Annotated in this window: 55 protein-coding genes and 1 pseudogene (2 of these 56 cut by a window edge); 33 read left to right on the top strand and 23 right to left on the bottom strand. The window is 72.1% G+C overall.

Annotated features, from left to right (window positions below):
• Positions 1–984: the 3' portion of a GH1 family beta-glucosidase gene (locus tag ACZ4TV_RS14345; protein WP_468134312.1), read on the top strand. 426 nt of this gene lie to the left of the window's left edge; 984 of the gene's 1,410 nt are visible here — the last part of the coding sequence; its start codon lies beyond the left edge, outside the window; its stop codon occupies positions 982–984.
• 806 nt (positions 985–1,790) lie between these two features.
• On the opposite strand, the gene sigJ is transcribed toward ACZ4TV_RS14345, so the two are convergent.
• On the bottom strand, positions 1,791–2,726 hold the full coding sequence (gene sigJ, locus ACZ4TV_RS14340) for an RNA polymerase sigma factor SigJ (protein ID WP_468134310.1): 936 nt from the start codon (positions 2,724–2,726) through the stop codon (positions 1,791–1,793).
• Between the two features lie 153 nt (positions 2,727–2,879).
• Here sigJ and ACZ4TV_RS14335 point away from each other — a divergent pair, with 153 nt between their 5' ends.
• Positions 2,880–3,317 (top strand): NAD(P)H-dependent oxidoreductase, encoded by a 438-nt coding sequence (locus ACZ4TV_RS14335; protein WP_468134308.1) that lies wholly within the window; start codon positions 2,880–2,882, stop codon positions 3,315–3,317.
• A gap of 11 nt (positions 3,318–3,328) precedes the next feature.
• The gene (locus tag ACZ4TV_RS14330) at positions 3,329–3,799 is read left to right on the top strand and encodes an allene oxide cyclase barrel-like domain-containing protein (RefSeq protein WP_468134306.1); all 471 of its coding nucleotides are present in this window, start codon (positions 3,329–3,331) and stop codon (positions 3,797–3,799) included.
• A gap of 66 nt (positions 3,800–3,865) precedes the next feature.
• Here the strand turns inward: ACZ4TV_RS14330 and ACZ4TV_RS14325 are convergent, their stop codons facing one another.
• A complete protein-coding gene (locus ACZ4TV_RS14325; protein ID WP_468134497.1) occupies positions 3,866–4,039 on the bottom strand; it encodes a hypothetical protein in 174 nt (57 codons plus the stop codon).
• 199 nt (positions 4,040–4,238) lie between these two features.
• Between ACZ4TV_RS14325 and ACZ4TV_RS14320 the strand changes: the two are divergent.
• Positions 4,239–5,020: pseudogene (locus ACZ4TV_RS14320) on the top strand (transposase).
• A gap of 49 nt (positions 5,021–5,069) precedes the next feature.
• On the opposite strand, the gene ACZ4TV_RS14315 reads toward ACZ4TV_RS14320, so the two are convergent.
• From ACZ4TV_RS14315 to ACZ4TV_RS14295, 5 genes are all read right to left on the bottom strand, one after another.
• A complete protein-coding gene (locus ACZ4TV_RS14315; RefSeq protein ID WP_468134304.1) occupies positions 5,070–5,657 on the bottom strand; it encodes a hypothetical protein in 588 nt (195 codons plus the stop codon).
• A complete protein-coding gene (locus ACZ4TV_RS14310; protein WP_468134302.1) occupies positions 5,650–5,982 on the bottom strand; it encodes a hypothetical protein in 333 nt (110 codons plus the stop codon). The genes ACZ4TV_RS14315 and ACZ4TV_RS14310 overlap by 8 nt, the downstream gene beginning before the upstream one ends.
• A 727-nt stretch (positions 5,983–6,709) precedes the next feature.
• Positions 6,710–7,564, bottom strand: coding sequence for a DMT family transporter (locus ACZ4TV_RS14305; protein WP_468134300.1), 855 nt, complete (start codon positions 7,562–7,564; stop codon positions 6,710–6,712).
• Between the two features lie 94 nt (positions 7,565–7,658).
• On the bottom strand, positions 7,659–8,468 hold the full coding sequence (locus tag ACZ4TV_RS14300) for an ATP-grasp domain-containing protein (RefSeq protein ID WP_468134298.1): 810 nt from the start codon (positions 8,466–8,468) through the stop codon (positions 7,659–7,661).
• Positions 8,465–9,373: an ATP-grasp domain-containing protein gene (locus ACZ4TV_RS14295; protein ID WP_468134296.1), complete on the bottom strand. Its 909-nt coding sequence runs from the start codon at positions 9,371–9,373 to the stop codon at positions 8,465–8,467. The genes ACZ4TV_RS14300 and ACZ4TV_RS14295 overlap by 4 nt, the downstream gene beginning before the upstream one ends.
• A gap of 216 nt (positions 9,374–9,589) precedes the next feature.
• Between ACZ4TV_RS14295 and ACZ4TV_RS14290 the strand changes: the two genes are divergently transcribed.
• Complete coding sequence (locus ACZ4TV_RS14290; RefSeq protein ID WP_468134294.1) at positions 9,590–10,321, top strand: DUF7873 family protein; 732 nt, start codon at positions 9,590–9,592, stop codon at positions 10,319–10,321.
• Between the two features lie 436 nt (positions 10,322–10,757).
• On the opposite strand, the gene ACZ4TV_RS14285 is transcribed toward ACZ4TV_RS14290, so the two are convergent.
• The 3 genes from ACZ4TV_RS14285 to ACZ4TV_RS14275 form a co-directional block, all read right to left on the bottom strand.
• The gene (locus ACZ4TV_RS14285) at positions 10,758–11,483 is read right to left on the bottom strand and encodes an anti-sigma factor (protein WP_468134292.1); all 726 of its coding nucleotides are present in this window, start codon (positions 11,481–11,483) and stop codon (positions 10,758–10,760) included.
• Positions 11,480–12,091, bottom strand: coding sequence for a sigma-70 family RNA polymerase sigma factor (locus tag ACZ4TV_RS14280; protein ID WP_468134290.1), 612 nt, complete (start codon positions 12,089–12,091; stop codon positions 11,480–11,482). Before ACZ4TV_RS14280 ends, ACZ4TV_RS14285 begins: the two co-directional genes overlap by 4 nt.
• Before the next feature lie 83 nt (positions 12,092–12,174).
• Complete coding sequence (locus ACZ4TV_RS14275; RefSeq protein WP_468134288.1) at positions 12,175–13,173, bottom strand: DUF1996 domain-containing protein; 999 nt, start codon at positions 13,171–13,173, stop codon at positions 12,175–12,177.
• A gap of 170 nt (positions 13,174–13,343) precedes the next feature.
• On the opposite strand from ACZ4TV_RS14275, the gene ACZ4TV_RS14270 reads away from it, so the two are divergent.
• From ACZ4TV_RS14270 to ACZ4TV_RS14260, 3 genes are all read left to right on the top strand, one after another.
• Positions 13,344–14,093 carry a DUF1838 family protein gene (locus tag ACZ4TV_RS14270; RefSeq protein WP_468134286.1) on the top strand — a complete coding sequence of 250 codons (750 nt, stop codon included), beginning with the start codon at positions 13,344–13,346 and terminating at the stop codon, positions 14,091–14,093.
• 421 nt (positions 14,094–14,514) lie between these two features.
• Entirely contained in the window at positions 14,515–16,275 is a 1,761-nt protein-coding gene (locus tag ACZ4TV_RS14265; protein WP_468134481.1) for a S8 family serine peptidase, read from the top strand.
• A 234-nt stretch (positions 16,276–16,509) separates the two neighbouring features.
• Entirely contained in the window at positions 16,510–19,278 is a 2,769-nt protein-coding gene (locus ACZ4TV_RS14260; protein ID WP_468134284.1) for a helix-turn-helix transcriptional regulator, read from the top strand.
• Between the two features lie 75 nt (positions 19,279–19,353).
• On the opposite strand, the gene ACZ4TV_RS14255 is transcribed toward ACZ4TV_RS14260, so the two are convergent.
• Positions 19,354–19,767 (bottom strand): rodlin, encoded by a 414-nt coding sequence (locus tag ACZ4TV_RS14255; protein WP_468134282.1) that lies wholly within the window; start codon positions 19,765–19,767, stop codon positions 19,354–19,356.
• 170 nt (positions 19,768–19,937) lie between these two features.
• Positions 19,938–20,129, bottom strand: coding sequence for a DUF5302 domain-containing protein (locus ACZ4TV_RS14250; RefSeq protein ID WP_030725782.1), 192 nt, complete (start codon positions 20,127–20,129; stop codon positions 19,938–19,940).
• A gap of 216 nt (positions 20,130–20,345) precedes the next feature.
• On the opposite strand from ACZ4TV_RS14250, the gene ACZ4TV_RS14245 reads away from it, so the two are divergent.
• A complete protein-coding gene (locus ACZ4TV_RS14245; RefSeq protein WP_468134279.1) occupies positions 20,346–21,707 on the top strand; it encodes an FAD-dependent oxidoreductase in 1,362 nt (453 codons plus the stop codon).
• A gap of 377 nt (positions 21,708–22,084) precedes the next feature.
• On the opposite strand, the gene ACZ4TV_RS14240 is transcribed toward ACZ4TV_RS14245, so the two are convergent.
• Positions 22,085–22,603, bottom strand: coding sequence for a mycothiol transferase (locus ACZ4TV_RS14240; RefSeq protein WP_468134277.1), 519 nt, complete (start codon positions 22,601–22,603; stop codon positions 22,085–22,087).
• A gap of 79 nt (positions 22,604–22,682) precedes the next feature.
• A complete protein-coding gene (locus tag ACZ4TV_RS14235; RefSeq protein WP_468134275.1) occupies positions 22,683–24,212 on the bottom strand; it encodes an MFS transporter in 1,530 nt (509 codons plus the stop codon).
• 149 nt (positions 24,213–24,361) lie between these two features.
• On the opposite strand from ACZ4TV_RS14235, the gene ACZ4TV_RS14230 reads away from it, so the two are divergent.
• The 3 genes from ACZ4TV_RS14230 (at position 24,362) to ACZ4TV_RS14220 (ending at position 26,283) form a co-directional block, all read left to right on the top strand.
• Positions 24,362–24,802, top strand: coding sequence for a MarR family winged helix-turn-helix transcriptional regulator (locus ACZ4TV_RS14230; RefSeq protein WP_468134273.1), 441 nt, complete (start codon positions 24,362–24,364; stop codon positions 24,800–24,802).
• Positions 24,803–24,817: 15 nt separating this feature from the next.
• Positions 24,818–25,435, top strand: a complete 618-nt coding sequence (locus ACZ4TV_RS14225; RefSeq protein ID WP_468134271.1) for a HutD/Ves family protein — start codon at positions 24,818–24,820, stop codon at positions 25,433–25,435.
• A gap of 188 nt (positions 25,436–25,623) precedes the next feature.
• Positions 25,624–26,283, top strand: a complete 660-nt coding sequence (locus tag ACZ4TV_RS14220; RefSeq protein WP_468134269.1) for a DUF4360 domain-containing protein — start codon at positions 25,624–25,626, stop codon at positions 26,281–26,283.
• A gap of 90 nt (positions 26,284–26,373) precedes the next feature.
• Here the strand turns inward: ACZ4TV_RS14220 and ACZ4TV_RS14215 are convergent, their stop codons facing one another.
• From ACZ4TV_RS14215 to ACZ4TV_RS14205, 3 genes are all read right to left on the bottom strand, one after another.
• On the bottom strand, positions 26,374–28,545 hold the full coding sequence (locus tag ACZ4TV_RS14215; RefSeq protein ID WP_468134267.1) for an MMPL family transporter: 2,172 nt from the start codon (positions 28,543–28,545) through the stop codon (positions 26,374–26,376).
• 35 nt (positions 28,546–28,580) lie between these two features.
• Positions 28,581–30,200: a hypothetical protein gene (locus tag ACZ4TV_RS14210; RefSeq protein ID WP_468134479.1), complete on the bottom strand. Its 1,620-nt coding sequence runs from the start codon at positions 30,198–30,200 to the stop codon at positions 28,581–28,583.
• A gap of 322 nt (positions 30,201–30,522) precedes the next feature.
• Positions 30,523–30,741: a hypothetical protein gene (locus ACZ4TV_RS14205; protein ID WP_468134265.1), complete on the bottom strand. Its 219-nt coding sequence runs from the start codon at positions 30,739–30,741 to the stop codon at positions 30,523–30,525.
• Between the two features lie 356 nt (positions 30,742–31,097).
• Between ACZ4TV_RS14205 and ACZ4TV_RS14200 the strand changes: the two genes are divergently transcribed.
• Positions 31,098–31,307 (top strand): hypothetical protein, encoded by a 210-nt coding sequence (locus tag ACZ4TV_RS14200; protein WP_468134263.1) that lies wholly within the window; start codon positions 31,098–31,100, stop codon positions 31,305–31,307.
• Between the two features lie 50 nt (positions 31,308–31,357).
• On the opposite strand, the gene ACZ4TV_RS14195 is transcribed toward ACZ4TV_RS14200, so the two are convergent.
• Positions 31,358–32,989, bottom strand: coding sequence for an FAD-dependent oxidoreductase (locus tag ACZ4TV_RS14195; protein ID WP_468134261.1), 1,632 nt, complete (start codon positions 32,987–32,989; stop codon positions 31,358–31,360).
• Between the two features lie 274 nt (positions 32,990–33,263).
• Between ACZ4TV_RS14195 and ACZ4TV_RS14190 the strand changes: the two genes are divergently transcribed.
• The 10 genes from ACZ4TV_RS14190 to ACZ4TV_RS14145 all read left to right on the top strand — a co-directional run bounded on the left by ACZ4TV_RS14190 (position 33,264) and on the right by ACZ4TV_RS14145 (position 41,167).
• On the top strand, positions 33,264–34,364 hold the full coding sequence (locus tag ACZ4TV_RS14190) for a SchA/CurD-like domain-containing protein (protein WP_468134259.1): 1,101 nt from the start codon (positions 33,264–33,266) through the stop codon (positions 34,362–34,364).
• A 109-nt stretch (positions 34,365–34,473) separates the two neighbouring features.
• Positions 34,474–34,917: a cupin domain-containing protein gene (locus ACZ4TV_RS14185; protein WP_468134257.1), complete on the top strand. Its 444-nt coding sequence runs from the start codon at positions 34,474–34,476 to the stop codon at positions 34,915–34,917.
• Complete coding sequence (locus ACZ4TV_RS14180; protein WP_468134255.1) at positions 34,914–36,185, top strand: beta-ketoacyl-[acyl-carrier-protein] synthase family protein; 1,272 nt, start codon at positions 34,914–34,916, stop codon at positions 36,183–36,185. Before ACZ4TV_RS14185 ends, ACZ4TV_RS14180 begins: the two co-directional genes overlap by 4 nt.
• Positions 36,182–37,450, top strand: a complete 1,269-nt coding sequence (locus ACZ4TV_RS14175; RefSeq protein ID WP_468134253.1) for a beta-ketoacyl synthase N-terminal-like domain-containing protein — start codon at positions 36,182–36,184, stop codon at positions 37,448–37,450. The genes ACZ4TV_RS14180 and ACZ4TV_RS14175 overlap by 4 nt, the downstream gene beginning before the upstream one ends.
• Before the next feature lie 15 nt (positions 37,451–37,465).
• The gene (locus ACZ4TV_RS14170; protein ID WP_468134251.1) at positions 37,466–37,720 is read left to right on the top strand and encodes an acyl carrier protein; all 255 of its coding nucleotides are present in this window, start codon (positions 37,466–37,468) and stop codon (positions 37,718–37,720) included.
• Between the two features lies 1 nt (position 37,721).
• Positions 37,722–38,201 (top strand): SRPBCC family protein, encoded by a 480-nt coding sequence (locus tag ACZ4TV_RS14165; RefSeq protein WP_468134249.1) that lies wholly within the window; start codon positions 37,722–37,724, stop codon positions 38,199–38,201.
• A gap of 21 nt (positions 38,202–38,222) precedes the next feature.
• Positions 38,223–38,564, top strand: a complete 342-nt coding sequence (locus ACZ4TV_RS14160; RefSeq protein WP_468134247.1) for a TcmI family type II polyketide cyclase — start codon at positions 38,223–38,225, stop codon at positions 38,562–38,564.
• A gap of 84 nt (positions 38,565–38,648) precedes the next feature.
• Positions 38,649–39,482, top strand: coding sequence for an NADPH-dependent FMN reductase (locus tag ACZ4TV_RS14155; RefSeq protein ID WP_468134245.1), 834 nt, complete (start codon positions 38,649–38,651; stop codon positions 39,480–39,482).
• A 63-nt stretch (positions 39,483–39,545) separates the two neighbouring features.
• Positions 39,546–40,463, top strand: a complete 918-nt coding sequence (locus ACZ4TV_RS14150) for a MurR/RpiR family transcriptional regulator (RefSeq protein ID WP_468134243.1) — start codon at positions 39,546–39,548, stop codon at positions 40,461–40,463.
• Positions 40,464–40,780: 317 nt separating this feature from the next.
• Positions 40,781–41,167, top strand: coding sequence for a hypothetical protein (locus ACZ4TV_RS14145; protein ID WP_468134477.1), 387 nt, complete (start codon positions 40,781–40,783; stop codon positions 41,165–41,167).
• 23 nt (positions 41,168–41,190) lie between these two features.
• Here the strand turns inward: ACZ4TV_RS14145 and ACZ4TV_RS14140 are convergent, their stop codons facing one another.
• A complete protein-coding gene (locus tag ACZ4TV_RS14140) occupies positions 41,191–41,565 on the bottom strand; it encodes a toxin Doc (RefSeq protein ID WP_468134241.1) in 375 nt (124 codons plus the stop codon).
• A gap of 295 nt (positions 41,566–41,860) precedes the next feature.
• On the opposite strand from ACZ4TV_RS14140, the gene ACZ4TV_RS14135 reads away from it, so the two are divergent.
• The 5 genes from ACZ4TV_RS14135 to ACZ4TV_RS14115 all read left to right on the top strand — a co-directional run bounded on the left by ACZ4TV_RS14135 (position 41,861) and on the right by ACZ4TV_RS14115 (position 46,135).
• On the top strand, positions 41,861–42,367 hold the full coding sequence (locus ACZ4TV_RS14135) for a hypothetical protein (RefSeq protein ID WP_468134239.1): 507 nt from the start codon (positions 41,861–41,863) through the stop codon (positions 42,365–42,367).
• A gap of 44 nt (positions 42,368–42,411) precedes the next feature.
• Positions 42,412–42,660, top strand: coding sequence for a hypothetical protein (locus ACZ4TV_RS14130; protein ID WP_468134237.1), 249 nt, complete (start codon positions 42,412–42,414; stop codon positions 42,658–42,660).
• A 649-nt stretch (positions 42,661–43,309) separates the two neighbouring features.
• Positions 43,310–43,807, top strand: a complete 498-nt coding sequence (locus ACZ4TV_RS14125; protein WP_468134235.1) for a hypothetical protein — start codon at positions 43,310–43,312, stop codon at positions 43,805–43,807.
• Between the two features lie 836 nt (positions 43,808–44,643).
• Positions 44,644–44,910 (top strand): hypothetical protein, encoded by a 267-nt coding sequence (locus ACZ4TV_RS14120; protein WP_468134233.1) that lies wholly within the window; start codon positions 44,644–44,646, stop codon positions 44,908–44,910.
• Between the two features lie 220 nt (positions 44,911–45,130).
• Positions 45,131–46,135 (top strand): SMP-30/gluconolactonase/LRE family protein, encoded by a 1,005-nt coding sequence (locus tag ACZ4TV_RS14115; protein ID WP_468134475.1) that lies wholly within the window; start codon positions 45,131–45,133, stop codon positions 46,133–46,135.
• Between the two features lie 22 nt (positions 46,136–46,157).
• Here ACZ4TV_RS14115 and ACZ4TV_RS14110 read toward each other — a convergent pair whose 3' ends face one another.
• On the bottom strand, positions 46,158–47,675 hold the full coding sequence (locus ACZ4TV_RS14110) for a UDP-N-acetylmuramoyl-L-alanyl-D-glutamate--2,6-diaminopimelate ligase (protein ID WP_468134231.1): 1,518 nt from the start codon (positions 47,673–47,675) through the stop codon (positions 46,158–46,160).
• A gap of 196 nt (positions 47,676–47,871) precedes the next feature.
• Complete coding sequence (locus tag ACZ4TV_RS14105; RefSeq protein WP_468134229.1) at positions 47,872–48,009, bottom strand: hypothetical protein; 138 nt, start codon at positions 48,007–48,009, stop codon at positions 47,872–47,874.
• 105 nt (positions 48,010–48,114) lie between these two features.
• Between ACZ4TV_RS14105 and ACZ4TV_RS14100 the strand changes: the two genes are divergently transcribed.
• From ACZ4TV_RS14100 to ACZ4TV_RS14085, 4 genes are all read left to right on the top strand, one after another.
• The gene (locus tag ACZ4TV_RS14100) at positions 48,115–49,053 is read left to right on the top strand and encodes an aldo/keto reductase (protein WP_468134227.1); all 939 of its coding nucleotides are present in this window, start codon (positions 48,115–48,117) and stop codon (positions 49,051–49,053) included.
• 156 nt (positions 49,054–49,209) lie between these two features.
• The gene (locus ACZ4TV_RS14095; protein ID WP_468134225.1) at positions 49,210–50,718 is read left to right on the top strand and encodes an alpha/beta hydrolase; all 1,509 of its coding nucleotides are present in this window, start codon (positions 49,210–49,212) and stop codon (positions 50,716–50,718) included.
• 147 nt (positions 50,719–50,865) lie between these two features.
• Positions 50,866–51,675 carry an MBL fold metallo-hydrolase gene (locus tag ACZ4TV_RS14090; RefSeq protein ID WP_468134223.1) on the top strand — a complete coding sequence of 270 codons (810 nt, stop codon included), beginning with the start codon at positions 50,866–50,868 and terminating at the stop codon, positions 51,673–51,675.
• 144 nt (positions 51,676–51,819) lie between these two features.
• Complete coding sequence (locus ACZ4TV_RS14085) at positions 51,820–52,542, top strand: helix-turn-helix domain-containing protein (protein ID WP_468134221.1); 723 nt, start codon at positions 51,820–51,822, stop codon at positions 52,540–52,542.
• 78 nt (positions 52,543–52,620) lie between these two features.
• On the opposite strand, the gene ACZ4TV_RS14080 is transcribed toward ACZ4TV_RS14085, so the two are convergent.
• Positions 52,621–54,069 carry a nucleobase:cation symporter-2 family protein gene (locus tag ACZ4TV_RS14080; protein WP_468134219.1) on the bottom strand — a complete coding sequence of 483 codons (1,449 nt, stop codon included), beginning with the start codon at positions 54,067–54,069 and terminating at the stop codon, positions 52,621–52,623.
• Positions 54,070–54,648: 579 nt separating this feature from the next.
• Here ACZ4TV_RS14080 and ACZ4TV_RS14075 point away from each other — a divergent pair.
• Positions 54,649–54,822, top strand: a complete 174-nt coding sequence (locus ACZ4TV_RS14075; protein ID WP_468134217.1) for a hypothetical protein — start codon at positions 54,649–54,651, stop codon at positions 54,820–54,822.
• A 77-nt stretch (positions 54,823–54,899) separates the two neighbouring features.
• Here the strand turns inward: ACZ4TV_RS14075 and ACZ4TV_RS14070 are convergent, their stop codons facing one another.
• Positions 54,900–55,488 carry the final stretch of an MFS transporter gene (locus ACZ4TV_RS14070; protein ID WP_468134215.1) on the bottom strand. The gene runs 704 nt beyond the window's last position, so the window shows 589 of its 1,293 coding nt (coding positions 705–1,293); its start codon lies off the right edge, out of view; the stop codon is at positions 54,900–54,902.

Genomic DNA, 55,488 nt, shown 5'->3' with positions numbered 1-55,488 from the left:
GGCTGGGCGAACAGGGACACGGCCGAGCGGTTCGCCGAGTACGCCGGCATCGTGGCCCGGGCCCTGGGTGAGCGGATCGCCACCTGGAGCACGCTGAACGAGCCGTGGTGCGCCGCGTTCCTCGGCTACGCCTCCGGCGTGCACGCTCCGGGGCGCACGGACCCCGTCGCGTCCCTGCGGGCCGCCCACCACCTGAACGTCGGGCACGGGTGCGCCGCCCAAGTGCTGCGGGCGGCCCTCCCCGCCGCTGAGATCTCACTGACGCTGAACCTCCACGCGGTGCGCGCGCTGACGGACGCGGAGGCGGACCAGGACGCGGCGCGGCGGATCGACGCCCTGGGCAACAGGATCTTCCTGGACCCGGTCTTCCACGGCCGGCTGCCCGACGACCTCGTGGCGGACACGGCGGCGCTGACGGACTGGTCCTTCGTCCGGGACGGCGACCTCGGCGTGACGGCCACGCCGATCGACTCGCTGGGCATCAACTACTACGCGCCCATGGTGGTCGCGGCCGGTACGCACGAGGGCCCGTCGCCCTGGCCGGGCGCCGAGCGCCATGTGCGCTTTCCGCCCGCGCCCGGTCCGCGTACCGCCATGGACTGGCCGGTGGACGCCGACGGCCTGTACGAGCTGCTGACCCGGCTGCGCGACGAGCTCCCGAACGTACCGCTGGCGATCACGGAGAACGGCGCGGCGTATGACGATTACGCCGATCCGTCCGGCGATGTCCACGACCCCGAGCGGGTCGCCTACCTGCACGCGCACCTGACCGCTGTGCACCGGGCGCTCGCGGCCGGAGCGGACGTCCGCGGCTACTTCCTCTGGTCGCTGCTGGACAACTTCGAGTGGGCGTACGGCTACGGCAAGCGCTTCGGGATCGTCCACGTGGACTTCGCCTCCCAGCGCCGTACGCCCAAGGACAGCGCCCGCTGGTACGCCGACGTCATCGCGCGGGGTGGCCTGCGGGGCGCCCCGGCCCACTGATCCGCTGCCGCGCGACCGTGCCGGCCCCGGACCCCTGCCCGCGACCAGCTCAGGAACCCGCGGCGCGCGGGTTGACGGCGGAGGCGACGGGAAGTGGCCCAGCGGGTGGCCGGCGGCCCCAGCGCCGCCCTCGGCGGGACGTGCCTGAGCCGCGGCCGCGCTGGAGGGGCGAGCTCGGGGACTTGGCGGGGCCGACTGCCATGCCGTCGCGGTGAAAACGGGGCCGCCACGCGCCGGGAGCGCGCCTCGCCGACGTTGTTCCGGGCGCCGGCGGCGCCCCAGACCTCTTCGAGCTCCTTGAGCTGGTGCCGACCTGGTCCATTCGCCGTAACCCGGGCTGCCCCGGGACCGGCTCGGTGTCCCGGTCGAAGGCCTGGCCCGGCTCGGTGGCCGGGCTCTGCGGGCCCAGCGACACCATGATCGGCAGATTCCACAGCAGGCGGTGCGGGCTGGTCTTCGGCTTGGCGTCGATGACCGCACTGGCCACCTCCGGACGGGCCAGCCGCCACCAGAGCGCCCAAAAGGCGCGGACCGCCCTGCGCAGCGCCGGGGGGCGACCTCCAGGCGGATCAGGGTGCCCATGCACAACCTCCCGGAACCTGCGCCCGGCGGGGAGGAATAGACGCCGCCGGGCCGTACAGGGCCGCCTAGTGCTGTGACCCGGTGAACCTTTCCGGTCACAGCACTAGGCAGGACCTGGCCCCGCGCCGCCGGTGAGCGCAGCATGTTCCTGCTGCCGCGGAGTCGTGCACGCCGTTGTCGGCGCCCTGCTCCACCGCCGCGGGAGCTGAGGCCTGCGGCGAAGATCATCCCCGCTTCCACGGCCGGAGCTTCTCGGGGTTGAGCACGGCCCAGATCCGCCGGATCCGGCCGTCCGCGATGTCGAACGCGTACACCGACAGGACGACGCCGTCCAGGTGGGCCACCAGCCCGGGTTGCCCGTTGACCGTGCACTCCCGGACCGCGAGCCGACCCGGGAGGGTCCGGTCGGCGAAGAAGCGGGCGATCTGCTCGGCGCCCGCGATCGGGTGGAGCAGCGCCGTGACGAGTCCACCGCCGTCCCCGACGGCGGTGGCGTCGGGATCGAGCAGACCGATGAGGGCGCTGATGTCCTTGGCCTGCCACGCCAGCCTGAACTCCCAGACGACACCTGTCCGCTGGGCCGTCGGCGACAGGGGCGCTCGCGAGGCGTCGATGCGGCGGCGGGCCGAGGTCGCCAGCTGGCGGCAGGCCGCCGGGGTGCGGCCGACGATGTCGGCCACCTCGGAGAATGGATAGCGGAAGACGTCGTGGAGCACGAACGCCACGCGCTCCGCCGGGGTCATCGCCTCCAGAACGACGAGGAAGGCCATACTGACCGACTCGTCGAGCGTGACCCGATCGGCCGGATCGGCCGTGTTGTCGTCCGTCGCGTCGGCGGGCCACTCGGTGCGCGCGGGCAGCGGCTCGGGCACCCATTCGCCCACGTAACGCTCCCGCCGCGTCCTGGCCGAGCGCAGCTCGTCGAGGCAGATACGGCCGGCGACCTTGGTCAGCCATCCCCCGGGGGACGCCACCGCCTCCCTCTGCCGCGGGGGCATCGCGTACCAGCGGGCGTACGTCTCCTGCGCGACGTCCTCGGCCTCGGCCAGGGAGCCCAGCATCCGGTACGCGAGGTTGATCAGCCGGCGGCGCTCGGCCGTGAGCGCGCCCGCCGTCGGGTCGAGTTGGCCGTCCTGCGGCGCGGTCGAACGGGGCGTCATGGTCCTGAGGCTCCCTCGGTCGGATCTTCCTTCACCGCTATGACGCGGCAGCGCCCCGGAATGTGAGGTCGGCGGCCCCACCTCACATTCCGCCGGGCCATCTCGTCGTACCCGGCAACGGAACGCGACGGAAGCAGACGTAGGTAGACCGGCATGGAGCCCGTGAACGTCGCAGTCATCTATGACAGCACCAGCGGCCATGTGCACGCCATGGCGCGAGCCGCCGTCGAGGGTGCCGAGAAGGCCGGGGCGTACGTCCGGCTCCACAAGGTGGCCGAGACCGCCCCACCCGAGGCGATCGACGCCCATCCGGCCTGGGCCCGGCATCGCCGGGACACCGCCGAGGTCACCGAGGCCGGGCACGGCGACCTGGAGTGGGCGGACGCGGTGCTGTTCGGCACCCCGACCCGCTTCGGCAACCCCGCCGCCCAGTTGCGGCAGTTCATCGACACCACCGGGCCCCTGTGGTTCGCGGGCAAGCTCGCGGACAAGGCGTACTCGGCTTTCACCGCCGACCCGATCCAGTTGAAGTCGGGCAACCCCTACGGCACCTCGGCCGTCGTCGGCGACGCGGAGCCCGGCGAGATGTGAGGAGCATCAACATGGCCACCAGGGGGCTGAGGTTCGCCGCGGCATCGCTCGCCGCGGTCGCGGTCGGGGTGTGGGCAGCCGAAGGCGCAGGCGCCGAGACTCCGAAGAAGCTCGAGGTCATCGAACTCAAGGTTCAGAACGACCAGTACACGGCTGCCGATCTCGGCCTCGCGGGGCCGAGCCTGGGCGACATGGACGTGTACTCCGGCACCGCCGTCAAGGACGGTCAGAGCGTCGGACGCGGGGGCGGACACTGCCAGGTCATTCACCTGAGGGGCGAGGAACTGACCTCGCAGTGCCTGATCACGATGGAGGTCGAGCAGGGTTCCCTGACGATGCAGTCGCTGTGGACGAAGGGAGCGGCCTCCCTCGACATGGCCATCACCGGCGGTACGGGCGTCTACCGCAACGCGCGGGGCATCGCCCGCTTCTGGGACATCGCGACGCCGGACGAGCGGGTGCGGCTCGAGATCCTGCGCTGAGAACGGTGAGGTCCTGCCGTACGGCTCGGCAGGGCCCCACGTCAGCGTCACACGTACTAACTGGCGCTAAACCCCGGCAGAGGTGACGGCCTTCGTGATGAATCCGGTGTCGTCGATGATGAGGACCCCGTCGTTCTCGCCGAGCTTGCCAGCGTCGTATTCGTGCAGATCGTCGCCGACGCGTGGCTGGATGCCTCGATGCGGGCGTTCGCCGAGGCCACCGAGCTGCAGATGCGCCACCGTGCCTTGCTGGGCCCGCCCACCTCCCGCGCGGCATACCCGTCACATCTGCGCGAACTGCTTGAAGGAACAATCGAATCCGCCCGAGCCCACCCCGACCTGCACGTCCGTCGCTGGGCCGCCGCAGCAGACCGCGACGCGTCCTGAGCCCGACTTTCACCCCTTCTTGAGAAGGCGCGGTGCGGGGCATCTTGCCTGTATGGGTGGGGTGTTACGGGCTGAGCCGGTATGGCGGAGACGTTCACAGCTTGCGGATCGATCGGTTCGCCAAGCTGGTGAAGTGGTCCGTGAACGGGGTGGGAATGGTCCGGGCGGTGGTCGGCCGTGGTGTCTGCCGCTGGCCGACCGGGTCCTGCTCGTGGCGGTGTACTACCGCACGAACCTCACCATGCGGCAGCTCGCCCCGCTGTTCGGGATCTCCTCGGCCACCGTCTGCCGAGTCACCCAGCGTCTTCGCCCGTTGCTGGCGTTGGTGCTGGCGCCGCGGCCCCGTCGCCAATGTCGATGTCGATGTCGAGCGGTTCTGGATCGTGGATGGAACCCTGGTCCCGGTCCGCGACCGCACTGTCGGTGCCTCCAGCCGTACCTACCGCTTCTCGGCAAACGTGCAGGTCATCATCGACGCTGACACGCGCCTGGTCGTCGCCTCGGACCGGCCGGCGCCCGGGAACAAGGCCGATGCCCACGTCTGGCGTGAGTCGGACCTGCCAGCCGCGGCGGCCGGGACGACGGTCATCGCGGACGGTGCCTACCTTGGGCACTGGTCTGAACGTCCCGCACCGCAGAAGGGCCGGACGGCCCCTCCTGCGCGGTCAGGAAGAGGACAACGCCGAACACCGCCGGGTCAGGCCCCGCGTCGAGCACACCTTCGCCCGCATGAAGAACTGGAAGATCCTGCGCGACTGCCGCCAGAAGGGCGACGGCCTCCACCACGCCGTCCAGGCCGTCGCCACCACGCACAACCTCGCCCTGGGAGGGTGAAACGGCAGGCCAAGCACCACTCCGGCCTGCCCAAGACGGACCTCGCCGCTCACAAGACCCGCCGTTTGCGGTAGCCGGACACCACGATGCCCATGACGGCCAGCCCGAGGATGACGGCGAGCCAGGTGGCACCATCCATGACGCAGAACGGAATGAGCGCGAGCAGCACGATGACGATTCCGATCGAGTAGACCCGCTCGGCTTTGTCCTGCTTGTTCTCGACTTCCCTCTTCACCTGTACGTATCGCGGGTCGGCAGGGCTCGCATCGGGGGGTAGGTTTCCGGCTCGCAGGATTCGCCGATGGTGACGATATGCCGCTCCCGACATGATGCGCCGGCTCTCGCGCCGCCGCTCGTTCCACCTCTCCCCGGAAGGCAGAGTCAGCAGCCACCTTTCCCGGTCCCGCGTGTAGTACCGGTAGCCGTAGAGCTTGAGGTCGTCCTCTTCCCGCTGACGCCTGATCTGCGCGGACCCCATCCCTTGAACGGGCGGGGGCGCGTGGTATCGCCGTAGACCTTCGGCGACTGCGTCCGGAGAGGCCGATTCAGTGATCTCGATCCGATCGGCGTTATACTGGGGGCCGTTGACCTGCTGGCCCTGCTGGTTGAAGTTGGTTCCCCGGTATGGGTCACCCACCGAGGAACACCCCCACGCCGCTGGCGAAGCCGTTCACGATCGCCGCCACCGAGCCACCCGTGTTCAGGAGCATGGCCAGGCGGCCCTGCGCCGCGCCGGTCTCTCCGGCCTCCAACTCGGTGCGAGCCGCGGTCAGCTGGGCGGTCACCTCCTCGCGGGTGGCGGCGGGAACATCCAGCTCCCGCACCGCGGACAGTGCCCGGTCGAACTCCCTCGCCACCGTCCGGGCGTCAATGGAGCTGCGGTCCCCGTGGGTGACGTTGACCGTGTCGCCCATGTACTGGTTCCCGTGCACCGTCTGGTTGCTCTGGTTGAACGTTGCCATGTCAACATGATGCCCCAACCGGCTCCACCTCTCCTGATCCTCTCAGTCGCGCCAGTCGCTCAGTGGCGCGAAAGGCATGGAGGCGAGGCCCGGGAGCCAGTGCACGCGTTCGCCGGCACCCTCGCAGGGTGCTTGAATCACTGGGGACTCGGGCGCCGTAGTCGGCTCAGGCGACGGTACCGTCGGCTCACCCGGATATGCCCCGGCTCGTCCTCGCCCGCCGCGCAGCACGCAAAAAGCGTGTCGAGCGGGCTCTCCGGTCCCCGTTCTCGGGGGTGGACGCCTGATCCTGGAGCAGCTCTCGAACGACGCTGTCAACGGCTCCCCGGACTGCACCGGTGAGGCGTCAACGGCTCAGACTGCGCATGCCAAGCATCGACCAGGGAGCGCATTGTGGGCGTGCGGCTACTCGGGCGCGCTTCGCCTCCGTCTCGTGCTTGGGCTTCGCTGGGGAGCGCGGGGCCGGCCTCGACGGGGCGGCTCCACGGGGCCCGGCCGGTCCTGGCCCGACCGTCCGGCGGGGCGCGGGACCGGCATGTCGAGCCTCTCCGGATACATCGCGGGCCGCGGCTGCAAGGCGGCAGGGCAACGGCCCGCCGCCTCACCGGTGAGAACACCCTCTCCTGGCGCGACCCGACACCACAGGCCGAACACCTGATTCCGGGATAAGCAAATCCGGGTCGTAGAGCAGTTGGACGGCCGCTCCGCTGGCGGGCGCGCTACCCGGTCACGGCGTGCCGTCCTCCGCGCGGGCGAGGGCCAGTACCCCCGCGCAGATCAGGGCCACGCCCAGCAACTGGGGCAGCAACCACCAGCCCGACCGCAGGTGTTCCTCGTACAGGAGCACGCCCAGCGCGACGCTGACGCTCGCGTCGCCGAGGGTCAGCGCGGGCTGCGAGGCGACCAGCGGGCCGCCCTGCATCGCGTGCTCCAGGAGCAACACGGCGCAGATGCCGCTCGCGCCGAAGGCGTACGTCTCCCAGGTGGTCAGGAACGCGCCGATGCCGCCGTCATCGAGGACGTGCACCGCGGACTTCATCAGGGCGGCGGTGAGCGCGTAGCAGACGGCGGTGGCGGCGCCGAGGCAGCCGGCCCGCGGGCGGCCGGGCGGGCGGCGCAGTCCGGCCACCGTCAGGGCGGCGACGGCGACCGCGCACGCCACCAGGGCGAGGATCCACCGGTCCAGGGGCACGTCCGTCCGGTTCCCCTCGGGCGAGGCGGCGGCCATCGCGATTCCGAGCCCGGCCACCAGCACCCCCACGGACAGCCACAACGACCCCCGCAGCGGCTGCCGCGCCATCAGCGAGGCGATCAGCAGCGCGAGCGGCAGCTCCATGACGAACAGGGGCTGTACGAGGGCCAGTGCGCCGGTGGCCAGAGCCAGGGCCTGGCCGACCCCGGCCGCGATCATCGCGAGGATCCCGCCGATCCACACCGGCCGCCGCAGCAGGTCGAGGACCAGACCGAAGCGGAAGCCGTCGCTCTGCGGCACGGTCAGCGCGGCCCGCCGCTGGAGCACGGTGGCGAACGCGTTTGAGAGCGCCGCGAACAGCGCGAAGAGGACCGGCAGGACGACGCCCATGCGCCCGATCCTCGACCATCCCCCCGCCCGCCGCCGCCACGACACCCCCGGCCGCCCTCGGCAGGCGCCGACGGCCACCGGAATGGCACGCGTCCTAGCCCGTGGCGCGGGTCCGTCCGGCGGCCCGGTGCAGCGCCAGCGCTGCCAGGGCCTGCGGGGCGCCGGCCTGGCCGCGGATGCCGGGGAAGGCGTTGACGTCCACGATCAGCGGCGTCCCCCCGCCGGTGTCGATGATGTCCACGCCGTAGACGTCCAGCGCGAACACCGCGCCCACCTCGCGCACCAGATCGGCCCATCCGGCGGGCAGTTCTCCCAGGGCCAGCGGCTGGTTGGGGCCCCGTCCGCCGGGCGAGAGCTCGGAACGGCGCAGCGCCGAGAAGACCTGGTCCCCGATGGCCCACAGCTTGTGGTCCCAGCCGCTGTTGGGCGCGTAGTCCTGCACCACGACCGGCTCCCGCGGCCACGCCCGCGCCAACTCCCGCAGCGCCACGGCGTCGTCGGCGCGGGCGACGAGATCGCCCCGGCGGCTGCGCCGGCTCTTGACCACCACGGGGCCGGGAAGCCGGGCAGCGGACGCCCACGCCGAGAGGGAGGCGACGGTACGGGTGGCGGCGAAGGGCAGCCCGGCCCGCAGGGCGAGCTCCGCCATCTTCGTCCGGTCCTGGCACAGCGAGGTGGCGGCTGCCGAGTTCACCACGACCGCTCCCCGCCCCTCCAGGGACCGTGCGAGGCCCAGCGCGTGCGGCGTCCGCGACTTCAGCAGGTACACATCGGCCAGTGGCAGCGGCGCGTCCCCGAGCGCGACCGGGTCGAGCGCTTCGACGGCATGCTCCGGAGCCAGCAGCGCGGCGGTGTCCGCCAGCAGCGGGTGCCCGGGCTCGGGGGTGATCAGGCCGATCCTCATGCGCCGTCGACCGCCGCCACCGGGACCTGCACCGGAAGGGAGAGGGGCAGCGCGTACGGCCGCGGCAGGGGCGCCTGCGCCCGCGCCGGGGCGCCGCCCGCCCGCGCCAGTCCCAGCACCGCGCGGGCCACCCGCGCCGCCGCGTCCGGCACCTGACGGAAGCTCGGGAAGTCGTTCACGTCGACGACCACCGGCCCGTCCGGGCCGAGCAGCACGTCCACCCCGTACAGGTCCAGCCCGTAGACCGCCCCCACCTGGGCGGCGATCGCCGCCACCTCGGCCGACAGCGGCACGCGGCGCTCCCGCACCGAGGGGTCCGGGTGCAGCGGGGAACAGCGCTCGGTCGCGAACAGCTCCCCGCCGACCCCGTACACCTTGAGGTCCGTGCCCGGGTTCGGCACGTACGGCTGGGCGATGAGCATGCCCTCGCCCGCGAGCACCGGGAGCATGGACTCCAGCCGCTCGGGCGAGGACACCAGGTGCACGGCCCGCCCGGAGCTGCCGTCGGCGGGCTTGACGACGAGCGGGTACTGGGCAACCGGTATCTCCATGAGCAGCTCGGGGCAGGCCACCGCGTACGTGGGCGGCACCGGTAGCCCCCGGTCGCGCCCGATGGCGGCGGCCAGCGCCTTGTCCCGTACGCCCCGGATCGACCGGGCGTCGTTGACGGTGGTCATCCCGGCGGCGGCCGCGGCTTCGAGCAAGGTCAGCCCCGGGCCGCCGGAGACCGTCTTGAGCACCCAGGCGTCGTGCGCACCCGAGTCGACGGCCTCGGTCATGCGCAGCAGCGAGCCGCCCGGGCGCACCACGTCCACCTGGTGCCCCCACGCGGTCAATTGCCCGATCACCTCGTTCGGCATGCCGTCGTGGCGGTAGTGCTCCTCCACCAGGAAGCAGAGCCTCATCGACCTTCCCCATATTCCCCGGACGTCCGCCGATACCGTCCGGCGAGTTGTGACGTCACAGGATGTCATGGACCGCAATGTGATGATCGGTCCGCGTGTGCGCTTCCTTGTCGGGACGACCAGGCGCGGCGCGTGGTTCCGGAGCGCGGGCAACTGCCGCCGCGGGCAGGGGAAACCCGGGTGAATGATCGGACAAGCGGCTGCTAGGTTGATCGCGTGCCGAAGCTGAATCAGATCATCGCAGTGGAAAAGGGCGTCAAGTCCAAGTCCCTCCAGGAGCTCACCCAGGCTCACCACGACGTCCAGAAGCCCGCCCTGCTGGCCGGCATCTCCCGGACCTACCAGCCGAAGGACGAGGAGGGCGAGCAGCTGCCGCCCGAGTCCACGCGGGTTCAGGTCAAGGCGGAGGACGTGCTGCGGGCGACGGCGGGGACGCTGACGCGACTGTTCGACGTGACGGCGACCAAGGACTGGGCGAACCGCACCGCGGCCGCCGACGTGGTCGTGGACGGAACGGTCCTGCTGGCGCAGGTGCCCGTGCCGTACCTGCTCTTCCTCGAGAAGCAGCTCACGGACCTGCACACCTTCGTGCGGAAGCTGCCGGTGCTGGACGCCTCCGAGTCCTGGAACCTGGACCCGTCCACGGACTCCTGGAAGACGGACCCGGTGCGCACGATCCGCACCAAGAAGGTGCCGCGCAACCACGTCAAGGCCGAGGCCACCGAGAAGCACCCGGCGCAGGTCGAGGTCTACTACGAGGACGTCCCGGTCGGGTACTGGACGACCGTGAAGTTCTCCGGCGCGCTCCCGGCCCGCCGGGTGAACGAGCTGCTCGACCGCGTGGAGAAGCTCCAGCAGGCCGTCAAGTTCGCCCGCGAGGAGGCCAACAGCGCCGAGGTCACCGACCAGCGGGTCGGCGACGCGGTGTTCGGCTACCTGTTCAGGTAGCCCCGAGATCGCCCTCCGTATGTCTGCGGAGGGTGCGCGAGAGCGCAAGCTGAAACTGAATGTCGAAGCTGAACAGGGGTGTCAGTTGGGGGTTCGAATCCCTCCCCCGGCCCTACGAGCCGGGGTGGCCCAAGCCTGGTAGAGGCGGCCCCGTCAATCTCAGATTCTCGCTCCAGTCTCAGTATTCGCCGCCGAACACCGGATCGACCGAGCGTGGACGACCATCGATGGATAGGGGTTCAAGTCCCTTCTGCGCCTCTCCTCATGGCGCGGTAGTTCAAAGGTAGAACACGTCGATCTAAGAATGATCCGCGACTCTTAAACGTGCCGGTGTGCGCAATTGGGTGGCAAACAGGAGCCCGGGAGCTGGATATGCTCCCGGGCTCCGTCACGTGCCGGTGGTGCCGGTGGTGCCGGTAGTGCCGGTCGTTTCCGCTCAGGCCGGTACGGACACGAACGCCCGGCCCGCCTCGTTCTCGACCAGGATCGCCTTGACGTCTGCGGGGTCCACGGCGGCCGAACCGTCCAGCGACGCGCCCTTGCCCTCGCCGTTCTCCTGCCCGCCCACGACCCAGCCCCCGGCGGTCGTGCGCGTACCGTCCTCGGAGACCACGACCAGCCTGCACCGCTCGCCCGGCGGCACTCCCGTGACCGCCGCGTGCAGCCGCACCCACTTCGTCGCGGGTGTCATCCGTACGGTCATCCGCGCGCCCGTGGTCTGATCGGTCGCGGACAGCACCCGGGTCCCGGGCACGGGCTGGGAGGGGACCGCGGAAGCGGTCGGGGACGGGGGCAGCGGCAGGGCCACGGATCCCGGATCGCCCGTGCCCAGCTGCGTACCGGCCCAGAACACGGCCGCCAGCGAGGCCGCCACGGCCAGTCCCGCGAGCCCGGCCCGCCGGCGCCGGACACCGGCCCGCTCACCGCGCATCTGCCGCAGGGTGCGCTGGAGCAGCAGGTCGCCGCCCTGTGGCGGCCCGTCGAGGAACGCCTCCCCGGGCACCTCACCCAGGGCCGCTTCCATCTCGCGCAACGCGGCCACCTCCTCGCGGCACCGCACGCATCCGCTCATGTGTTCCTCGACCCGGCGGACCTCCTCCGCGTCCAGGACGCCGAGCACGTACGGGCCGAGCAGTTCCTCCTCGTGCCGCTGCAGGTTCATGCCACCACCTCACGCAGTCCGGCGGGCTGCTGGGGCGGCCTGCCCGATCGTTTGCCTTGTCTGGAGCTGCTGTCCTTGGGACCGTCGTTCTGGAAGACGTCGCGCAGGGCCTTGAGCGCGTAGTGCGAACGCGATTTGACGGTACCCGCCGGAATGCCGAGGCTGTCGGCCGCCTCCGCCACGCTGAGCTGTCGGTAGTACAACTCCTTCAGGACGTCCCGGTGTTCCGGCGACAGCTGGTCGAGGGCCCCCAGGACCGTCATGCTGTCCACCACGGAGTCGGCGTGGTCCGCCTCCACCGGGGGAGTGGCCGAGGCGCCGGAAACCTCCGGCGGCCGGGCGGCCTTGGCCCGGTAGCGGTCGGTGATGATGTTGCGGGCCACGGTGAGCAGCCAGCCGCGTACCGAACCCTTTCCGTTGACCAGGACCTCGGAGTGCCGCCACGCCCGGATGAGCGTCTCCTGGACGACGTCCTCGGCGGCGGCCCGGTCCCCGGTCAGCCGGGTGGCGTACGCGAGCAGGGCGTGACCGTGCTCCTCGTACACCGACTTGATCAGTGCCTCATCGGTCGAGCCCCGCCGAGCGCGGGGCCACAGTGGTCCGGCCATCTCACCCTCTCCGTCTTCCTCGCTTACCTGGTGCGGTCGGAACACGCCGGGGGAGCGCACCCGGTTCACGTGACCCGCGTCACTCAGTTCCGGCAGGAGCGGCCCTCGTTGAGGCAGTCGACGACCGCGGCCATCTGCCGGTCGGTCATCGCGTTCACGAACATGGCGTGGTCGGTCTTCGGACTGTGCCGCTGCTCGGGGAAGGAGTCGAGCGCCACGGGCACCCCTGCGGGGACCTCGTAGGCGAGGGAGACGCGTAGTTCGGGCACGGGGAAGGTGTCCGGCGGGCAGACGCCGTTCGCGGCGGGGAACCGCAGGTGCGAGCGGTGCCCGGCGCTGGCGGTGTCCAGGCCGTTCCAGCAGCTGGGGAAGACCAGGGTGCGGGTGACGCGGTCCCCTGCGGGGCAGCGCGGGTAGCGGGTGGTGGACCGGTCCGGGGAGCCGGAACAGCCCCAGCGGGCCCGGACGTCGGCGTCGCTGTCCGCCGTGTACCCGACGGCGTCGCCCGTCATCCCGCGCAGGAAGCGCGGCATCGCCACCACCTTGCTCACCGGGCTGCCGCGGAACTCCACCAGGACCGAGGCCTCCGGCAGGATCTCGCCCGCGTTCCCGTGGCCCGCCGCGCGCTCGTGCGGGCGCGTGCCCGGCCGGTCGAGGCGGCGCAGGACGGGCCAGTAGTACGTCGACCGGTCGCCGCCCGTACAGCTCGTGGCGGCCGCGTCCAGGGAGGCGTCCGTCGACATCGCGTCCGTGGACAGGTTCCCCACGTACGCGTGCGTGTGGTGGGCGCCGGCCCGCAGGCCCGGGGAGACCACCAGGTTGTCCTCGTTGTAGTGGCCCTGCTCGCCCCGGCCGCAGTCCACCACCACCGAGCCGGGTGAGCCGTCGGCCCCCGGGCCGGGAGTGGCGGCCGCGGCGCGTGGAACGTCACGTATGTCCATGTAATCGGACGGCACGGGGCGGCCGGCCGCCGGCCCCCGGTGGGGACCGGCCGCTCGCGAGGCCCCCAGCACCGCGGCGGTCAGCCCGCCGCCCAGGACCAGGCAGATGACGAGAGCGAGCAGTCGGCGTTCGTTCCCCATGGCGGTCACGGTCGCCGGTGACGCCACCGTCGTCAACCTGGCATCCGCAGGGTGGTCGCCCCCCGTCCGCCGCCCGCTGCCCACCTGCCGCGCCACCCGCCGCGGAGCGGGCCCGAGTTGGCCGTGCGCCCGCTTGTCCGCCCGTGCGGCGACCGCGCACAGTGGGCCGTATGACATCAGCCGCGACACCCGCCGAGCTCCTGCACGCCTTCGCCCGCACCCGCGCCTCGCTGGACGGCGGTGAAGTCACCTTCTGGTGGTCCGGAGACGTCCACTCCTGGGCCCCGGGCGAGCCCTACCGGCGCCTCTTCGGCTTCGAAGGGCTCAATGTCGCCCGCCTCGTCGCGGACGAGGAGAGCGGCGGCCACCAGCTCCTCTCCAGGGAAGCCGCGTTCTACCTCGACCCCCGGACCCGGGAGATCATGGAGACCTGGCAGGACAAGCCGGTCATCCACGTCTGGAACGACCCGGCGAACCAGAAACTGCGGCCGTTCCCGATCCCCGTGACGGACCTGGGCGACCAGCTCTGCTTCAGCCTGGAGATCCCGCTGGCCTACCCCTCGCCCCTGCCGGTCGAGGAGTACCCGGCCCACTCCGCCGACGACACCTACCGGGCGCTGGAGCTCTTCCAGTTCTTCGCACCCGCGACCGCGCTGACCACGGACGCGGTGAGCGTCCCCGCGACGATGTCCTGGACCCGGATGTCCCCGTGGCTGCCCTGGATGGAACAGGGCCAGCGCCCCGGCGGCCTCACCTTCCACTGCCGCGGCCGCAAACTCGACGCGTACGCGCAGGTCCCCGAACGCACCCGGGCGTACATCGCCGACCATCACCCCGAATTCGCCCACGCCCCGGAGAAGTGGAGCGAACCGAACGAAACCAGCTGGACGTACTTCCGCCGGCTCTTCCCGCCGAGCTAGGGGCGAACCGCCTGCTCAGGGTCTACTCAGGGCCTGCTCACGGCCTGCTGAGGGCCCCCGGGGGGAGCGGCAGGGGGCGGACAAGGGTTTTCCCCGTATCCAGTTCATCCCCGTGTTGCCTACTGTCTGCCCACCGGCGATCTTCCTCGGGCCCAACGGTCCACACGCCAACCCCACATGGCGTGAAGGCCGCGCCGCCCGGGGAAGCGCCGGGAACGCCGTTGCCCTGCCCCGCCGTCGAGGCCGGGGCGACGTGGCGCGCGGCGGAGGCCGGGGCGAGTTCGACCAGCTCGCTCCGGGCCCCGCAGCCGCCGGTACCTCCCACACTGCACCGACCGGCTGCTCCGGCCTGGCCCGGAAGAGGCCCGCGAAAGGGAACACCGTGCACGCATCCAGACGTAGGCTCATATCCGTGGTGGCCATGTCCGTCACCCTGCTCGCCGGCTCCGCGACCGCCTCCGTGGCCGTGGCCACCGAGACCCCCGCCGCGGGCCCGGCCGCCATGGTCGCCCCCACCGCGCCGGTCGAGAACCTCATCGTCGGATACAAGTCCTCGGCCACCGAGGCCAGCTCGAACAGCGCGGCCGCCGCCGACGCCACCGCCAAGGGCAAGAAGGCCGGCAAGAAGGCGAAGTTCGACCGCCGCCTCGGCACCGGCGCCGCCCTGGTCAACCTCGGCGGGACCGTCGCCCCGGCCGACGCGGCCGACGTGATGGCCCAGTTCCGCGCCGACCCGGACGTCGCCTACGTCGAGCCGGACTCCCGCGCCTACCCCCAGGCCGTCACCCCGAACGACACCGAGTACGCCAAGCAGTGGGACCTCTTCGAGCCCACCGCCGGCATGAACGTGCCCGCCGCCTGGGACACGACCACCGGCTCGGGCGTCACCGTCGCCGTGATCGACACCGGCTACGTCGCCCACTCCGACCTCGCCGCCAACGTGGTCGCCGGCTACGACTTCATCGCCAGCGCCACCGCCGCCCGTGACGGCAACGGCCGCGACAACAACCCCGCCGACCAGGGTGACTGGAGCGCGGCCGGCGAGTGCGGCACCGGCTCCAGGGCCAGTGACTCCTCCTGGCACGGCACCCACGTCGCCGGCACCATCGCCGCCGCCACGAACAACGCCAAGGGCGTCGCCGGCATCGCGTACGGGGCGAAGATCCAGCCCATCCGCGTGCTCGGCAAGTGCGGCGGTGCCACCTCGGACATCGTCGACGCCATCACCTGGGCCTCCGGCGGCAGCGTCGCCGGTGTCCCGGCCAACGCCACCCCCGCCAAGGTCATCAACATGAGCCTCGGCGGCTCGGGCGCCTGCACCGCCACCTACCAGAACGCCATCAACGCGGCCGTCGCCCGCGGTACGACCGTCGTCGTCGCCGCCGGCAACAGCAACGCCGACGCGGCCAACTTCTCGCCGGCCAGCTGCAACAACGTGATCAACGTCGCCGCCAGCAACCGCACCGGCGACCGCTCCTTCTACTCCAACTACGGCGCCGTCATCGACGTCGCCGCCCCGGGCGGTGAGACCCGCCGCGCCACCGACACGCCCGGCACCATCACCACCCCCGAGAACGGCATCTGGTCCACCCTGAACACCGGCGCCACCACCCCCGGCGCCGAGAACTACGAGCCCTACCAGGGCACCAGCATGGCCGCCCCGCACGTCGCGGGCCTGGCCGCCCTGATGAAGTCCGCGAACACCGCGCTGACCCCGGCCCAGATCGAGTCCGCGATCAAGACCAACGCGCGCCCGCTGGCCGGCACCTGCACCGGTGGCTGCGGCAGCGGCCTCGCCGACGCCGCCACGACCGTGGCCGCCGTGGTCTCGACCCCGCCCACCCCGGCCCTCGAGAACACCATGGACTTCTCGATCGCCGACAACAGCACCGTCGAGAGCCCCATCACCGTCAGCGGTATCGCCGGCAACGCCCCGGCCACCCTCAAGGTGGGCGTGAACATCGTGCACACCTACATCGGTGACCTGAAGGTCGACCTCGTGGCCCCGGACGGCAGCATCTACGTCCTGCACAACCGTGCCGGCGGCAGCGCCGACAACATCAACCAGGTCTACACCGTGGACGCCTCCTCCGAGGTCGCGAACGGCACCTGGAAGCTCCGGGTGAACGACAACGCCGGCGGCGACACCGGCAAGATCGACTCCTGGAACCTCACCTTCTGAAGCCCGGGTTCGACAGGCTGACGATCCGGCCGCCGACTCGGCGTGACGGATCGATAGTACGGACCAAATGAGCCCCCGGACCTGCTGATACACCTCGTATCGGCAGGTCCGACGGGTTTTCCGGTCACGTGACTGATTTCTGCGTCACAATCCGGGCCCGCCCGCCATCCGACCTCGTATTGTCGCCTCTCACAGGAAGGGCACAGGTGGGGACCGAGAGGCTGGTGGCTGTGCGTGGTGGCGGCGACGGGGCACGCTGACACAAGTGTCGGACACGACGAACTCATCAAGGCGGTCGAGCGCGCCCTGACCACACACGGCCGGGCACTGCTCACCGGACCCGCGGGCGCGGGCAAGACCGAGGTCGTCCGCGCCGTCGCGACAGCGGCCGGATCCCGCCACGAGACCGTCCTGCGCCTCGCCCCCGAGGCCGCCGACCAGTGGATACCCGAAGCCTCCGCCGCCGCCCTCCTCGCCTCCGTCCCCGCCGCCGCCCTGGACCAGCTCTCCGGCCCGCAGCGCACCGCCATCGCCCTCCTGCGCCGCGAGGCCGACGCCCCCCGCGCCGGCCGCGACCACATCGCGCTGCGCCTCGCCGTCGTCGAGGTGCTCCGTACGCTCGCGGCCCGCCACCCGGTCCTGCTCGTCCTCGACAACGCCCAGTGGCTCGACGCCGAGAGCACCGACCTGCTCCGCTTCGCCCTGCGCCTCACCCCGCCCCGCGTACGGGTCCTGGTCGCCGAACGCGTCCAGGGCGGAGCCCCGGTCGGCGAATCCCTCTGCGGTCCCGGCGTCCCCGCGATACGCGTGCCCCCGCTCGGCGCCGACGAAGTCGCCGAACTCCTCGTCAGCCACGGCCTTCCCGCCCGCCTCGCCGGCCGCATCCACCAGGCCAGCGGCGGCAACCCGCGCCTCGCCCTCGCCCTGGGCCACTCCCTCGCCGAAGCCGCCGAGGCCCGTGACTGCAGCGCCCACCACGCCGATCCCCTGCCCGTTTCCGGCCAGGCCCGCGAAGTGGCCCGCCGGCTCCTCGCCGGAGTCCCCGCCCAGGCCCGCCGCACCCTGCTGCTCGCCGCCCTCGCCTCCCGTCCCACCACCTCCCTGCTGCGCCGCGCCGGCCGCCCCGACGCCGAGGCCGAGCTGGCCGAGGCGGAACGGGCCGCGCTGGTCCGCGTGGGGGAGGACGGCACCGTGGAGTTCACCGCCGGCGCCCTGCCCACCGCGCTCGCCGCCGACGCGGGCTGGCCCGAACGGGCCGCGGGCCACGCGGCGCTGGCCGCCGCCGTCGCCGATCCCGTCCAGGCCGTACGGCACCGCGCGCTGGCCGTGGACACCCCCGACCAGTGGCTCGCCGCGGAGATCACCGAGGCCGCCGCGGTCTGCCGCCGCCGGGGCCAGCGGGCCCTCGCCGCCGAACTGGGCCTGCTCGCCGCCGAACGTACGCCGTCCTGGCTGGCCGGCGAGGAACTGGCCCGCCTCGTCGCGGCCGCCGAGGACGCCGGCTGGGCCGGCCGCGCCGACCTCGCGCGGCGCGCCACCCGCGCCGTCCTGGCCCGCGACGCCTCGCCCGCCGACCGGGTACGGGCCCGGCTCGCCGTGATCGACGCCGCCGGACAGGCCCTCGGCGCCCTCGAAGAGACCTTCGCTTACGCCATGGACGAGGCCGCGGGGGACCCCTCGCTCCAGGCCGCCGTCCAGCTGCGGATCGCCTGGAAGCACAACCTCAGCGACGGCGACCCCGTCCGCTCCCGCGATGCCGCGGCCGCGGCCGGCGCCCTCGCCGCACTCGGCGGCGACCAGACCGCCGAGGCCATGGCCCTGACCGTACGGGCCCGCATGGGGCGCATCCTCGGCGACGCCGGGGCGGAGGAGATCCTGGCCGAGGCGCTGGCCCTGCCCGCGCCCGAGGTGCCGCTCGGCATGCGCAACGCACCGCAGTACCTCGCCGTCCGGCACGCCCTCTTCGACGACCGCCTCGCCGACGCCCGCCGCCAGCTGATGGTCCTGCTGCCGGCCGTCCAGCGCACCGGTTCCGCCGAGGACGTCTTCGAGGTCCTGCGCAGTCTCACCGAGGTGGAACTGCGCAGCGGCCGGTGCGAGGCCGCCTCCGCCCACGCCCGCCGAGCCCTGGAGCTGACCATCGAGGCGGGCCTCTCGCCCGGCCCCGCCTGGTACGTCGCCGCGATGGCCGAGACCATGGGCGGCAGCTTCGCGCGAGCCGCCGGCTACGCCCGGCGTGGCATCCAGGCCTCGCAGGAGGAGCACGACCAGGTCTTCCTCTCCCGTAGCCTGCACGCGCTCGGCCTCGTCGAACTGGCCACGGGAGAGGCGGCGAAGGCGGTCGCCACCCTGCGCCGCGTCGCCGAACTGGAGGCCGCCCAGCAGGTCGTGGACCCCTCGATCCTGCGCTGGCACGGAGAGCTCGCCGAGGCCCTGATCGCCGCGGACGCGCCCGCCGAAGCCGCCGAACTGCTCGACTCCGTCCGTACGGTGGCCCTCGGCCTCGGCCGTACGGGAGTCGTCGCCGCCCTCGACCGGGCCCAGGGCCTGTGCCTGTCCGCGCTGGGCGACGCCGACGCGGCCGTCCACCTGCTGGAGGCCACGGCTCAGCGCTTCGACGCCCTCCTGCTGCCGCTGGAACGCGGCCGTACGCTGCTCGCCCTCGCCCGGGTGGAGCGCCGCCGCCGGCGCCGCGCACCGGCCCGGGAGGCGCTCCGGGCGGCGGCCGAGGTGTTCGACCGGGCCGGGGCCGCCCCCTGGGCGGAGCTCGCCGGGGAACCGGCTCCCGGCGACGGGGGCGGCGTGCGGGTGTCGGCGGCCGCGGCCCTGACCGAGGCCGAGACCCGTCTCGCGCTGCTGGTCAGCCAGGGTGCCAGCAACCAGGAGGCCGCGGCGAAGCTGTTCCTCAGTGTCAAGACGGTGGAGGCACGGCTGACCCGTATCTACCAGAAGCTCGACGTACGCTCACGGGCCCAGCTGGCGACCGCGCTGCGCACCCGCTAGGGGGTGTCCGGCTCACATGAGACGCGCCGGGTGCCACGCGTGACGCGTGGCACCCGGCGCGGATCGCACGATCGATCAGCTGCCGGCGGAGAGGTTGCCGGAGAGGACCGGGATGTTGTCCAGGATGTGCGACAGCGTCTCGTCGCCCTTGGCCTGGGTGGAGTTCTCGGCGCACTGCTGGTCCTGCGGGTTGGACGCGATGGGGATGTCCTCGACGCCGACGTTGACGATGATCGCGACCAGGGACTGGGCGTTGACCTTGGCCGGCAGGCCGATGCAGAGCTTGTTGAGAGAGCCCTGGACCGCGCTCAGCTGCGGGCTCATCTTGCCGTGGGTCTCCTCGTTGCCGTAGATCTGCGCGGCACCGTTCCCGTTCACGGTGTTGACGCCGTTGTCGTTGCCGATCGCCATGGCCGGGGAGGCGACTGCGGCGCCCGCACCGAGAACGGAGGCGGTGACGGCGGCGGTGGCCATGAACTTCTTCAGCATGTGGGGGATCCTTCTGTCGCACTGTCGCATGAGATAGCTGCCCTCGGCGGGACGCGCTGATCAACTACTGACGGTGCTCGGAGTTATGCCCTCTCACCCGTGTGGCTCAATGGCGGGGTGGCCCGGTCCCGCCGCCGCGGCGGCGAGACTGAGCTCCTCGTGTCCGAGGGTCAGCCGGTCTTGCGGCGGACCTTCTTGTTCTTGCCGCCGGGACCGCTGCTGGCACCCTGGACCTTCGCCCGGCTCTGGTGCGCCTGCTGCGACTGGGCGTTCGCGGCGTTGCGCTCCAGGGCCTCCCGGAACTTGCGCTTGGCCGCATCGGCCGGGGATTCGTCCTGCGGGGTGTCTGTTTCGTCAGCCATTTGTCCTCCTGGGGTGATCAAGCCGTTTCAGTCTGTCAGGTGACGTGCCCGCTGACCAGCGAGTTCCCCCTACTCCAAGGGTGCCTTGGAGGGGTCATAAGATTCAATTATGGGGTCATAAAGCGACACCGGGTGCTGGGTAAGGCTTACCTTCGTTTAGGGTTCCCCTTGATCCACCTTGATCCATCTTGCCGTCGCTCGAAGGGAACCCCTGCCATGCCTCGCCCTCTGCGGGTAGCAATCGTCGGTGCCGGCCCCGCCGGGATCTATGCCGCCGACGCGCTGCTGAAGTCCGAGGCCGCCGTCGAGCCCGGTGTGTCCATCGACCTCTTCGAGAGGATGCCCGCGCCCTTCGGCCTCATCCGATACGGCGTCGCTCCCGACCACCCGCGGATCAAGGGCATCATCACGGCCCTGCACCAGGTGCTCGACAAGCCGCAGGTCCGCCTCTTCGGGAACGTCGACTACCCGAACGACATCAGCCTGGACGAGCTGCGGTCCTTCTACGACGCCGTGATCTTCTCCACCGGCGCCACGGCCGACCGCGCGCTCACCATCCCGGGCGTCGAGCTCGACGGCTCCTACGGCGCCGCCGACTTCGTCTCCTGGTACGACGGCCACCCGGACGTCCCGCGCACCTGGCCGCTGGAGGCCGAGAAGGTCGCCGTGCTCGGCGTCGGCAACGTCGCGCTCGACGTCGCGCGCATCCTCGCGAAGACGGCCGACGAGCTGCTGCCGACCGAGATCCCGCCGAACGTCTACGACGGGCTCAAGGCCAACAAGGCGCTCGAGGTGCACGTCTTCGGCCGTCGCGGTCCGGCGCAGGCCAAGTTCAGCCCCATGGAACTCCGGGAACTGGACCACTCGCCCACCATCGAGGTCATCGTCAACCCCGAGGACATCGACTACGACGAGGGCTCCATAGCGACCCGCCGTGCCAACAAGCAGGCCGACATGGTCGCCAAGACCCTGGAGAACTGGGCGATCCGGGACATCGGCGAGCGGCCGCACAAGCTGTTCCTGCACTTCTTCGAGTCGCCCGTCGAGGTGCTCGGCGAGGACGGTAAGGTCGTCGGCCTGCGCACCGAGCGCACGGAACTGGACGGCACCGGCAACGTCAAGGGCACGGGCCGGTTCACCGACTGGGACGTCCAGAGCGTCTACCGGGCCGTGGGCTACCTCTCCGACGAGCTTCCCAAGCTCCCCTGGGACGTGGACTCCGGCACGGTCCCGGACGAGGGCGGCCGCGTGATCGAAGCCGGTGGCCACCTGCAGTCGACGTACGTCACCGGATGGATCCGGCGCGGCCCGGTCGGCCTGATCGGCCACACCAAGGGCGACGCCAACGAGACCGTCGCCAACCTGCTCGCCGACCACGCGGACGGCCGCCTGAGCACCCCGGCCTCGCCGGCGCCGGAGGCCGTCGACACCTTTCTCGCCGAGCGCGGCGTGCGCTACACGACATGGGAGGGCTGGCACCGGCTGGACGCGGCCGAGAAGGCCCTCGGTGAGCCCCAGGGCCGTGAGCGCGTGAAGATCGTCGAGCGCGAGGACATGCTCGACGCGAGCGGAGCCTAGTGCTGTGACCGGAAAGGTTCACCGGGTCACGGCCCCCGGCACGGCACCTCGCGGCGTTGTCGGACCGCGCAAGTACGTCCAGTACGAGCCGCGGTCCTCCGCCTTGCGATGCTTCCCCTAGGCCCTGCGGGCCTGGGGAGACCCCATGCACCGGACGCCGCGACCCGGCAAACCTTTCCGGCCACAGCACTGGGCAGACGGGGCCGGGACCCGGACGGGGTCCCGGCCCCGTCGCGTCGACCCGGTCGGCGCCCGGGTCCCGCGTACGAGGGCTGCGCGCCGGAGCGCCAGGCCGTCGCGGCGTCGCCGTCCGGGCAACGGGACGGGCAACGGGACGGGTGCGGCCGGTCGTTCGCGGGCCGGTCGCGGCGTGTCCCTCAGGCCTCGTGGCCCCGTTCCAGCACGCCCCGTACGAAGGCCGCCTGCCCGGCGTGCTGGAGGTCGTCCGCCAGCACGCTGACCAGGCGTACCCCGAGGGTGACCGGTGGATCCCAGCGTTCGTCGACCACCCGGTCCAGGTCGGCGGCGGCGAGGCCCCGGACGAACCGCAGGGTCTGCTCGTGCACCGCGTCGAAGTACCCCAGCAGCAGCTCGCCCGATTCGACCCGGACCGTGCCGGCCTGTCGGGCCGAGTGGCCGTACCCCGTCGACCCGGCGGGCAGCGGCAGGGCGAACCTGTCCGCCCAGCCCCCGGCCCGCCACACCTCCTTCAGATCGCCCGCGTCCGCGATGTGGTCGTCCTGGATCCGGGTCAGGTGCCATACCAGCCAGGTGATCGAATTCGCCGCCGGGTCGACGCGTGCGTTGAGCCGCTCCGCGGGGACCCCCTCCACGACCTCGTGCACGATCTCCTGGATGCGTCCGAACCCGTCGGCGATGACGTCCGTAGCCTTCATGCGTCCACCATGCAAGGCCCGGCGGCCCGCCCACCGCGAGCGACACGCGAGAGGGGCCGCCGGGCCGGCGGGTGGGCGGTCAGCGGGTGGCTTCGGCCCGCCCGGCCGCCGCAGCCGGCTCGGTCACGGCGGCCGGCTCGGTCGCCGCGGGCTGCCCGGACGCTGCCGCCACGGTGCCGTGGCCGCCCCGCAGGCCGATCCAGCTGATCACCGCGACCAGGGCGAAGGCCACGGCCCCGATGCCGAAGGTGAGGGTGAAGCCGGACTCGGCGGGCAGCGGGGGAACGCCCGCCGGCAGGTGCTCGACGGTCCGGGACGCCAGGATCGTGGTGACGACGGCGCTGCCGATCGCGCTGCCCGTGGAGCGCGAGATCGAGTTGATGCCGTTGGCGATGCCGCTCTGGTGGTGCGGGACGCTGGACATGATCACGGCGGGCATGGCCGCGTAGCCGAGGCTGACGGCCGCGCCGACGACCAGTCCGGCGCCGATCACCGAGGCGCTGTGCCGGTGGTCCAGGACGAGCCAGGCGAAGCCGGCCGCGCCGAGCGCGGCGGCCAGGCCCAGCGCCACGCGCGGGCCGCGGTGACGCACGAGCCGGCCGCCCACGGGTGAGGCGAGCAGCGAGACGATGGCTCCGGGCAGCAGGAACTGCACGGAGGCGCGCAGGATCGACGCGTCGAAGCCGTAGCCGGTGAGCGCCTCGGGCATCTGGACGAGGTACGAGACGCCCAGGAAGTTCGCGAACATGCCGAAGCCGACGAGGACGCCGGCCAGGTTGGCCATGAGCACCGGGCGGTGGACGAACATCCGCATGTCGACGAGGGGCTCGTCCACCGTGCGTTCGACCCGGACCCAGACGGCGGTCATCACGGCCGCGCCGGCGAAGCTGCCCAGCGTACGGCCGGAGGTCCAGCCCCACTCGTGGCCCTGGGAGATCGCCAGCAGGAGCAGCAGCAGGGCGATGCCGAGGGTCAGCGCGCCGAGGAAGTCGGTGCGCCCGCCCGTCTTGTGGCGGGTCGCGGGGACCAGGACGACGACCGCGAGCAGGGCGAGGGCCGCGAAGCCGGTCGCCATCCAGAAGGCGTTGCGGTAATCCGCGCCGGACCCGGAGGTGAGCAGCCCCGTGGCCACGAGCGCGAGGCCGCTGCCGAACGCGAGCGTGCCGCTGACCAGCGCCATGGCACCCGGCAGCTTCTGCGGCCGGACCTCTTCGCGCAGGACCGAGAGGGCCAGCGGGAAGATCGCGGTGGCGGCTCCCTGGAGCACCCGGCCCAGGATCAGCAGCGGCAGCGAGGACGCGAGCGCGGCGATGACGGAGCCGACGACCATGACACCGAGCACGGCCACCAGCGTGGGCTTCTTGCCGTGCTGGTCACCGAACCGGCCCAGGAGCGGGGTGAAGACGGCCGCGGACAGGAGGGTGGCGGTGGTCACCCAGCTCACGTCGGCCGTCGACGTGCCGAGGTCGTCGCGGATGAGGCCGAGGATCGGGACCGGCAGGGTCTGCATCATCGACACGACCATGGCGGCGAGGCTCAAGGCGAAGACGATGACCGTCTCGTTCCGGTGCCCGGACGCCCGGGCGGCGGCGGAGGAGGGGGTGCTCATGGCTGGGACCTTCTTCGGGTTTCGGAGCTAAGAGCTTCGGAACGCAGATGTTCGATGTCATCAAGTAACTCGGCCGACGGTAGACACAGATAGTTAAGGTGGTCAAGTAAACAATTGATAATGTCAAGCGTTCTGAGTACCCTCCGGGTATGAGCGACACCGCGACGCACGCCCCCACCAAGCTCCAGGTACTGGAACTGCTCGCCGCCATCGGCACCGCCCAATGGCGCGAGTTCGCGGCGGCCGCCGCCCAGTACGGCCTCACCTCCACCCAGGCCAGGGTCCTCGCCCAGCTCGACGGCCCCGTGCCCATGCGCGGCCTCGCCACCCTGCTGGTGTGCGACGCCTCCAACGTGACCGGGATCGTCGACCGCCTGGAGGCCCGGGAGCTGGTGCGGCGGGAGCCGGACCCCGCCGACCGGCGCGTCAAGAACGTCGTGGCCACGGACGCGGGCCGCGAGGTCATCCGCCGCGTGCGGGAGGAGATGCAGGCGATGCACGGCGCGCTGGACACCCTCGACGAGACGGAGAGCGCGACGCTCTACGCGCTGCTGAGCCGCCTGCGCCCCTCGATGGAGAAGGGCGCCTGACGCGCGATGGGTCCGATGGGTTCGCAGATCCAGGTCCTGCGGGCGGCCGACCGTGCCGCCACCGTCTGGAAGAACGGCGGGGGAGTCACCCGGGAGATCGCCGCCTGGCCCGAGGGCGCCGGCATGGACGATTTCGGGTGGCGGGTGAGTCTCGCCGAGGTCGCCGCCGACGGGCCGTTCTCCGCCTTCCCAGGGATCGCGCGCACCCTCACCCTCGCCGAGGGCGCGGGCATGGACCTCGGGGTGGGGGGCGTACGCCGCCTCGTGGACGAGCGGTTCGCTCCGCAGGACTTCGCCGGGGACGAGCCGACCGACTGCCGGCTGCTCTCCGGTCCCGTCGTGAACTTCAACGTGATGTACCGCCGGGGCGCCGTGGAGGCGCTGACCGCCGTCGTACGGGGCCACCTCGCCCTCACCGTCCCGTCGGACGAGGCGCTGCTGGTGGTCGCCCTGGAGGGACCGGCGCTCCTCGCACCGGCGCAGGGCCAGGCCACCGTGCTGGACCGTTACGACGGGGCGCTGGCGACGGCTCCCTTCGCCGGCCTCGTGCGAACCTCCGGGCGTGCGGCGGTGGTGAGCTTCCACCAGTGGCCGGGCGGCGGGGTGAAGGTCGCGCCGCAGGCCGCGCGATGAGGGCCGGCGGACGCCCGAACAGTGCCCATCGGCCGGTGTGACGCGGTGTGACGCGGTGTGCCGCGTCGCCGGGGGCCGTTCGGCTGACCGGTATGGGGTGATTAATCGTTTCTGCGGTGAATCGTTTCGGCCATCGAGGTGAGACCCCGTGCCCGTCGACCGCCCGCGGCCGCCGCGGACCGCTATCCATGTCGACTGTGATCAAGTCGCTCCGTACCGGATTCACCGCAGCCGTCGTGACAGCAAGCCTCGTCACGCTCGCCCCCTCGGCCGGGGCCTCCCCCTCGGCTCCCATCGACCAGGTGACCGTGGACGTCGCCTCGGTGAACGGATCGGGCTGCCGTCCAGGCAGCGCCGCCGTCGCCGTCGCACCGGACAACTCGGCCTTCACCGTCACCTACAGCGAGTACCTGGCCCAGGCCGGCGGCGGCGCCCCCGCCGTCGAAGGCCGCAAGAACTGTCTCCTTTCCCTCGTCGTCCACGTCCCGCAGGGCTACACCTACGCCGTGGCCCAGGTCGACTACCGGGGCTTCGGCAGCCTGCAGGAGGGCGCGATCGGCACGCAGAAGGCCAGCTACTACTTCCAGGGCATGAGCAAGACCGCGTACCGCACCCACAAGTTCAACGGCGCGCTCGAAGACAACTGGCAGGCGACCGACACCACGGACATCGAGGCCCTGGTCTTCGCACCCTGCGGTGAGCAGCGCAACTTCAACATCAACACCGAGCTGCGGGCGGAGGTCGGCACCTCGGACCCGTCGCAGACCAGCTTCATGGCGCTGGACTCGACTGACGGCAGCGTCAACAGCGTCTACCACTTCTCCTGGAAGCAGTGCCCCGTGCGCTGACCGTGAGACCTTCGAGACCTTCCCCCCGACCGCCGGGACCCGCCATCGCGCGGGTCCCGGCGCTGTCGCTTCCGGCCCGGGGAACCGTCGTCAGGGCTGCACCGCAGGAGGTTCCACCGGCCGGCCGGGCCCGTGAGCGGCCTTGCCGCGTGCCCGCCGCAGTGCGAGGGGTGCCCACCAGTTGGCATTGCGGAGCAGGGTCATCGTGGCCGGGACCAGCAGGCAGCGGACCAGCGTGGCGTCGACGATGACCGCGACGGTCAGCGCGATGGCCAGCTGTTTCATCACGATCAACTCGCCCGTGGCGAAGCCGATGAAGACGACGCACATCAACGCGGCCGAGGAGCTGATGATCCGGGCGGAGCGCTGCACTCCCACCTCGACCGCGCGGTCGTTGTCCAGCCCGGAGTCGTGGAGCTCCTGGATGCGGGAGAGTAAGAACACCTCGTAGTCCATCGACAGGCCGAAGGCCAGGGCGAACACCACCACGGGGAGCCAGTAGCCCAGCCCGCCCAGGGTGTGCACGCCCAGCGTCCGGGCGCCCCAGCCGTCCTGGAAGACGAGGACCAGAGCGCCGAACGACGCCCCGAGGGACAGGGTGTTCATCACGATCGCCTTGAGCGGGAGCAGTACCGAACCCGTCATCTTCAGCAGCAGGACGAAGGTGGTCAGCGCGATCAGGGCAGCGGCCTGGGGTGCGTGATCGACGACCTCCGCCCGGAAGTCGAGGTCGAGGGCGCTGCGTCCCGTGACCCAGACCGGGAAGTCCGCCGGCCGCTGCGCCCGGATGCGGTGAACCAGGCGGTCGGCGGGCCCGCTTCCGGCGTCGGCCCGGGGCACGATGCGCAGGACGGCGACCCCGGGGCCCGCGGCGCCGGCCGGCCCCACCGCCTCCACGTCCGGGCCGCCCGCGAAACGGTCCGCCCACCCCTGGAGCCGGGCCGGATCGGCGCGCGCCACGACCACCACCGCGTCCGCGCGGTGCTGCGGGAACCGCTCCGCCACGGCGTCGGCATAGCGCCGTGCCTCCGCCGTGGGCGGGAGCTGCTGCTCACCGACGGGGCTCACCAGGTGTACGCGGAGGAAGGGGGCGGCGCCGGCGATGAGCAGCACCCCGACGCCCACGGCGACCACCAGCGCGTGCCGCCGGGTCCACCGGGCCACCCGGGCGAACGCCCCGGAATCGGTGTCCCGGGCGGTGGCGCACGCTCCGATCCGCTGCGGGAAGGCCGCCAGGAGCGCCGGGGTCAGGGTCAGCGCGGCGGCGAGCGAGAGGGCGACCGTCCCGGCCGCGGCCAGGCCGATGGCCGCGTAGAAGTCGCTCGGGAACGCGGCCAGCCCGCAGAGGGCGGCGGCGACGACGAGCGCCGCGAACCGGATCGCGCGCCCGGCCGTGCCCATCGTCCGCACCACCGATTCCGGGACGTCGTACCCGGCGGCCCGTTCCTCCCTGAACCGGCCCACCGTCACCAGGGCGTAGTCGATGGCCAGGCCCAGACCCACCATGGTGGTTGCCGACAGGGCGGGGGAGGTGAGGTCGTACCAGCGCGACAGCAGGAGCAGCCACAGCATGCCCGTGCCGAGGGTGCACACGGCCGCCAGCACCGGCACGGAGGCGGCCACCAGGCCGCCGAAGAGCAGATAGACCACCCCCAGGGTCACGGGGAGGGTGATCAGCTCGCTGCGACGCGTGTCGGCCAGTGACTGGTCCGCGACCGCGCGGCGCGCGCGGTCGCTGCCGCCGAGGGTCACCTCGACCCCGGGAACGTTGTCCGCGATGGCCCGCAGCCGGGATTCGACGGCCCGCTCGGCGTCCTTCCGTACCGGGTCGGGAAGGCCGCGCTCCAGCCGCACCGACACCAGGGCGGCCTTCCCGTCGGCGGACACCGCCGCGGTGTGCTGCCCTGGAGTGCGGGGAGCCTTGGGGGTGTTGGGAGTGTCGGGGGTGATTGGGGCGCTCACCGCCGTCACACCCGCGACCGCGGAGAGGTCACGCTGCGCGGCGGCCAGCTCCCGCTGCAACGCGGGACCGGCAACCGGCGCGCCCGCGACGACCGCATCGGTCTGACCTCCGAAGGACCGGACGCTGTCCAGCAGGCGGTTACCCCGGACCGACTCGTGCGGGGCCACGCTCCACGGCTGCCGGTCCAGCCGGTCGGCCACCGGCCCGACCGCGCCCAGGCCGGCTCCCAGGAGCAGCAGCCACAACAGCAGGACGAGCCGGTGGTGGCGGACGCAGGCCAGCGCGAGCCGATCCGACACGGGCCTCGGGCCCGTGACGGGCGACGGGGCCACCCTCAACCCGAGCATCGGCTGCCCCCGGTGAGGTACGCGGAGCCGATCGTCACGTCGCCCGGCCGGCTCACCGTCAGCCGGGTGAGCTCGCCGTCGGCCGCCCGGGCCAGGCAACCGGCCGCGCCATCGGCCCGTAGCCAGGGCGAATAGGCGATCCGCACGGTGACGGTTCCCGGCCGCGGCATCCGTACGACGATCTCGGCGCTGTCCGAACTGACCACGGACGCGGGCGCATCCACCAGCGGCACCGGATCCTTGACCCGGTAGATCCGCCAGTTCGCGTCCCGCCACACCTCCTCCAGGTACGCCGGGCCGCTCCTCACCAGCGCGTACTCGCGTTCCGAGGCGGCGTCCAGCGGGCCGTCCGGCAGCACGACGAAGCCCACGGCCCAGTGGTCGAGCCAGGCGCGGTAGGCACGCGCGGTGAACGTTCCGCCCGGCACCCCGGCCCCGTCGTACCCGTCGTAGAACAGGCGCCCGCGCTCGACGTCGGCCTGCCGGTTCCAGCCGCGCGCCAGGTTGACGTACGGCGCCAGTACGGCCGCCTCGCGGTGGCTGCGGGCCATGGCCACCTCCACCCGGGTGCGGTCGGCCCCCAGCCGTTCGAGGGCGCGTACGACACCGCCGGTCCGCGCGGCCCACGCGGGGACGTTCGCCGTATCGGCGAGATGAGCCGCCGTGTTGCCGCCCACCCAGGCGACGGAGAGGGCGAGGGCGAGCAGGAGCGAGGCCCGGCGCACCGGCCCGACGCGCCCCGCCAGCGCGGCCGCGAGCAGGACCGGCGGCACCGCGAGATGGGCGAGCCGTTCGACGTTCGTCCCCACCGGCGAGGAGAACGCGTACGTCAGCCCAACGCCCACCGCGTACACCGCGGCGGCCGACCGCAACAGCCGCCACGAGCGCGGGGCGGCCAGGGCGACGGCCGCGCCCATGAGCAGCGGCGGCCAGATCCGTACGAACGCCATGGGCTGGGCGCCGTGGAAGGGGAACAGGCAGGCCGTCAGGCCGAGGACGGCGACGGGGGGCACCAGCGTCGCGGCTGCCGCCGCCCGACGGGACGTCAGCAGACAGGCCGCTCCCACCACCACGAGGAACAGTCCGGCGACCGGGCTCGCCGTCGTGGCCAGCGCCGCCCAGCACGCGGTGACCGCGCTGCGGCGTCCGCTCACGAGGGCCAGGACCGCGGCGAGACCGAAGGCGACGCCCAGCACGAAGGTCGTGCGCCCCGAGGCCACTTGGCACCAGAGCGCGCCGGCCGCCACCACCGCCGGCCACTGCGCCCGGCGGACGCCGCTGCGGGCCCAGAGCCGGCCCACCAGCCAGGTGGAGGCGAGCCCGCTCGCCAGGGTCACGGGCACCACCCCGAAGACCGCCATCACATAGGGCGAGATCAGGCTGTAGGAACCGGTGTGCAGTCCGCCGTGCCAGGAGAGGTTGTAGACGGAGCCGGGGTGGCGCGCGACGAATCCGGCCCACGCCTCCTGCGCCGCGAGATCCCCGCCACCCGTCGCGAGGGCCGTCGCCCACACGGCGTACAGCGGGAGCACGACCGCGACGGCGCACAGCGGCACACGGTGGCGTCGGTGCCACGGCTCGCGCGCGGGCGCCGCGCCCGCGGGCACGGGCGCGACGAAGCGCGTCAACAGTTCGATCGAGGTCACCGGCCGGGCTCCGTTCGGCTGCGCTGCGTGGGCTGCCCGGTCACACGATGGTCGAAGGCGTGGCTGCTCGGCCGACGGCGCGCCCACGGCGTCGCCATGACCCGCCACGTGGAGTGCGTCGCCGGGCGCGGGCGACCGGACGCCCTCTCCTACGAGCCGGGCGCCGCCCTTCGCCGCTGATCGGCGGGGCGCGCCGCCGCGGAGCGCGCCGACCGGTGGTGGCGGCCCGGCGGTGGCGGCCCGGCGGCGGGCGGAGCTCACCCGTGCGGCCCAACCCGCCGCCTCAGAACGGCGGGCCGAGCACCTCCTCGGCGCCGGGGAGGTCGTGCACGGAGGCCGCCGTCCCGGTCAGCGGCAGCAGCCCGGCCAGCGGGCACGACACGGGCATCTCGTGGTCGACCTCCCACTGGCCGACCGTCTTCCTGCCTGCGTGGTCCGTGGTGCAGACGGCGTACAGATTGCTGTCGCAACCCCGGCAGCGCAGGGGCCCGTGGCCGGTCACGGCCGGCCCGGCCGGCGCGCCACCGCGGCGCTCCGGGCGCTGTTCGGGCCGCGCCGCGGGGAGCAGCGGAGGGATTCACTCCCCGGCGTGCCGCGTCCGCCGCGCGCTTGTACCGTCGGTCGCGACAGGAGTCCTGGTGATCCGAGTGATCCGAGTGATCCGAGTGATCCGACAGGAGTCCGCCGGCCGGTTCGCACACGCGGAACACGTCCCGCCAGCGCGCCGAGCCACCCGTGTGCCGCCCGCGTCGGCGCCGAGCCGGTCCTCGCCTCGCGACGCGATCGGGCGCACGCGCAGCCCCCGTGAGAGAGGCCGTGCCGATGTCGAACGATGTTCCGATAACGAGCCTGCTGCGTGTGGAGAGGGGCGTTGTCGCCCCTGAGGAACTGGCCGCGATCGCGGTCGTCGTCGCGTGTTACGCGCACCGGAGCTCCCTCGACCGTGACCGTGACCGGGACCGGGACCGTGACCGCGACGCGCCGAGCGGTGCCGGGTCCCGGCCCGGCCGCCGCCGCGGCGTCCTGCCGGACGCCGGCTGCTGGGCAGGCTGCTGGGCCTGCCGCTGAACCCCGTCCGCCGGCCGCGCGCACGGTCGGCGGACGGGGGGACGAGGTGCTCACGCCCGGTGCAGCACCGTCGAGAGGGCATCGTGCAGCGCCGCCCGGGGATCGGCCACGGCGCCCTCGGAGCGCCAGGCCACGAATCCGTCCGGCCGTACGAGCACGGCGCCCTCGGGGCTCATCGCGTGGACCTCGGTCCAGTCGGAGGTGCCCTCCTGGATCAGGTCCGCGCCCGGCCCCGAGCCGATGGTGTAGGCGTCCAGCCGCGCCGACAGCTGCTCGGCCACCCGCTCCGCTGCCGCCCGCCACGGCGTGCCCGCGCCGCAGAGCAGCACGAAGGAGCGCTCGTAGAGGTCCAGGGTGGAGATCCGCTCACCGCCCCTGGTCAGCCACATGTGCGGGGCCCGGGTCCCGGCTTCGCCCTGCAGCCGCATCGCGTCCGGGATGATGGGGCGGCCGGGCTCCGCGCCGATGACGGCACCCACCGGGTAGCGGTAGCCCATCGCCGTGGGGAGGACACCGCTGCCCGGCCCGCCGCCCATGGTGGGGGGCGGTGCGTAACCCGGGTGGCTGTGCTCCGCCGAACGGGCCGAGGCCCGTTCACTCGTGGCCTTGGCCACCGGCAGCCGCTCGGACTGGTAGGTGTCGAGCAGTTCGATGCCCGCCGACCCGTCCAGCACGGCGGCGATCTTCCACGCCAGATTGTGCCCGTCCTGGATACCCGTGTTCGAGCCGAAGGCCCCGGTGGGTGACATCTCGTGGGCCGCGTCCCCGGCCAGGAACACCCGGCCGGACGAGAACCGCTCGGCCACCCGTTCGGCGGCATGCCACGGAGCCTTGCCGCCGATCTCGACATCCAGGTCGGGGACCCCGATGGCGTTGCGGATCTGCTCCACGCACCGCTCGTCGGTGAAGTCCTCCAGGGTCTCGCCCCGGTCCGGGTGCCAGGGGGCGTGGAAGACCCACTGCGTCGCGTTGTCCACCGGCAGCAGCGCCCCGTCGGCACCGGGTCGCATCAGGTAGCAGACGATGAAGCGCAGCTCGCCCAGCACGTCGATGAGCCGCTCCGAGCGGAAGGTGACGCTCACGTTGTGGAACAGCTCGCCGTTACCCGACTGGGGGATCCGCAGCTGTTCCCTCACGGGACTGCGCGGTCCGTCCGCCGCGATCAGGAAGTCCGCGCGCACCGTGGTGTGCTCACCGCTCTCCTGGTCCTTCACCACGGCGCTCACCCCCGACGCGTCCTGGTCGAAGGTCAGCAGTTCGGTGGAGAACCGGATGTCGGCGCCCTGTGCGCGGCTCTGTTCGGCCAGCACCGGCTCGATGTTGTTCTGGCTGCACAGACACCAGCCCGTCGGACTGAAACGGGCCAGCGCCCCGGACGGATCGATCGACTTGATCAGCCAGTGCTGGTCGCCGCTGGTCAGCGACTCGGCTTGCAGAATGCCCTGGATTCCTTCGAGGGCGGACGCCGCCTGGCGGATCGCGGGCTCGGCCCCTGCCGTGCGGAACAGCTCCATCGTCCGGGCGTTGATGCCGCGGCCGCGCGGGTGCGCGGAGGTACTGGAGTGCTTCTCGACCAGCAGGTGCCTCACCCCGTGGCGGCTCAGGAAAAGCGAGGTGGACAGGCCCACGAGGGAGCCGCCCACGACGAGAACCGGTACGCGAACATCGGCGTTGTCTTCCATCAGCTGCGGGCTCCTGTTTTCTGTGTGGGGCAGTGGAGTCTTTATGCCCCCGATCCGCGATGAGGCCCAGTCGATTCGCCGGTTGTCACCCGCTTGATCCGGACATGTAGCGGTACATCCCCACCCGGATGACGATGAGCGACAGCGGCTCCCCCTGAGACGCGCCGGCACGCCGTTCCCACCGAGGCGGCCTCCGGCCCGGGCGGACGCCACCGGTGACGGACGAGGGGTCCGTACGCGATGGATCTCCACCCCCTCATGAAGGAGTGAGTAGATGACAACCACCCTGTCTGAACGGGTGTCGCAGTCAGCCTTCGACGGCTGCATGCTCCGGGTCGTCCTCCTGATGGATCTCCACGAGGGGACCCAGCAGCAGTTCTTCGAGGCGTACGAACAGCTCCGCCACGACATCGCGTCGGTCCCGGGCCACATCAGCGACCAGCTGTGCCAGTCCTTCGAGGATCCTTCGCAGTGGCTCATCACCAGCGAGTGGGAGAGTGCCCCGCAGTACCTCGCCTGGGTCAACAGCGAGGACCACGCGGAACAGGTGAAGCCGCTGGGCGCGTGCGCCCGCACCATGCGCCCGCTCAAGTTCACCGTCCTGCGGGAGACCGGCCGCGGCTACGACCAGGCGGCCCGACCGGCCACGGCGCGCCTGCAGACCAAGCCCCGGCTGGGCGCCGGCATCGTGCGCCACGCCCTCACCTTCACCGTCAAACCGGGCAGTGAGAAGGAGGTCGCGTCCATCCTCTCGGACTACGCCTCCCCGGCGGCCCGCGTCGACGACCACACCCGCCTGTGCCGCACGTCGCTCTTCATGCACGGCAACCGGGTCGTACGGACGGTGGAGGTCCAGGGCGACCTCGTGACGGCCCTGCGGCACGTCTCCCAACAGCCCGAGGTACGCGCCGTCGAGGAGGCCATCAACCCCTACCTCGAACAGGACCGGAACCTGAACGACCCCGAATCCGCCCGGATGTTCTTCATGCGCGCCGCGCTCCCGGCTGTCCACCACATCGCCGCACCCGACGAGACCGAATCAGCCGAGGTGCGGCGGCACGCGCTCTTCTACCCGGCCAAGCCCGGCTGCGGCACGGCGCTCGCCAAGTTCCTGGCCCGGCAGGACGAGGCGGCCACACACCGCCCGGCGAGCCCCGTTCGGAGCAGCAGCATCTTCCAGCGCGACGACATCGTCGTCCGCCTCATCGACGTGCGCGGCCCGCTCGACGCCGAGCCCGAGACCACCTTCGGTATCTCGGGCCCGCGCAAGGCGGCGGTGCTCGACCGGCTGACGGCTTCGGCCGGCGGGCGCGGCCGCCCCGCGCACCACACCATGAACCTGATCACCGACCGCCGGGCACCCGCGCAGTCCTGATCCTCCCCCGGTCCACCCATCCCGAGCCGGACCCCCACCCCCACGCCCCTCCCATCCATCCCACCCCATCCCCGTCCAGGCTCTCCCCACACGCCAGGAGGAACCCGCCATGACCAGACAGCGCCCACGCATCGTGGACCTCAGCGAGACGCCGCCCAACCGCCGCCGCGGCGGCGATCTGAGGGCCGTGCTCACCCCGACCTCGGTGGGTTCCACCAGCGGCTTCATGGGCCTGGCCGTCATGGCCCCAGGGGAGTCGATCGCCGAGCACTACCACCCGTACTCCGAGGAGTTCGTGTACGTGGTAAGCGGCCGGCTGGAGGTCGACCTCGACGGCGAAGCGCACCCGCTGCGCACCGACCAGGGGCTGCTGGTCCCCCTCAACGTGCGCCACCGGTTCCGCAACGTCGGGGACACCGAGGCCCGCATGGTCTTCCACCTCGGCCCGCTCGCCCCGCGCCCCGAGCTCGGGCACGTGGACACCGAGGAGGCTCCGCACCCGGAGGGCACCGCGTGGGCGCAGCCTCCGGACCGTACGGGAGCGGTCTCGTGACCCGCCGGCGGGTGGCCGTCACCGGCGTCGGTGTCGTCGCACCCGGCGGAATCGGCGTCCGCGACTTCTGGGACCTGCTGTCCAACGGCCGCACGGCCACACGCGGCATCAGCCTCTTCGACCCGACGGGATTCCGCTCCCGGATAGCCGCGGAGGTCGACTTCGACCCCGCCGCGCACGGTCTCGACGAGGACGAGCGGGCCCGGGCGGACCGGTACATCCAGTTCGCCCTCGTCGCCGCCCGTGAGGCCGTACGCGACGCCGGACTCGACCTCACCACGGACGAGGCCTGGCGGGCCGGAGTCTCCCTCGGCACGGCCGTCGGAGGCACCACCCGCCTGGAGCACGACTACGTCGCCGTGAGCCAGTCCGGGGCCTGGTGGGACGTGGACCACAGACTGGCCGGCCGCCACCTGCACCGGGCGTTCACCCCCGCCACGCTCGCCTCCGCCGTCGCGGAGCAGACGGGTGCGCGGGGCCCGGTCCAGACGGTCTCCACCGGCTGCACCTCGGGACTCGACGCCATCGGGTACGCCGTCCACTCCATCGCGGAGGGCCGGATGGACGTGTGCATCGCGGGCGCCTCCGACTCGCCCATATCGCCGATCACGGTGGCCTGTTTCGACGCCATCAAGGCGACCTCGCCGAACAACGACGACCCGGCCCACGCCTCCCGGCCGTTCGACGCCGACCGGGACGGGTTCGTACTCGGCGAGGGCGGCGCCGTCCTCGTACTCGAAGAGCTGGAACACGCCCGCGCCCGCGGTGCGACCGTCTACTGCGAGATCGGCGGCTACGCCACCTTCGGCAACGCCCATCACATGACCGGGCTGACCGCGGAAGGCCTGGAGATGGCCCGGGCCATCGAAACCGCCCTCGCCCAGGCCGGTGTCGGCGCCGACGAGATCGACTACGTCAACGCGCACGGCTCGGGAACCAAACAGAACGACCGCCACGAGACCGCGGCGGTCAAGCGGGTCCTGGGCGACCACGCCTACAAGACGCCGATGACCTCCATCAAATCCATGGTGGGGCACTCCCTCGGCGCCATCGGGGCGATCGAACTCGCGGCCTGCGTGCTCGCCATGACCCACCAGGTGGTACCGCCGACCGCGAACTACGAGACCCCCGACCCCGAGTGCGACCTGGACTACGTGCCCCGCGTCGCCCGCGGCCGGGAACTGCGCAACGTGCTCTCCGTGGGCAGCGGCTTCGGCGGCTTCCAGTCCGCCGTGGTCATGACCCGGCCGAAGGAGGAGGTCTCGTGACCAGCCGTACGGTCATCACGGGCATCGGGGTCGTCGCGCCCAACGGCGTGGGCGCCGAGGCCTTCTGGAAGGCGACCCAGTCAGGTGTCAGCGTGCTTGACCGCGTCACCCGAGCGGGCTGCGAGCACCTGCCGCTGCGCGTGGCGGGCGAGGTCCGGGGTTTCGACCCCGGCGCGATGGTCGAGGACCGCTTCCTCGTCCAGACCGACCGCTTCACCCACCACGCACTCGCCGCGGCCGACCTCGCCCTGGAGGACGCCCGGCTCGGCCGGGCCGACTACGAGGGCGACCCGTTCTCGGTGGGCGTCGTCACGGCCGCCGGCTCCGGTGGCGGCGAGTTCGGGCAGCGCGAACTGCAACGGCTCTGGGACCAGGGCCCCCACCACGTCGGTCCGTACCAGTCGATCGCCTGGTTCTACGCCGCGAGCACCGGCCAGATCTCCATACGCCGCGGGCTGAAGGGCCCCTGCGGGGTCGTGGCCAGCGACGAGGCGGGCGGACTGGACGCCTTCGCGCACGCCGTCCGGGCGATCCGCCAGGGCAGCCGGGCCATGCTGGTCGGGGCGACGGAGGCGCCCCTCGCGCCGTACTCCATCGTCTGCCAGCTGGAGTACGAGGGACTCAGCACCCAGGAGGACCCCGAGCGCGCCTACCGGCCGTTCACCGACAAGGCCTGCGGATTCGTCCCCGCGGAGGGCGGCGCGATGTTCGTCGTCGAGGACGAGGCCGAGGCCCACCGCCGCGGCGCCCCGGTACGGGCCGTCCTGGCCGGCCACGCCGCGACCTTCACCGGCACCCGGCGACGGGACGAGGCCGGCGAGGGGCTGGCCCACGCCATCCGCGGCGCCCTCCGGGACGCCGGCTGCGCCCCGGAGGAGATCGACGTGGTCTTCGCCGACGCCCTGGGGACCCCGGAGGCCGACGCGGCCGAGGCGGCCGCACTCGCCGCCGCCCTCGGCGCACACGGACGGAAGGTGCCGGTCACGGCCCCCAAGTCCGGTACCGGCAGGGCCTACTGCGCGGCGCCCGCCCTCGACACGGCGGCCGCCGTCCTGGCCCTGGAGCACGGCATGGTCCCACCGACCCCGAACGTCTACGACGTGTGCCACGACCTCGACGTGGTGACCGGCGGCGCCCGCCCCGCGGAGCTGCGCACCGCGCTCGTCCTGAGCCGCGGCCGGATGGGATCGAACTCCGCGCTCGTCGTCCGCAAGGGCTCCCCGGCGCCCCTGCCGTTCGACGGGGCCCGCCCGGTCCCCTCGTAGGAAGAGAGAACCCAGATGTCCGACCGACTGACCGTGGAGGAGCTGGCGGCCCTGATGAAGACCGCCGGCATCACCGTCGACCCCGCCGAGCTGGCGAGCCGTCCGGACTCCCCCTTCGAGGAGTACGGCCTCGATTCGCTGGGCCTGCTCGGCATCGTCGGCGCGCTGGAGAACCGGCGCGGGCGGGCCCTGCCCACCGACGCCGACCGCTGCAAGACCCCGAGGGAATTCCTCGACCTCGTCAACAACAGCCTGATGACCGGAGCTTGAGATGCCTGGACACACCGAGAACGAGATCACCGTCAACGCGCCCGTGGACCTCGTGTGGGAGATGACCAACGACCTCCCCAACTGGCCGCAGCTGTTCAGCGAATACGCCTCGCTGGAGATCCTCGAGCAGGAGGGGGACACCACCCGCTTCCGCCTGACCATGCACCCCGACGAGAACGGCAAGGTGTGGAGCTGGGTCTCGGAACGGACCGTCGACCGCAAGAACCTCACGGTCCGGGCCCGGCGGGTGGAAACCGGCCCGTTCGCGCACATGGACATCCACTGGCAGTACTTCAAGGTGCCCGGCGGCACCCGGATGAAGTGGACCCAGGACTTCGCGATGAAGCCGGACGCGCCGGTGGACGACGCGTGGATGACCGACAACATCAACCGCAACTCCCCGATCCAGATGGCGCTCATCAGGGACAAGATCGAGCAGCGCGAACGCGAGAGCCGTACCCCCGCCGTCAGCCGGATCTGAGACGAAAGGCGAACACCCCGGATGAACCACTCGCACCGCGCCCTCATCGTCGCCCGCATGGCGCCGGGATCGGCACCCGACATCGCCGAGCTCTTCGCGAGCTCGGACGCGGGCGAACTGCCGCACCTGGTAGGGGTCACGCGCCGCAGCCTGTTCCAGTTCGGCGACGTCTACATGCACCTGATCGACGCGGACCGGCCACCCGGCCCCGCCATCGCGCAGGTCACCGACCACCCCGAGTTCCGGGACCTCAGCGACCGGCTCACCGCCTACATCAGCCCGCACAACCCGGACACCTGGCGCAGCCCCAAGGACGCCATGGCCCACGAGTTCTACCGCTGGGAGAACCCCGGCGCGAAGTGACCGCGGCCCGGACGGGACCCGCACACCGGCGTGTGCGGGTCCCGCCGCGCGTGGCCGTCCGTCGAGCAGAGAGCAGGAGAGGTCATGAACCCGACCGACGCAGGCCACGTCCCGACCGGCACCGGCACCGGCACCGGCACCGGCACCGGCACCGGCACCGGCACCGGCACCGGCCACGTCCCGACGGACACCGGCCACGTCCCGACGGACACCGGCCGTTTCCCGACGGACCCGGCCCGTCCGCACGACGGCACGCACGCCCGCGGCTCCCTGCGCGTGCTCGTCCTGTCCGGGTCCTCCCGTACCGGCTCGGTCAACGCCCGGCTCGCGGCGCTGGTCGCCGCCCTGGTGGTCCGGGCCGGCGCCCGCGCGGAAGCGGCCACGCTCAGCGACTTCCCCATGCCGCCGTACGACGGCGACGCGGAGGCCGACGAGGGGCTGCCGAAGGGGGCCCTGGCCCTGTGCGAGCGGATCGAGGCCGCGCAGGCGCTGATCATCGCCTCGCCCGAGTACAACGCCTCCGTCCCGGGCGTGCTGAAGAACGCCATCGACTGGGTCTCCCGCTACCGGCCGCAGCCCTTCAAGGACAAGCAGACCCTGCTCGTCTCGGCCTCGCCCTCGATGGTCGGCGGCAACCGCGGGCTCTGGGCCCTGCGCGTACCGCTGGAACACCTCGGCGCCCGGGTCTACCCCGACATGTTCAGCCTGGCCAAGGCACACCAGGCGTTCACGGAGAACTCCGGCCTCGTCGAGCCCGTCCTCGTCGACCCCGTCCTCGGCGAGCGGCTCGGCACGACGATCGGCTCCTTCCTCGACCTCGTCGAGGCGGACACCCGCTACCTGTGCCTCCAGCGCCGCTGGTACGAATTCCTGGGCGACCGCACCGACGCCCCCGTGACCGCCCGCGCCCAGGACTGATCATCATCGCGCACAGGGGTGGGCTATGTTTGAGCGCGAGTGACATGAGAAGGAGGCCCTCCGGTGTCATCGGGGCAGCAGGCACGCGCTCAGGCGGCTGCGATCACGCCGAGCGGCCAGTCGTCCGAAGAGGTCCGACCTCCGGCCGACCGGCTCCTCGCGCTCTTCGACGGCCGCCGCCTGTCCCCCGGCCAGCGCCGCATCGCCCAGTACCTGATCGACCACCTCACCGAGGCCGCGTTCCTCTCGATCACCGAGCTCGCCGAACGGGTCGGCGTCAGCCAGCCCTCCGTGACCCGCTTCGCCGCCTCCCTCGGCTTCAGCGGCTACCCCGCCCTGCGCGACGTGCTCCAGCCGATCGCGCTGAGCGCGGTCGCCGGTTCCCCGGACACCCGCGAACAGATCCGCCGCAACGAGCTGCAGGCGGCCGTCGACGCCGAGATCGAGAACCTGGAGAACGTCCGCCGGCTGCTCGCCGACACCAACCAGGTCCTGGACATCGGCCGCGAACTGGCCGGCTCGGTGCCCTTGACCGTCCTCGGCCTGCGCATCTCGGTCTCCCTGGCGGAGTACTTCGCGTACGCGGCCCGGCGCATCCACCCCGACGTACGTCTGGTGACCCGCGGCGGCAGCGTCGCCTACGACGCGCTGCTCCAGTCCAGGGCGGCCGGCGGCACGTGGGTCCTGGCCTTCGCCATGCCGCGGCACGCCAAGGAGACCCTGGCCGCCGTCCGGGCCGCCCGCAGTACGGGGCTGCGCGTGGTCCTGATCACGGATCCCACCCTGGGGCCCCTGGTGGACGAGGCGGACGTGGCCCTGACGGCGGCGACCGGGTCCCGCCTGGTCTTCGACTCGTACGCGGCGCCCGGGATGCTGTCGGCGGCCCTGCTCCAGGCGATGGCCGACGCGGACCCCGAGCGGACCCAGGCGCGCCTGGAGGATTACGAGCACGTCGCCGATCAGCACGGGTTTTTCCTGTAGGGCCGATTCGTTCCGCTTCGCGCCTCACCAGGGGTTATTCAGCCGTCGAGGTGCATGAAATTTTTCATACTCTTGCTTACTCGACGGTATATATGTTTACTGACGACGGCGCTCCGGATCCACCAGATGCCAAGGAGGACGACCCCACGTCCTCCCGAACGCACGCGCGGCACGACGAACCTCCTCACGTCGCGACCGCGTGTCGAGTCCAGGCTTTGGATCCCGCAGAGCGCCCATGGCGGCCTCGGTCAACCCCTGGGCCGAGGCCGCCCCAGAACGTCTCGATCAGAGTTCGACACCACTCGGAAGTGACGAGAATGCCGCAGAGCGCCACGACCACGCTCAGTCCGGACTGGCCCTTGCAGGTCAAGGCGCCCGGGACGCACGACTGGGAACGGACGGCCACGCGATGGCTGCGCGACCTGCTCCCGGCCCGTTATGGCGGCTATCTGACGCTGACGCGCCACCACGCGCTCCTGGCCCGGCACGTCCAGCTCCAGCTCCAGCACGAGATGCGCGCCGTACGGGCGGCCCTGCAGACCAGCCGGGTGGAGCTGCCCATGATGGGCATCGCCGAGTCGGTCATCGAGAACTCGATCAGGATGTACGCCGTGGAGCTCGAACAGCTGAGCCGCCTCGCCCGCGGCGCGCGACTCGTCTCCGACGCGCTCCTCGCGGGCACTCCCGCCCAGCGCAGGCGCTGACCCCCCCGACCCCCCGGACATCGCTAGGCGGGCTGCCAGGAGCGGAGCCGGGCGGCCACGTCGAAGACGGTGACGCGCAGCATGCGGATGTCGGTGATGAGGTCGCGCCACTGCTCGTACGGGGCCTCCACCGCTTGGCCGGAGGCCTCGATGTACGCGACGGCGACCCCGTAGGCGAAGTACTCGTTGGAGTCGGGGAGCGGCCGGAGCAGGACGATCGCGTCGAGCAGGGCGGCCGCACGCCAGTAGGCGTCGGGGGCGTCCACTTCCAGGCTGGGCGTGTTCACCCGGTGCCGGGCGACGGCGGCGACCAGGGCGGAGTGGTCGGCCACCTCCACGTCCTTGAACAGCGCCTCCTGCCGCTCCAGCAGCCAGCGGTGATCGATGTGCAGTTCCACGCGTCCGAGTATCCCCGCCCGGGGCCCGGCCGTGGGGCTTTTCGGGTCGGGCGGGGACGCGGCGGCGCGGGCGGGCGACGGTTGCGCGTCGTGTGAAGATCCTCCGGTGGTGATGCGCATCGTTGTGGGACCCCTGCTCCAACCCGCAGGACGCCATGGCGACTTGGACCATGAGCCGGGCGAGGGGATTCGGGCGGCGCCGATGGCTGCGAGAACTGACCGCCGCAGGGGTGTTCCGCAGCGGAGGCTTCGCCTCCTACGGTCTGTGCAGCATAGTTCCGGACCAGGAGGCAGCGTGAAGCGCGAGATCGACATCGACCAGCTGGTGACGGCGATGAAGGCGGTCGACGAGGCGGGGCGGCTCTTCGAAGAGGCGCTCGCCGTCTACGAGGCGCGCGGCCCCAGGCGCAACAGCGACGACTTCAAGGTCGCGGGCGGCTCCGTCCAGACCCTGCAGGGCGCCGAGGAGATGGCCCTCGGAGCGCGCAGGTTCCTCGCCGAACTCGCCCTGATCGTCGGCTACGCGACCGCGGGCGTCGAGGACCGCGTGAGCGGGAGGCCGGCGGCGGCCCGGACCGGTTTCACCGGCATCACCGGCGGCGGAGCCCGGATGGCCCGCCCGCTCCTCGACCCGACCCTGCGGGGACTGCGGCTCCTGCTGGCCGTCGACTTCTTCGAGCCCGCGTTCAAGGCGGAGATCGAGGAGGTCGTGCGGGCCGAGCGGGCGACCTACCCCGACCCCTCGATGTTCCGCATCGCGGCGGTGGCGGACGGGGCCGCCACCGTCGGCCGTACCCCTTGAGTCCCCGGGGTGCCGGGCCGGGCCGACGGGGAGAGGCTGGGGGTATGCATCATGCACCCGTCGTCGTGCATCGGATCTTCCCGTCGGGAGGTCGGCAGGTGACCCTGCGGACCGGGACCGGAGAGGAGTCCCTCGGCCTGGCCCACTCGGACGAGGACGTCATCGAGTTCCTGCGGCGGGCCGGCATGCCGGACCCGGACGAGGCGGTCCTCGGCGGTACCGGGCTGGTGGAGTGGGAGGCGGACACCCCCCACGAGTACGAGGCCGACCCGCCGACCGACGACCTTCCGTGAGCGTGCGCGGTCAGCGGTCGGATCCCTTCGACTCACGCCCGCCCCGGTGGAGGGAGTCCAGGACGGCCGGCACGTGCGGCCCCCGCTGGAGCGTCCACGCCACTCGCACCTGCGCCGGGCTCACGCCGCACGCCCGCGCCGGCGTCGCCGAAGCCGTCCTCGCCGCCCGCCCGTGACGGGCCGCGGTCTCCTTCTCCACGTGCCCCCTTGATCCAACTGACCATCATCGGGGGAAGAATGACGGTACGTGACATCCGCGCCGCGGCGAGCATCATCGGCCGCCGCAACGCGCTGCGCTACGTGACCCTAGTGCTGTGACCGGAAAGGTTCACCGGGTCACGGCCCCCGGCACGGCACCTCGCGGCGTTGTCGGACCGCGCAAGTACGTCCAGTACGAGCCGCGGTCCTCCGCCTTGCGACGCTTCCCCTCGGCCCTTCGGGCCTGGGGAGACCCCATGCACCGGACGCCGCGACCCGGCAAACCCTTCCGGCCACAGCACTAGGCGTCGGGACGTCCCTGCTCGCGGCCTGCACGGGCAAGGAGAAGGCGGCGGCGCCGGCGACTTCCTCCGGCGCCCCCGCTCCGGCCGGTTCCCCGGCGGCGCCCGCGGCGCCCTCCGCCACCCTGGCCGCCCCCACGAAGCGGGGCGTGCTGGACCGTTCCTTCGAGGCGTTCGTCAAGGGCGACTGGACCATCGAGTCGACCACGGCGAACGGCGACGTCTCGCGTGCCGGCGCCAGGGTCGACCTCTCCTCCTGGACCATCGACTGGGGTGGCACGGCGGGCACCTGGCAGGGCGGCTACCGTCTGCACGGCAGCGGCGTCCTGGCGATCGAGACCGTCGAGGGCCCGAAGGCCCTGACCCGGGAGAGGGGCACCCAGGCCCACTCGGTCCCGGTAACGGTGGGCGAACGCTTCGAGCTCACCCTCCCCTGGCAGCCGCCGGCACCAGGAACGCGAGCGACGGCCAACGCCTGTCGGTCACCTACGCGAACGACACCCTCACCATCCGCCACATCGAACGGTCGGGCAGCACCACCACCCACGTCTGCACCCGGGCCTGAAACGCCGCCCGCCCCGACCGCGCGCAGCCGTTCCTCCGGTCCGGTGGGAGCGGACCAGAGGCCACATCACCCGGGCGGGTGATCCGATTCACCGAAGACACCTCACGAACCCGGGGCGCCTGCGCTGATTGTTCCGGCTCGAGTTGGCTCCGGTTTTCGGTCTCGATCGGCCATCTTGTGGGGGGAGAATGCTGTGCATGACGACTTGAAGAGCGCCGGTCGGGCGGAACCGTTGGGTTAAGGCCGCGACCTGGGACACGGTCCAGGATGGGGGCAGACGCATCTGCGCCGCTTGCCGGTCCGTCGTCCGTTCTTACCAGTTCCGCTTCCATCCGCCTGAATCCTCGATGTTCGAGCGGTGCATCGGCCTGGCTTGGTGTTTTGGATGCCGGATCTACTCGACGGCGTTGGTTCATGTGCCCCGAGCGCGAGTTCTTGTCGACGCCCTGGCGTCGCTTTCCGAGGACCAGCGGGAACGGCTGCTTCGCAAAGAGGCGGCGCTGATCGAGTACCTCAACAGGCATGCCGGAAACGAGCAGGCAACGCCGTTCAGCAAGTGATCGGAGTGGCTGCTACTTCTTCTGGGCCAGTCAGTAGGACCCGGTGCCGGTCTTGATGATGGCGCCGTTGAAGGTGAGGCGATCGACAGATGCCTACGCAGGCCGGGGGTCGTCTCGTCGGCGGCTTCGACCAGCTCGCACCCGGTGGGCCGGATCAGAGGTCACCGTGCGACGGGCTCGCACCACACACCAACGCGTGAACCGATGCTGGGTGACCAGCCTCACCCTCGGCACTGGAGCAACGCTCCGGCCAGCTGACCGGACCGGGGCTGCTAGGCACGAATTAAGAAACGACACAATGACGATTCGTGCCGGTTTCGGCGGTCCCGTCCGATAAGGACCCTTATCCTGCACCATCATGACCATCACCGAGCAGACCGCCCGTGAGGCCGTGCGCCGCGTCCTGGGAGACAGCGCCCACGCCGACGTGATCACCCTCCCCGGCGGGAACCTGTCCATCAGCGTGCACAGGGGCGACCACACGGCCACGATCGACGGCGACGACAGCAGTGGATGGGGCTGGACCGTCGACCCTGGAACCGACGACGGGTTCACCGGGCACGAGGACGTCGCGGAGACCCTCGACGACGCCCTGATCGGCGTACGCGAAAGAATCGGCGCCTGAAGCCACGACGGCCGACGTGGACGCCGGCCAGAGTGTGCGGAGGTTGCCCCGACCCGCGGCTCCGAGTGCCCGCCGCACCGCACCTTTCGGCCAGGCGGGCGATCTGGGCCCGCCCGCGATGCGACAACCCGATAATGACCTTGCGTCATGTTCTTCTGGATCCTCATCACGCCCCGGCAACGCCCTCCGCCCGGTCGAGAAGGAGAATCCCGTGCCCCGTCTGGCCCGCTTGCCGCGCCTCGCAGGTACCGGTGCGGCAGCCGTCGCCCTGGCCCTGCTGGCGTCCGCAGCCACCGCCACCGCCACCGCCGCTCCCCGCGCCGCGGTCGAGCCGGCACCGTCACTCTCGCTGTCGCACCCGCGGATCATCGCCCACTTCGACCTCGCCGCGGGCCAGACGCCGGAGAACATCGCCCTGGAGCCCGACGGTTCGGCCAACCTGACCTTCGCCCTCGCCCGGCAGGTCGCCCGAGTCGATAAACGCGGGGACACCCGGATCCTCGCGACCCTGCCGGCCGCCGAGAATCCGGCCACGCCCCTCGTCGGCGTCGCCGTCACCACGGGGATCGTCCGCACGCGGGACGGTTCGCTCTACGTCAACTACCTCACCGGCACCAGCGATCTGACCGGCGTCTGGCGGATCGCCCCCGACGGCTCGGCCGAGCGCTTCGCCGAACTGCCGCCCACCAGCTTCGCCAACGGCCTCGCGCTCGACGAGGAGCGCGGCGTGCTCTACGCCGCCGACTCCGCCCTGGGCACGGTGTGGCGCGTCTCGCTCGACGACGGCTCGGTGACGTCCTGGGCCACCGGCAGCGCACTCGAACCGAGCGGCTTCGCCGGCGCCAACGGCATCAAGGTCCACCACGACGCGGTGTGGGTGTCCAACCTGGACCGCGGCACCCTGCTGCGGATCCCGGTCAACCGGGACGGATCCGCCGGAGCGATCGAGACCCGGGCGTCCGGCCTGCCGGGCATCGACGACTTCGCCTTCACCGGCCACGGGGACACCGTCCTCGCCGCCCTGCACACGAGCAGCGAGGTCGCCCTCGTACGCCCCGACGGAACCCACACCATCGTGCTGGGGCCGCAGGACGGACTGTCCAACCCCACCTGCGTGGCGGTGCGCCGCCACAAGGTGTACGTGCCCAGCGCGGCCTACACGACGATGCGCGACCCCAACCTCCTGCTCGCCCGCCTCACCCACACCGCCCAACAGCACCCCTGAGGCCTGCGCACAGATCCGAGGTCTACGCGCAGATCGCGGGCGCGGGCTCCACGGGGGCCTGGACCGCGGCGAGTTCGCGCGCCGTGGACATGTCGCTGAAGGGGATCAGCGCCTCGCCGACGATCTGGTAGGGCTCACTGCCCTTCCCGGCGATCAGGACGATGTCCTCGGGACCCGCGGCCGACAGGGCGAACTCGATCGCCCGGCGGCGGTCGGCGAACCGTTCGAAGGGGGTGCCGGTCGCCGCGAGGCCGGGCGCGACCTGGTCCAGGATGCCCTCGGGGTCTTCGTTGCGGGGATTGTCCGAGGTGAGGACGCAGAGGTCGGAGTGGGTCCCGGCGATCCTCCCCATGTCGGCCCGCTTCGTGGTGTCGCGGTCACCGCCGCAGCCGAAGACGGTGACGATCCGGCCGCGCGCGAAGCCGCGGATGGTGGTCAGGACCTTGTCCAGGGAGTCCGGGGAGTGGGCGTAGTCCACGATCACGGAGGTGCCGAGCGGGGTCCGGAAGCGTTCGAACCGGCCCGGTACGGGAGGCATCCGGTCGAGCGCGGCGACCAGGGCGTCCAGGTCGTGGCCCAGGACGTGACAGGCGGCCACGGTGGCCAGCGCGTTGGCCACCGAGAACCTGCCGGGGACGGGGATCGACGCGGGATACGCGCGCCCGCCGTGGTGGAGGGTGAAGCGCGTGCCGGAGGCGCTCACCACGAGGTCGGTGGCCCGGTAGTCCGCGGGGGCGTCGAGTGCGTACGTGGTCACCGCCCCCGGCATCATCGCCCGGATCCCGGCGCCCACGGCGTCGTCCGCGTTGACCACCGCGTGCCGGCACAGGCCCTGGAACAGCCGGAGCTTGGCGTCCCGGTAGTTCGCCATCGTCCCGTGGTCGTCCAGGTGGTCCTGCGTCAGGTTGGTGAAGACGCCGACATCGATGAAGGTGCGGTCCACCCGGTGCGTCAGCAGGGCCATCGAGGTGGCCTCCAGCACCACGCTGCCGGCGCCGCGGTCGCGCATGCACCCCAGCAGGTACTGCAGGTCCGGCGACTCGGGCGTGGTCAGCACCGAGCGCGGCATCGGGATCAGCTCGTCGCCGATCCGGCTGCCGGCGGTCCCGATGACCCCCACCTTCGCGCCCTCGGAGATCCGCAGGGCGGACTCGACCATGTACGACACCGACGTCTTGCCGTTGGTGCCGGTGATCGCCACCATGTCCATCTGCCGCCCGGGTTCGCCGAAGTAGCGCGAGGTCACGATCGCGGCCGCCGTCCGCGTGTCGGGCACCCGCACGGCGCACGCCCCCGGCGGCCACACCGAGGCCGGAAGCGCCGGTTCCCTGCCGTCGACGAGCACCGCGGCCGCTCCGCGGGCGAGCGCGGGCGAGACGGCGTCCGGTCCGCCCTCCCGGTGGCCGGGCACGGCGATGAACAGCGAGCCGGGCGTGACCCGTTCAGCGTCGAACGTCGCTCCCGCGGTGATCGTGGTCGTCTCCGGGTCACCCCGGAGTACGTGGTGCTCCTGCCCGGCCAGCAAGTCGCTCAGCTTCACAATGATCCCTTCGAGGTGGCTCGGCCCGGGCGTGCGGCCGTAGCCAGGCGGCAGCGCCGGCGGCGTGCCGGGAAACTGCGGTGGTGATGTGGAGCGGGGCGGGGAAGCGTCCGACCGGAGCCGGACGGGGGGCTCAGCCCGGTGAGGTGGGACCGACCACCGCACGGGGCGGCGGCGCGTCAGGAAGAGGGAAGCGCTAGCCGTGGCCGTGCAAGGCGGTACGGCGGGTCTCGGGCGCCTCGACGTCAGCCGGGATGGCGGGGTCGACGACGGCCGGGCGCGGACCGGAGGCAGCCCGCCGCAGGCACTGCCTCGTGGAACCCATGCGACCCATGGCCCGAGTGTACGGCCGATCGGGCGAGGCGAAGCCCACATCGGCCACCGTCAGGACACCCCCTAGGGTGGGGGTCGAGCGTGGTGACGAGTGGGGAGTGCGGGTATGGACGGCGACCGGGTGCTGTACGGGTGCATGGGGCTGGGCGGGAGCTGGGAGCCCGGTCCGTACGGGCCCGGCGACATAGACACCGCCGAGGCGGCCATCGAGGCCGCCCTCGACAGCGGGATCACCACCTTCGACCACGCGGACATCTACCGGCACGGCAAGGCCGAGGCCGTCTTCGGCGAGGTGCTCGCACGGACGCCGGGGCTGCGCGAGCGCATCACCCTCCAGACCAAGTGCGGGATCCGGCTCGGCGACGAGGACCGGCCGGGCATGTACGACCTGCGCGGGGAGAGCATCACGCGGCGGGTCGAGGAGAGTCTGACCCGGCTGCGGACCGACGTGATCGACGTCCTCCTGCTGCACCGCCCCGACCCCCTGGCGGACGTGGACTCGATCGCGTCGGCGCTGACGTCGCTGCACCGGCAGGGTCTCGTACGGAGCTTCGGGGTCTCCAACATGGGCGCCGCGCAGATAGCCCACCTCCAGGCCCGTCTCGACGTACCGCTGGTGGCGAACCAGCTGGAGATGAGCCTGCACAGCCGCGACTGGGTCGAGGCCGGAGTGCTGCTCAACACGCCCGGATCCGCGAACAACGGGTTCCCCTTCGGAACACTGGAGCACTGCCGCGACCACGGCATCCGCCTCCAGGCCTGGGGCGCGCTGGCGCAGGGCCGTTTCACCGGTCGCCAGCAGACCCCGGCCGAGCGGGCCACCGCGGAACTGCTGGCCGAGCTGGCCCGGCGCAAGGGCACGACGCCCGAGTCGGTCCTGCTGTGGTGGCTGATCCGGCACCCGGCCGCCATCGCGCCGGTCATCGGCAGCGCCCGCCCCGACCGGATCCGCGCCTGCCGCGACGCGGCCGCGGGGGAGCCCGACCTCACGCACGAGGAGTGGTACGAGCTCTGGATCACCGCCCGCGGGGTCCCGCTGCCCTGATCCGCCGCCCGGCAGTCGTGGGACGGCCGCCGTGCGGTCCCCCGAACACCGTGTGCGGGTCCGCGAACGCCGCGCGCGGGCCCGGGGGTTAACCCCACCGGGCACCGACCGGCCCGCTGGATGGGAGGCCGGGGCGCGATCAACAAGGCTTGTCGCATGACGACTTACCCCAAGAAGGCGCTCCTCCTCACCCTCGCCGCGGCCACCGTGGCCACGGGCCTGACCGCGACCGCCGCACCCGCCGTCGCCCGGCCCGCCGCGGCCGGCCCGCGACTCGACTGGCGCCCCTGCCCCAAGCCGGAGGGACCCGCCGCCCAGGAGTGCGCCGAGCTGGCCGTTCCGCTCGACTACGACGACCCGCACGGCCGGCAGATCAGCGTCGCCGTCTCCCGCATCCGCAGCGACCGCCCCGAGGCCCGGCGCGGCACGCTCATCGTGATCCCCGGAGGCCCCGGCGGATCCGGCGTGCAGCGCCTGACGCAGAAGGGCGACGCCCTCCAGCGGGAGCTGGCCGGCGCGTACGACCTCGTCGCCTTCGATCCGCGCGGAGTCGGCGCCAGCACCACCGCGAGCTGCGACCTCGCGCCCGAGGACCGGTACCTGACCAACCTGCGCTCCTGGCCGGGCCCGGACGGCGAGATCACCGAGAACATCGCCCGTTCCCAGCGCATAGCGGAGGCCTGCGCCCGTCACGGCGGCCCCGAGCTGCGCAGCTTCACCACCGCCAACCAGGTCCGCGACATGGACCGCTTCCGCGAGGCGCTCGGCGAGCGCAGACTCTCCGCCTGGGGCATCTCCTACGGGACGTACGTGGGGGCCGTGTACGCGCAGGAATACCCCGAGCACACCGACCGCTGGGTCCTCGACAGCAGCGGCGACCCCGACCCGAAGCGCGTCGCCCGCGGCTGGCTGGCGAACATGGGGCAGGGCGTGGAGGAACGCTTCCCGGACTTCGCGGCCTGGGCGGCCCATCCCGACCGGGACCAGGACGGACTGCGCCTGGCCGGGCGGCCCGAGGAGGTACGGCCGCTCGTCGTCTCGCTCGCGGCCCTGCTGGACCGCGCGCCGAAGGAATCGACGACCCCGGGGGCCCCCCTCACCGGCAACCAGCTGCGCCAGGCCCTCCAGAACGCCCTCTACAGCGACTCCGCCTTCGCCTCCCTCGCCCGGCTCGTCCAGGCGGCCCAGGACCCGGCGCGGACCCCCGCACTCCCGCCGGAGCTCGCGCAGCCCCTCCGGAACGAGGACGCCGCGCTCGTGGTCGGCGTCATCTGCAACGACGTGGCGTGGCCGCGCACGCCCATGGCCTCGTACCAGCGGGCTGTCGACGCGGACCGCGTCCGGCACCCGCTCACGGCCGGCATGCCGGCGAACGTGCTGCCCTGCTCCTTCTGGAAGACCGCACCCGACCGGAAGCCGACCCGGATCACCGACGACGGACCGTCCAACATCCTCATGATCCAGAGCCGCCGGGATCCGGCGACCCCGCTGTTCGGGGCCTTGAAGATGCGCGCGGCCCTGGGGGAGCGCGCCCGCATGGTCACCGTCGAGCAGGGCGGCCACGGGCTCTACCTCGGCAACGGCAACGCGTGCGGCAACCGTACGGTCACCGAGTTCCTCACCACCGGCAGGCGCCCGGCGCGGGACTCGGACTGCGCGAACTGAGCGCGCCGCCCGAACCGAGCGCGCCGCGCGCAGAGCGCGCCGCCCGAACCGAGCGCCCGGCGCGGCTACCGCCTCCCGCGCGCGTGCGCAACCCGACGGCGCCACGATGGAGGGAGGAACGTCCCTCACAGGACCGTGGAGATCACCATGAGCACGCACAAGGTGGGACCCGACACCACCGTTCTCGCGGATTGCCTGGAGGTACCGGGCATCGGCTTCGTCCCGGTCAACGCCTTCGTCCTGCACGCCCAGGAGCCGGTGGTCGTCGACACCGGGCTCGGACTGCCGGACCGGGACTTCCTCGGCGTCCTCGGTTCGGTGGTCGACCCCGCCGACGTGCGGTGGATCTGGCTCACCCACCCCGACCGCGACCACACGGGCGGCCTCTTCGCGCTGCTCGACGCCGCTCCCGCGGCGCGTCTGGTCACCACGTTCCTGGGCGCCGGGATCATGTCCACCGAGCGGCCGTTGCCCCTGGACCGGGTGTACTTTCTCAATCCCGGTCAGAGCCTGGACGTGGGCGACCGTACGCTGCACGCCTTCCGGCCGCCGTTGTTCGACAACCCGGCCACCGTCGGCTTCTACGACGACCGTTCGCGGACCTGCTTCAGTTCCGACTGCTTCGGCGGCCCCATGCCCACCGCGGACATCGCCACGGGCGCCGATGTCGCGGAGGTGCCGGCCGGGGATCTGAGAGCCGCCCAGCGGCTCTGGGCGAGCGTGGACAGCCCCTGGGTGCAGGTGGTGGATCCGGACAGGTTCCTGGCCACCGTGGATCCGCTGCGGTCGATGGACCCGCAGACCATCCTGTCCACGCACCTGCCGCCGGCGGTGGGCCGGACCGCGCAGTTCATCGACACCATCGCCGCCGTGCCGGGCCTCGATCCGTTCGTGGGGCCGGACCAGGCCGCCCTGGAGCAGATGCTCGCGAGCTTCGAGCCTGGAGGGCCCGCATAGCCTTTGAATCGCAGGGGAACGGACGGTTACACCCCGCTGAACATCTGTTGAACATCTGTTACTGTGCCCGCGCTTGGTGTTCATCCATCAATCCGTCCCCCCTCGAACGCCGCGCGTCCGAGGGTGCTGCGAGGTGTCTCGTACGTGCACAGCACTCCGTTCTCCCCCTCCGAGGCCAGGGCCGCGCGCGCCCGCATGGGCCTGACCACGACCCAGGTGGCCCACTCCATGGCGGCCTGCGGTACCCCCGTCCACCCCCAGTCGGTGCTGGCCTGGGAGCAGGGCTCCCAGGTGCCCTCCGACCGTCAACTCTTCGCCTTGGCCGACGTCTTGTGGTGCGACGCGACGACGCTGATGGGCATCGTGCCGCGGACGCTCGCCGAGCACCGGCTGGCCCGCCAGCTGACCGTGGAGCGGCTGGCGTACCGGATAGGCATGGACCCGTCCGAGTACCGTGCGGCCGAAGCGGCGCAGCAGTGGCACGGGGACGCCTGGCAGACCAGGGCGCTCGTGGAGGCCCTGGGACTGTCCTTGCGCAAGCTCATCGGAATCATGGGCCGCGTGGACGAGCTGGCGGAGCACCTGCGGGCGGCCGTCGCCGGGCGGTGGAAGACGTACGTGGACCCGGTGGCGGAGATCGTGGTGGTGGACGCGACCAGCGTGGGTGACGCGCTGCGCACGATGCACGCGGAGTTCGCGCGGTTCTCGGAGCGGTACATGGGACACCTGGTCGCCCGCAACGACGACTCCCGCCTCAAGGAGATCGCCGCGGAGCGCGCGGCCTACCTGCGCCGACTCGTCGACCACTTCTGGGAGTTGATCGGTGAGGAGGGCGAGGCGTCGCCGTTCACCGTGGGAGGCCCCTGACGGGGGCGACGCCGGCGCGGGCCGGGAAGGGCGACGTAGCCCTTCCCGGCCTCCCGGCTGCCCGGTCCGTGGACCGCTTCAGTGGGCGGGCGCCCCGTAACGCGGTTCGGTGGAGCCGCCCTCCTCGATGTCGTCCCAGTCGATCTCCATCGTGGTGCGGCTCGTGAAGACGTTGAAGAGCAGGTTCAGCGCGATGGCCGTGAGGGCGCCCAGGGTGATCCCGCTGTCGAGCACCGCCCGCAGGTCGGCCGGCATCCGGTCGAAGAACGGGCCGACCGTGGTGGGCAGCATGGCGGCGCCGAGACTGACCGCCAGGATCAGGGTGTTGCGCTCCTCGCGCAGATCGGCCTTCCCCAGGATCTGGACGCCGACCGCGGCGACGATGCCGAACATGGAGATCGCCGCCCCGCCCAGTACCGGGTGCGGGATCGAGGCGACGAGGCTGCCCGCCTTCGGCAGCAGCCCCAGGACGACCATGAACACGCCGGCCGCGACGACCACGTACCGGCTCATGACCTTGGACATGCGCACGAGCCCGATGTTCTCGGCGAACGCCACGTACGGGAACGAGTTGAGGACGCCGCCGAGCACCGTGGCCGCGCCGTCGGCGCGCAGGGCCCGGGCGACCGTGTCGGCGTCGACCTTCTTGCGGGTGATCTCGCCGATCGCGTAGACGTCCCCGGTGGTCTCCACCATGGTGATCAGGATGACGACGAGCATGGCGACGATCGGAAGCAGCTCGAACCGCGGCATGCCGTAGTGGAACGGCGTCGTGATCCCGAACCAGTCCGTCTCCCGGACGGTGCTGAAGTCGACGTCCCCGAACAGCCAGGCGACCGCCGTGCCGACGACGAGTCCGAGCAGGACGGCGAGGCTGCTGAGGAACGGCTTGCCGATCCGGACCATGGTCAGGATGAAGAGCAGGGTGCCCAGCGCGTAGGCGAGGTTCTTCGGGTCCCCGTAGGCGGGAGTGCCGATGAGGTGGGCGCCGCCGGCGGCGTCCTGCAGGGCCACCGGGATCAGCGTGATGCCGATGATCGTGAGGATCGTGCCGATGACGACCGGCGGGAAGTACTTGACCAGCTTGCTGAAGAGCGGCGCGAACAGGAACGTCGCGATGCCCGCGGTGATCACCGCCCCGTAGACGACGAGCAGGCCGGCGGTACCGCCGCCCGCTCCCATGCCTATGGCGATCATGGGCGAGACCGCGGTGAAGGTGACGCCTTGGACCAGGGGCAGCCTGGCGCCGACCTTCCAGACGCCGAGGGCCTGGATGATCGAGGCCACGCCGCAGGTCAGGAGGTCCGCGTTGATGAGGTGGACGAGCTCCTGGCGGGAGAGGCCCAGCGCGTTCCCGAGCAGGACCGGAACGATCACCGCCGCCGCGTAGAACGCGAGGACGTGCTGGAAGCCGTACAGGGCGAGCTTGGGTATCGGAAGCAGCTCGTCGACCGGATGCTGTGTCCGGGGTCGGGAGGAGCGTCGGGAGGACTGCGGGTACGACGGTCCGGAGGACTGTCGGGGCATTCTTGCCATCTCTGCCTTGCCTTCGCGAGGTAGGTGAATGAGAAGGCCGCCGCCCTCCAGCCCCGGGTGGCAGGGCGGGGGCAGGCCGGCTCGTACCGAGCCGACGTCGGGCGGTGTTGCCGACACCACGTCGCTCTGGACTACGTGATCATGTCCCGGATTGGCGGGAACTCCTTCGATCGACGCATCGGATCCGTGTTTGTTCTTGGGATCCGAAGGAATCTCGACCGGAGGGCGCTCACCATAGCCAAAGGCGGTGTTTCCTCGCGAGTAACCTCCATGGAGCGGCCCGTCACCGCCCGGGCGCCGCGTACCCCCTACGGCGTCGCCCGCTTTCCCGCGGTGACGGACGAGCCGGACCGCGTACCCCCGCGACGACGCCGAAGTCCGGTCCGCCGCAAGGGAACTCGTCGGCGCGGCCGCCGCCCGAGGACGCCACCCCGACCCCGTCCCACCGCTCTTCCCCCTCCTCCAGAGCCGGAAAAAACCAGCTGTACTTGTGGGTACTGCGGCCGAATGGCGCCGGATTTGATAGTTCTGGACTGGTCCGGTGTGAGAAAGCTGCGGGAAGGACCCGGCATGTTCGACCTACTACGCCCGGAGACCGTCGTGTGTCCCTTCTGCAAGGCGACCGCCGCCGACGGTGCGGTGCGGACCCTGCGGACCGGAGCGGGGTCACTGTCGGTGACCTGGCACGCCCTCAACTGCCCGCACTACGCCGCCGACCGGATCCTCGCCGAGCGGGAGACCTGAGCGGCAGGCAGGCAGGCAGGCAGGCAGGCAGTCAGTCAGTCAGTCAGGCAGCCAGGCAGCCGGCCGGACGTGGGCCCTCAGGCCGCCGCACCGCTCGGCTCCGCCCCCCGGGCCGCCCGGCGGCGCAGCGCGTCCTCGTCGGTGTCCGGGTCGTAGGAGACCAGCTTCGGCAGCAGCGCGGCCAGCACCGCCACCGATGCCACACAGGCCAGACCGCCGCTCCAGAACGCCGGCCGGGTACCGGTCCATCCCGCCATCGTGCCCGCCCGGACCTGACCCAGCTGCGGGCCCACGCTGTACGAGAGCACCTCGATGCCCGCCAGCCGGCCCCGCAGTTCCTCGGGGATCGTCTGGTTCCAGATGGTGGCGCGGCCCAGCCCGCTCAGCATGTCGCCCGCGCCCGCCACCGCGAGGCACAACAGCACGAGCCAGATGCCGGGGAACGCGCCGGCGGCCGCGATGGCCAGGCCCCAGACCGCGGCTCCCGACACCACCAGCAGCCCGTGCCGGCGTACCCGCGAGGTCCAGCCGCTGGTCATCCCCAGAACCAGTGAGCCCACCGCGCCCGCCGCGTACATCAGACCCAGCGCCCACACCGCGTCGAGCTCGTCCGCGAGGAAGGGGAAGACGGCGTTCGGGAACGCGAAGAGCATCGCCGCCATGTCG

The sequence above is a fragment of the Streptomyces sp. NPDC028910 genome, assembly GCF_055564955.1.
The sequence above is the reverse complement of the archived record's forward strand: the minus strand, read 5'-3'. Positions and strand labels throughout refer to the sequence as shown.

Excerpts from the sequence above, each read along its gene's own strand:
- ACZ4TV_RS14230 (WP_468134273.1), top strand. The coding sequence starts at position 24,362 with ATGAGCGACACCGCGACGCACGCCCCCACCAAGCTCCAGGTACTGGAA.
- ACZ4TV_RS14130 (WP_468134237.1), top strand. The coding sequence starts at position 42,412 with ATGCATCATGCACCCGTCGTCGTGCATCGGATCTTCCCGTCGGGAGGT.
- ACZ4TV_RS14080 (WP_468134219.1), bottom strand. The coding sequence starts at position 54,069 with ATGCCCCGACAGTCCTCCGGACCGTCGTACCCGCAGTCCTCCCGACGC.
- ACZ4TV_RS14240 (WP_468134277.1), bottom strand. The coding sequence starts at position 22,603 with ATGAAGGCTACGGACGTCATCGCCGACGGGTTCGGACGCATCCAGGAG.
- ACZ4TV_RS14245 (WP_468134279.1), top strand. The coding sequence starts at position 20,346 with ATGCCTCGCCCTCTGCGGGTAGCAATCGTCGGTGCCGGCCCCGCCGGG.
- ACZ4TV_RS14280 (WP_468134290.1), bottom strand. The coding sequence starts at position 12,091 with ATGGCCGGACCACTGTGGCCCCGCGCTCGGCGGGGCTCGACCGATGAG.
- ACZ4TV_RS14100 (WP_468134227.1), top strand. The coding sequence starts at position 48,115 with ATGGACGGCGACCGGGTGCTGTACGGGTGCATGGGGCTGGGCGGGAGC.
- ACZ4TV_RS14330 (WP_468134306.1), top strand. The coding sequence starts at position 3,329 with ATGGCCACCAGGGGGCTGAGGTTCGCCGCGGCATCGCTCGCCGCGGTC.
- ACZ4TV_RS14155 (WP_468134245.1), top strand. The coding sequence starts at position 38,649 with ATGAACCCGACCGACGCAGGCCACGTCCCGACCGGCACCGGCACCGGC.
- ACZ4TV_RS14250 (WP_030725782.1), bottom strand. The coding sequence starts at position 20,129 with ATGGCTGACGAAACAGACACCCCGCAGGACGAATCCCCGGCCGATGCG.
- ACZ4TV_RS14075 (WP_468134217.1), top strand. The coding sequence starts at position 54,649 with ATGTTCGACCTACTACGCCCGGAGACCGTCGTGTGTCCCTTCTGCAAG.
- ACZ4TV_RS14335 (WP_468134308.1), top strand. The coding sequence starts at position 2,880 with ATGGAGCCCGTGAACGTCGCAGTCATCTATGACAGCACCAGCGGCCAT.
- ACZ4TV_RS14265 (WP_468134481.1), top strand. The coding sequence starts at position 14,515 with ATGTCCGTCACCCTGCTCGCCGGCTCCGCGACCGCCTCCGTGGCCGTG.
- ACZ4TV_RS14255 (WP_468134282.1), bottom strand. The coding sequence starts at position 19,767 with ATGCTGAAGAAGTTCATGGCCACCGCCGCCGTCACCGCCTCCGTTCTC.
- ACZ4TV_RS14145 (WP_468134477.1), top strand. The coding sequence starts at position 40,781 with ATGCCGCAGAGCGCCACGACCACGCTCAGTCCGGACTGGCCCTTGCAG.
- ACZ4TV_RS14305 (WP_468134300.1), bottom strand. The coding sequence starts at position 7,564 with ATGGGCGTCGTCCTGCCGGTCCTCTTCGCGCTGTTCGCGGCGCTCTCA.
- ACZ4TV_RS14300 (WP_468134298.1), bottom strand. The coding sequence starts at position 8,468 with ATGAGGATCGGCCTGATCACCCCCGAGCCCGGGCACCCGCTGCTGGCG.
- sigJ (WP_468134310.1), bottom strand. The coding sequence starts at position 2,726 with ATGACGCCCCGTTCGACCGCGCCGCAGGACGGCCAACTCGACCCGACG.
- ACZ4TV_RS14090 (WP_468134223.1), top strand. The coding sequence starts at position 50,866 with ATGAGCACGCACAAGGTGGGACCCGACACCACCGTTCTCGCGGATTGC.
- ACZ4TV_RS14160 (WP_468134247.1), top strand. The coding sequence starts at position 38,223 with ATGAACCACTCGCACCGCGCCCTCATCGTCGCCCGCATGGCGCCGGGA.
- ACZ4TV_RS14105 (WP_468134229.1), bottom strand. The coding sequence starts at position 48,009 with ATGGGTCGCATGGGTTCCACGAGGCAGTGCCTGCGGCGGGCTGCCTCC.
- ACZ4TV_RS14120 (WP_468134233.1), top strand. The coding sequence starts at position 44,644 with ATGACCATCACCGAGCAGACCGCCCGTGAGGCCGTGCGCCGCGTCCTG.
- ACZ4TV_RS14235 (WP_468134275.1), bottom strand. The coding sequence starts at position 24,212 with ATGAGCACCCCCTCCTCCGCCGCCGCCCGGGCGTCCGGGCACCGGAAC.
- ACZ4TV_RS14165 (WP_468134249.1), top strand. The coding sequence starts at position 37,722 with ATGCCTGGACACACCGAGAACGAGATCACCGTCAACGCGCCCGTGGAC.
- ACZ4TV_RS14185 (WP_468134257.1), top strand. The coding sequence starts at position 34,474 with ATGACCAGACAGCGCCCACGCATCGTGGACCTCAGCGAGACGCCGCCC.
- ACZ4TV_RS14225 (WP_468134271.1), top strand. The coding sequence starts at position 24,818 with ATGGGTTCGCAGATCCAGGTCCTGCGGGCGGCCGACCGTGCCGCCACC.
- ACZ4TV_RS14190 (WP_468134259.1), top strand. The coding sequence starts at position 33,264 with ATGACAACCACCCTGTCTGAACGGGTGTCGCAGTCAGCCTTCGACGGC.
- ACZ4TV_RS14170 (WP_468134251.1), top strand. The coding sequence starts at position 37,466 with ATGTCCGACCGACTGACCGTGGAGGAGCTGGCGGCCCTGATGAAGACC.
- ACZ4TV_RS14220 (WP_468134269.1), top strand. The coding sequence starts at position 25,624 with ATGTCGACTGTGATCAAGTCGCTCCGTACCGGATTCACCGCAGCCGTC.
- ACZ4TV_RS14095 (WP_468134225.1), top strand. The coding sequence starts at position 49,210 with ATGACGACTTACCCCAAGAAGGCGCTCCTCCTCACCCTCGCCGCGGCC.
- ACZ4TV_RS14295 (WP_468134296.1), bottom strand. The coding sequence starts at position 9,373 with ATGAGGCTCTGCTTCCTGGTGGAGGAGCACTACCGCCACGACGGCATG.
- ACZ4TV_RS14310 (WP_468134302.1), bottom strand. The coding sequence starts at position 5,982 with ATGGCAACGTTCAACCAGAGCAACCAGACGGTGCACGGGAACCAGTAC.
- ACZ4TV_RS14270 (WP_468134286.1), top strand. The coding sequence starts at position 13,344 with ATGACATCAGCCGCGACACCCGCCGAGCTCCTGCACGCCTTCGCCCGC.
- ACZ4TV_RS14275 (WP_468134288.1), bottom strand. The coding sequence starts at position 13,173 with ATGGGGAACGAACGCCGACTGCTCGCTCTCGTCATCTGCCTGGTCCTG.
- ACZ4TV_RS14195 (WP_468134261.1), bottom strand. The coding sequence starts at position 32,989 with ATGGAAGACAACGCCGATGTTCGCGTACCGGTTCTCGTCGTGGGCGGC.
- ACZ4TV_RS14285 (WP_468134292.1), bottom strand. The coding sequence starts at position 11,483 with ATGAACCTGCAGCGGCACGAGGAGGAACTGCTCGGCCCGTACGTGCTC.